General features: G+C 57.2%; 56 protein-coding genes (2 of these 56 cut by a window edge). 32 read left to right on the top strand and 24 right to left on the bottom strand.

The genetic code is table 11. From position 1 onward, the window contains the following. The 7 genes from ACMGGW_RS12585 to ruvB all read left to right on the top strand — a co-directional run. Positions 1-168, top strand: the 3' portion of a protein-coding gene (locus ACMGGW_RS12585; RefSeq protein WP_320204121.1) for an FmdB family zinc ribbon protein. It extends 63 nt beyond the left edge of the window; the window shows 168 of its 231 coding nt (coding positions 64-231); its start codon lies beyond the left edge, outside the window; the stop codon is at positions 166-168. A 74-nt stretch (positions 169-242) separates the two neighbouring features. After that, entirely contained in the window at positions 243-2027 is a 1785-nt protein-coding gene (aspS, locus tag ACMGGW_RS12580) for an aspartate--tRNA ligase (protein WP_025303127.1), read from the top strand. Further along, complete coding sequence (gene nudB / locus ACMGGW_RS12575) at positions 2027-2473, top strand: dihydroneopterin triphosphate diphosphatase (RefSeq protein ID WP_004932373.1); 447 nt, start codon at positions 2027-2029, stop codon at positions 2471-2473. Before aspS ends, nudB begins: the two co-directional genes overlap by 1 nt. Positions 2474-2492: 19 nt before the next feature. After that, positions 2493-3236 (top strand): YebC/PmpR family DNA-binding transcriptional regulator, encoded by a 744-nt coding sequence (locus ACMGGW_RS12570; protein ID WP_004932370.1) that lies wholly within the window; start codon positions 2493-2495, stop codon positions 3234-3236. Between the two features lie 57 nt (positions 3237-3293). Continuing rightward, on the top strand, positions 3294-3815 hold the full coding sequence (ruvC, locus tag ACMGGW_RS12565) for a crossover junction endodeoxyribonuclease RuvC (RefSeq protein WP_004932367.1): 522 nt from the start codon (positions 3294-3296) through the stop codon (positions 3813-3815). Between the two features lie 112 nt (positions 3816-3927). Beyond that, the gene (ruvA, locus tag ACMGGW_RS12560; RefSeq protein WP_025303126.1) at positions 3928-4542 is read left to right on the top strand and encodes a Holliday junction branch migration protein RuvA; all 615 of its coding nucleotides are present in this window, start codon (positions 3928-3930) and stop codon (positions 4540-4542) included. A 19-nt stretch (positions 4543-4561) separates the two neighbouring features. Further along, positions 4562-5566: a Holliday junction branch migration DNA helicase RuvB gene (gene ruvB / locus ACMGGW_RS12555; protein ID WP_049209179.1), complete on the top strand. Its 1005-nt coding sequence runs from the start codon at positions 4562-4564 to the stop codon at positions 5564-5566. A gap of 61 nt (positions 5567-5627) precedes the next feature. Here ruvB and znuB read toward each other — a convergent pair whose 3' ends face one another. Next, positions 5628-6413 (bottom strand): zinc ABC transporter permease subunit ZnuB, encoded by a 786-nt coding sequence (gene znuB / locus ACMGGW_RS12550; RefSeq protein WP_025303124.1) that lies wholly within the window; start codon positions 6411-6413, stop codon positions 5628-5630. Then, positions 6410-7168 carry a zinc ABC transporter ATP-binding protein ZnuC gene (znuC, locus tag ACMGGW_RS12545; RefSeq protein WP_004932357.1) on the bottom strand — a complete coding sequence of 253 codons (759 nt, stop codon included), beginning with the start codon at positions 7166-7168 and terminating at the stop codon, positions 6410-6412. The genes znuB and znuC overlap by 4 nt, the downstream gene beginning before the upstream one ends. Before the next feature lie 78 nt (positions 7169-7246). On the opposite strand from znuC, the gene znuA reads away from it, so the two are divergent. From znuA to lpxM, 3 genes are all read left to right on the top strand, one after another. Further along, positions 7247-8191 (top strand): zinc ABC transporter substrate-binding protein ZnuA, encoded by a 945-nt coding sequence (gene znuA, locus ACMGGW_RS12540; RefSeq protein ID WP_025303123.1) that lies wholly within the window; start codon positions 7247-7249, stop codon positions 8189-8191. Positions 8192-8212: 21 nt separating this feature from the next. Continuing rightward, positions 8213-9535: a murein DD-endopeptidase MepM gene (mepM, locus tag ACMGGW_RS12535; RefSeq protein ID WP_004932347.1), complete on the top strand. Its 1323-nt coding sequence runs from the start codon at positions 8213-8215 to the stop codon at positions 9533-9535. A gap of 150 nt (positions 9536-9685) precedes the next feature. After that, positions 9686-10654, top strand: coding sequence for a lauroyl-Kdo(2)-lipid IV(A) myristoyltransferase (gene lpxM, locus ACMGGW_RS12530; protein ID WP_015378127.1), 969 nt, complete (start codon positions 9686-9688; stop codon positions 10652-10654). 49 nt (positions 10655-10703) lie between these two features. On the opposite strand, the gene ACMGGW_RS12525 is transcribed toward lpxM, so the two are convergent. From ACMGGW_RS12525 to ACMGGW_RS12515, 3 genes are all read right to left on the bottom strand, one after another. Continuing rightward, complete coding sequence (locus tag ACMGGW_RS12525) at positions 10704-11585, bottom strand: leucine-rich repeat domain-containing protein (protein ID WP_049209180.1); 882 nt, start codon at positions 11583-11585, stop codon at positions 10704-10706. Between the two features lie 84 nt (positions 11586-11669). Next, complete coding sequence (gene pyk / locus ACMGGW_RS12520; protein ID WP_004932339.1) at positions 11670-13112, bottom strand: pyruvate kinase; 1443 nt, start codon at positions 13110-13112, stop codon at positions 11670-11672. A 190-nt stretch (positions 13113-13302) separates the two neighbouring features. Next, on the bottom strand, positions 13303-14175 hold the full coding sequence (locus ACMGGW_RS12515) for a MurR/RpiR family transcriptional regulator (RefSeq protein WP_025303120.1): 873 nt from the start codon (positions 14173-14175) through the stop codon (positions 13303-13305). 448 nt (positions 14176-14623) lie between these two features. Between ACMGGW_RS12515 and zwf the strand changes: the two genes are divergently transcribed. From zwf to mdtI, 4 genes are all read left to right on the top strand, one after another. Next, positions 14624-16099: a glucose-6-phosphate dehydrogenase gene (gene zwf / locus ACMGGW_RS12510; RefSeq protein WP_033643346.1), complete on the top strand. Its 1476-nt coding sequence runs from the start codon at positions 14624-14626 to the stop codon at positions 16097-16099. Positions 16100-16253: 154 nt separating this feature from the next. Beyond that, a complete protein-coding gene (locus ACMGGW_RS12505; protein ID WP_025303119.1) occupies positions 16254-16895 on the top strand; it encodes a bifunctional 4-hydroxy-2-oxoglutarate aldolase/2-dehydro-3-deoxy-phosphogluconate aldolase in 642 nt (213 codons plus the stop codon). Between the two features lie 552 nt (positions 16896-17447). Beyond that, positions 17448-17816, top strand: a complete 369-nt coding sequence (gene mdtJ, locus ACMGGW_RS12500; RefSeq protein WP_025303118.1) for a multidrug/spermidine efflux SMR transporter subunit MdtJ — start codon at positions 17448-17450, stop codon at positions 17814-17816. Next, complete coding sequence (gene mdtI, locus ACMGGW_RS12495) at positions 17803-18132, top strand: multidrug/spermidine efflux SMR transporter subunit MdtI (RefSeq protein ID WP_016927446.1); 330 nt, start codon at positions 17803-17805, stop codon at positions 18130-18132. Before mdtJ ends, mdtI begins: the two co-directional genes overlap by 14 nt. 62 nt (positions 18133-18194) lie before the next feature. Here the strand turns inward: mdtI and ACMGGW_RS12490 are convergent, their stop codons facing one another. Further along, positions 18195-18539: a RidA family protein gene (locus ACMGGW_RS12490; protein WP_025303117.1), complete on the bottom strand. Its 345-nt coding sequence runs from the start codon at positions 18537-18539 to the stop codon at positions 18195-18197. Between the two features lie 133 nt (positions 18540-18672). Between ACMGGW_RS12490 and ACMGGW_RS12485 the strand changes: the two genes are divergently transcribed. From ACMGGW_RS12485 to rnd, 5 genes are all read left to right on the top strand, one after another. Beyond that, on the top strand, positions 18673-20589 hold the full coding sequence (locus ACMGGW_RS12485) for an ATP-dependent DNA helicase (RefSeq protein ID WP_004932318.1): 1917 nt from the start codon (positions 18673-18675) through the stop codon (positions 20587-20589). A gap of 79 nt (positions 20590-20668) precedes the next feature. Further along, positions 20669-21370, top strand: coding sequence for a tRNA (adenosine(37)-N6)-threonylcarbamoyltransferase complex dimerization subunit type 1 TsaB (tsaB, locus tag ACMGGW_RS12480; protein WP_025303116.1), 702 nt, complete (start codon positions 20669-20671; stop codon positions 21368-21370). 100 nt (positions 21371-21470) lie between these two features. Then, positions 21471-22061 (top strand): Slp family lipoprotein, encoded by a 591-nt coding sequence (locus tag ACMGGW_RS12475; protein WP_021503867.1) that lies wholly within the window; start codon positions 21471-21473, stop codon positions 22059-22061. A gap of 209 nt (positions 22062-22270) precedes the next feature. Then, positions 22271-23959 carry a long-chain-fatty-acid--CoA ligase FadD gene (gene fadD / locus ACMGGW_RS12470; protein ID WP_025303115.1) on the top strand — a complete coding sequence of 563 codons (1689 nt, stop codon included), beginning with the start codon at positions 22271-22273 and terminating at the stop codon, positions 23957-23959. Between the two features lie 81 nt (positions 23960-24040). Further along, positions 24041-25162, top strand: coding sequence for a ribonuclease D (rnd, locus tag ACMGGW_RS12465; protein WP_025303114.1), 1122 nt, complete (start codon positions 24041-24043; stop codon positions 25160-25162). Between the two features lie 237 nt (positions 25163-25399). Here rnd and minE read toward each other — a convergent pair whose 3' ends face one another. The 3 genes from minE to minC are packed head-to-tail and all read right to left on the bottom strand — an operon-like array spanning position 25400 to position 27206. Next, entirely contained in the window at positions 25400-25669 is a 270-nt protein-coding gene (gene minE, locus ACMGGW_RS12460) for a cell division topological specificity factor MinE (RefSeq protein WP_004932303.1), read from the bottom strand. A gap of 3 nt (positions 25670-25672) precedes the next feature. Continuing rightward, on the bottom strand, positions 25673-26485 hold the full coding sequence (gene minD / locus ACMGGW_RS12455) for a septum site-determining protein MinD (protein ID WP_016927452.1): 813 nt from the start codon (positions 26483-26485) through the stop codon (positions 25673-25675). A gap of 25 nt (positions 26486-26510) precedes the next feature. Continuing rightward, positions 26511-27206, bottom strand: coding sequence for a septum site-determining protein MinC (gene minC / locus ACMGGW_RS12450; protein ID WP_025303113.1), 696 nt, complete (start codon positions 27204-27206; stop codon positions 26511-26513). Positions 27207-27342: 136 nt separating this feature from the next. Between minC and ACMGGW_RS12445 the strand changes: the two genes are divergently transcribed. From ACMGGW_RS12445 to ACMGGW_RS12430, 4 genes are all read left to right on the top strand, one after another. Next, the gene (locus ACMGGW_RS12445) at positions 27343-27615 is read left to right on the top strand and encodes a YcgL domain-containing protein (RefSeq protein WP_025303112.1); all 273 of its coding nucleotides are present in this window, start codon (positions 27343-27345) and stop codon (positions 27613-27615) included. A gap of 88 nt (positions 27616-27703) precedes the next feature. Then, positions 27704-28666, top strand: coding sequence for a lytic murein transglycosylase (locus tag ACMGGW_RS12440; RefSeq protein ID WP_225735592.1), 963 nt, complete (start codon positions 27704-27706; stop codon positions 28664-28666). A 58-nt stretch (positions 28667-28724) separates the two neighbouring features. Further along, complete coding sequence (locus tag ACMGGW_RS12435) at positions 28725-29381, top strand: fumarylacetoacetate hydrolase family protein (protein ID WP_004932286.1); 657 nt, start codon at positions 28725-28727, stop codon at positions 29379-29381. Positions 29382-29503: 122 nt separating this feature from the next. Beyond that, positions 29504-29950 (top strand): YcgN family cysteine cluster protein, encoded by a 447-nt coding sequence (locus ACMGGW_RS12430; protein ID WP_025303110.1) that lies wholly within the window; start codon positions 29504-29506, stop codon positions 29948-29950. A gap of 120 nt (positions 29951-30070) precedes the next feature. Here the strand turns inward: ACMGGW_RS12430 and ACMGGW_RS12425 are convergent, their stop codons facing one another. From ACMGGW_RS12425 to nhaB, 3 genes are all read right to left on the bottom strand, one after another. Further along, on the bottom strand, positions 30071-30832 hold the full coding sequence (locus tag ACMGGW_RS12425) for an aspartyl/asparaginyl beta-hydroxylase domain-containing protein (RefSeq protein WP_060447761.1): 762 nt from the start codon (positions 30830-30832) through the stop codon (positions 30071-30073). Between the two features lie 692 nt (positions 30833-31524). Beyond that, positions 31525-32055, bottom strand: a complete 531-nt coding sequence (gene dsbB / locus ACMGGW_RS12420) for a disulfide bond formation protein DsbB (RefSeq protein WP_004932277.1) — start codon at positions 32053-32055, stop codon at positions 31525-31527. 119 nt (positions 32056-32174) lie between these two features. Beyond that, entirely contained in the window at positions 32175-33740 is a 1566-nt protein-coding gene (gene nhaB, locus ACMGGW_RS12415) for a sodium/proton antiporter NhaB (RefSeq protein ID WP_025303108.1), read from the bottom strand. Positions 33741-33982: 242 nt separating this feature from the next. On the opposite strand from nhaB, the gene fadR reads away from it, so the two are divergent. After that, positions 33983-34702, top strand: a complete 720-nt coding sequence (gene fadR / locus ACMGGW_RS12410; RefSeq protein ID WP_025303107.1) for a fatty acid metabolism transcriptional regulator FadR — start codon at positions 33983-33985, stop codon at positions 34700-34702. Between the two features lie 60 nt (positions 34703-34762). On the opposite strand, the gene ACMGGW_RS12405 is transcribed toward fadR, so the two are convergent. Beyond that, on the bottom strand, positions 34763-36298 hold the full coding sequence (locus ACMGGW_RS12405; RefSeq protein ID WP_025303106.1) for a SpoVR family protein: 1536 nt from the start codon (positions 36296-36298) through the stop codon (positions 34763-34765). Between the two features lie 296 nt (positions 36299-36594). On the opposite strand from ACMGGW_RS12405, the gene zinT reads away from it, so the two are divergent. Beyond that, on the top strand, positions 36595-37245 hold the full coding sequence (gene zinT, locus ACMGGW_RS12400) for a metal-binding protein ZinT (protein WP_049209186.1): 651 nt from the start codon (positions 36595-36597) through the stop codon (positions 37243-37245). A 45-nt stretch (positions 37246-37290) separates the two neighbouring features. Here zinT and ACMGGW_RS12395 read toward each other — a convergent pair whose 3' ends face one another. Then, positions 37291-37608 (bottom strand): antibiotic biosynthesis monooxygenase family protein, encoded by a 318-nt coding sequence (locus tag ACMGGW_RS12395; RefSeq protein ID WP_025303104.1) that lies wholly within the window; start codon positions 37606-37608, stop codon positions 37291-37293. A 538-nt stretch (positions 37609-38146) separates the two neighbouring features. On the opposite strand from ACMGGW_RS12395, the gene ACMGGW_RS12390 reads away from it, so the two are divergent. Together ACMGGW_RS12390 and dadX are read left to right on the top strand one after the other, a co-directional pair. Beyond that, positions 38147-39451, top strand: coding sequence for a D-amino acid dehydrogenase (locus tag ACMGGW_RS12390; protein ID WP_167324364.1), 1305 nt, complete (start codon positions 38147-38149; stop codon positions 39449-39451). A gap of 76 nt (positions 39452-39527) precedes the next feature. Next, positions 39528-40601: a catabolic alanine racemase DadX gene (dadX, locus tag ACMGGW_RS12385; protein ID WP_043143003.1), complete on the top strand. Its 1074-nt coding sequence runs from the start codon at positions 39528-39530 to the stop codon at positions 40599-40601. 8 nt (positions 40602-40609) lie between these two features. Here dadX and ACMGGW_RS12380 read toward each other — a convergent pair whose 3' ends face one another. From ACMGGW_RS12380 to ACMGGW_RS12370, 3 genes are all read right to left on the bottom strand, one after another. Next, positions 40610-41803 (bottom strand): multidrug effflux MFS transporter, encoded by a 1194-nt coding sequence (locus ACMGGW_RS12380; RefSeq protein WP_025303101.1) that lies wholly within the window; start codon positions 41801-41803, stop codon positions 40610-40612. An 83-nt stretch (positions 41804-41886) separates the two neighbouring features. Then, positions 41887-42441 (bottom strand): 3'-5' exonuclease, encoded by a 555-nt coding sequence (locus ACMGGW_RS12375; RefSeq protein WP_038629407.1) that lies wholly within the window; start codon positions 42439-42441, stop codon positions 41887-41889. 307 nt (positions 42442-42748) lie between these two features. Then, positions 42749-43231: a hypothetical protein gene (locus ACMGGW_RS12370; protein WP_025303100.1), complete on the bottom strand. Its 483-nt coding sequence runs from the start codon at positions 43229-43231 to the stop codon at positions 42749-42751. A gap of 225 nt (positions 43232-43456) precedes the next feature. Here ACMGGW_RS12370 and ACMGGW_RS12365 point away from each other — a divergent pair, with 225 nt between their 5' ends. Further along, positions 43457-43750, top strand: coding sequence for a hypothetical protein (locus tag ACMGGW_RS12365; RefSeq protein WP_043142999.1), 294 nt, complete (start codon positions 43457-43459; stop codon positions 43748-43750). Between the two features lie 265 nt (positions 43751-44015). Here ACMGGW_RS12365 and ACMGGW_RS12360 read toward each other — a convergent pair whose 3' ends face one another. Continuing rightward, positions 44016-44192 (bottom strand): GhoT/OrtT family toxin, encoded by a 177-nt coding sequence (locus tag ACMGGW_RS12360; RefSeq protein WP_025303098.1) that lies wholly within the window; start codon positions 44190-44192, stop codon positions 44016-44018. A gap of 821 nt (positions 44193-45013) precedes the next feature. Here ACMGGW_RS12360 and ACMGGW_RS12355 point away from each other — a divergent pair. Further along, positions 45014-45703 carry an alpha/beta hydrolase gene (locus tag ACMGGW_RS12355; protein WP_043142997.1) on the top strand — a complete coding sequence of 230 codons (690 nt, stop codon included), beginning with the start codon at positions 45014-45016 and terminating at the stop codon, positions 45701-45703. A gap of 200 nt (positions 45704-45903) precedes the next feature. Here the strand turns inward: ACMGGW_RS12355 and ACMGGW_RS12350 are convergent, their stop codons facing one another. The 3 genes from ACMGGW_RS12350 to yeaG all read right to left on the bottom strand — a co-directional run bounded on the left by ACMGGW_RS12350 (position 45904) and on the right by yeaG (position 49805). Further along, entirely contained in the window at positions 45904-46134 is a 231-nt protein-coding gene (locus ACMGGW_RS12350) for a hypothetical protein (RefSeq protein WP_004932237.1), read from the bottom strand. Between the two features lie 335 nt (positions 46135-46469). After that, positions 46470-47738, bottom strand: coding sequence for a YeaH/YhbH family protein (locus ACMGGW_RS12345; RefSeq protein ID WP_004932234.1), 1269 nt, complete (start codon positions 47736-47738; stop codon positions 46470-46472). Between the two features lie 132 nt (positions 47739-47870). Further along, positions 47871-49805: a protein kinase YeaG gene (gene yeaG, locus ACMGGW_RS12340; RefSeq protein ID WP_025303096.1), complete on the bottom strand. Its 1935-nt coding sequence runs from the start codon at positions 49803-49805 to the stop codon at positions 47871-47873. Between the two features lie 426 nt (positions 49806-50231). Between yeaG and ACMGGW_RS12335 the strand changes: the two genes are divergently transcribed. Then, entirely contained in the window at positions 50232-50996 is a 765-nt protein-coding gene (locus ACMGGW_RS12335; protein ID WP_025303095.1) for a MipA/OmpV family protein, read from the top strand. 94 nt (positions 50997-51090) lie between these two features. Here ACMGGW_RS12335 and ACMGGW_RS12330 read toward each other — a convergent pair whose 3' ends face one another. Then, entirely contained in the window at positions 51091-51966 is an 876-nt protein-coding gene (locus tag ACMGGW_RS12330) for a D-hexose-6-phosphate mutarotase (RefSeq protein WP_025303094.1), read from the bottom strand. Between the two features lie 83 nt (positions 51967-52049). Beyond that, entirely contained in the window at positions 52050-53045 is a 996-nt protein-coding gene (gapA, locus tag ACMGGW_RS12325; protein ID WP_004932222.1) for a glyceraldehyde-3-phosphate dehydrogenase, read from the bottom strand. 348 nt (positions 53046-53393) lie between these two features. On the opposite strand from gapA, the gene msrB reads away from it, so the two are divergent. Together msrB and ACMGGW_RS12315 are read left to right on the top strand one after the other, a co-directional pair. Continuing rightward, positions 53394-53807, top strand: coding sequence for a peptide-methionine (R)-S-oxide reductase MsrB (gene msrB / locus ACMGGW_RS12320; protein WP_004932219.1), 414 nt, complete (start codon positions 53394-53396; stop codon positions 53805-53807). A 63-nt stretch (positions 53808-53870) separates the two neighbouring features. Next, entirely contained in the window at positions 53871-54143 is a 273-nt protein-coding gene (locus ACMGGW_RS12315; protein ID WP_025303093.1) for a YeaC family protein, read from the top strand. A gap of 42 nt (positions 54144-54185) precedes the next feature. Here ACMGGW_RS12315 and ACMGGW_RS12310 read toward each other — a convergent pair whose 3' ends face one another. Continuing rightward, positions 54186-55262 carry the 3' portion of a glycosyl hydrolase family 18 protein gene (locus tag ACMGGW_RS12310; RefSeq protein ID WP_197822986.1) on the bottom strand. Its footprint extends 201 nt past the window's final position, so the window shows 1077 of its 1278 coding nt (coding positions 202-1278); its start codon lies beyond the right edge, outside the window — the gene reads right to left on this strand; the stop codon is at positions 54186-54188.

Genomic DNA, 55262 nt, shown 5'->3' with positions numbered 1-55262 from the left:
GGTGCTTGCAACCATCGGTTAGAGAAATTGCAAAAATTTTCCGATGCGCCGCTGGCAGACTGCCCGGCGTGTGGGCAGCCCGCGTTGACCAAGTTGATTTCATCCTCCGGCTTCCAGCTTAAGGGCACCGGGTGGTATGCGACGGATTTTAAACCGGGTAACAAGTAGAATTTATCAGATAACAGCCGCGCGACAGGGGCGCAGTAGCCCGGCGCGGCATCGGCTGTGTAAAAGGATAGCGTATGCGTACTGAATATTGCGGACAGTTGAATCTGTCCCACGTGGGCCAGGAAGTCACTCTGTGTGGTTGGGTCAATCGTCGTCGCGATCTCGGCGGCCTGATCTTTATTGATATGCGCGACCGCGAAGGCATCGTGCAGGTGTTCTTCGATCCGGACGAGAAAGTGGCGTTCGACAAGGCCTACGACCTGCGCAATGAGTTCTGCATCCAGATCGTCGGCACCGTGCGTGCGCGTCCGGACAGCCAGATCAATAAAGATATGGCCACCGGCGAAGTGGAAGTGTTTGCCCACGCGCTGGAGATCATCAACCGCTCCGAGCCGCTGCCGCTGGACTCCAACCAGGTCAACAGTGAAGAAGCGCGCCTGAAATACCGCTACCTGGATCTGCGCCGCCCGGAAATGGCTGAGCGTCTGAAGACCCGCGCCAAAATCACCAGCTTCGTACGCCGCTTCATGGACAGCCATGGCTTCCTCGATATCGAAACGCCGATGCTGACCAAGGCGACGCCGGAAGGCGCCCGCGATTACCTGGTGCCAAGCCGCGTGCACAAGGGCAAATTCTACGCGCTGCCACAGTCTCCGCAGCTGTTCAAACAGCTGCTGATGATGTCCGGCTTCGATCGTTACTATCAGATCGTCAAATGCTTCCGTGACGAAGACCTGCGTGCGGACCGTCAGCCTGAATTCACCCAGATCGACGTCGAAACCTCCTTCATGACCGCCGATCAGGTGCGTGAAGTGATGGAGAAACTGGCGCGCGAGCTGTGGCTGGACGTGAAGGGCGTGGATCTGGGCGATTTCCCGGTCATGACCTTCGCCGAAGCGATGCGTCGCTTTGGCTCCGACAAGCCGGACCTGCGTAACCCGCTGGAGCTGGTGGACGTGGCCGACCTGGTCAAAGACGTCGAGTTTAAAGTGTTCTCCGGCCCGGCTAACGACGCCAAAGGCCGCGTGGCGGCAATCCGCGTACCGGGCGGCGCACAGCTGACACGCAAGCAGATCGACGAGTACGGCGCTTTCGTCAACATCTACGGCGCGAAAGGCCTGGCCTGGCTGAAGGTCAACGACCGCGCCGCCGGCATGGAAGGCGTGCAGAGCCCGATCGCCAAATTCCTCAGCGCGGAAGTGCTGGAAGCTGTCCTGGCGCGCACCAACGCGCAGACCGGCGACATCCTGTTCTTCGGCGCAGACAGTTTCAAGATTGTCACCGACGCGATGGGCGCGCTGCGCCTGAAGCTGGGTCGCGATCTGGGGCTGACCCAACTCGACAGCTGGGCGCCGCTGTGGGTGGTCGACTTCCCGATGTTCGAAGAAGACGAAGAGGGCGGCTTGGCGGCGATGCACCACCCGTTCACCTCGCCGCGCGACATGAGCCCGGAAGAGCTGGCGGCAGCGCCGGTCAACGCTATCGCCAACGCCTATGACATGGTGATCAACGGTTACGAAGTGGGCGGCGGTTCGGTACGTATTCACCGCAGCGAAATGCAGCAGACGGTATTCAGCATTCTGGGCATTAACGAACATGAACAGCGCGAGAAGTTCGGCTTCCTGCTGGACGCGCTGAAGTACGGTACGCCGCCGCACGCCGGCCTGGCCTTCGGCCTGGATCGTCTGGTGATGCTGCTGACCGGCACCGACAACATCCGCGACGTGATCGCCTTCCCGAAAACCACCGCGGCGGCCTGTCTGATGACCGACGCACCGAGCTTCGCCAACCCGGCGTCGCTGCAGGAGCTGGCGATCAGCGTGGTAAAGAAAGCCGGTGCGGAACAAGAGAGCGAGTGATGAGTTATAAGCGCCCTGAATCTATCCTGGTAGTGATTTACGCGAAATCCAGTGGTCGGGTGCTGATGTTACAGCGGCGCGACGATACCGAGTTCTGGCAGTCGGTCACCGGCAGCCTGGAACAGGATGAGTCACCGCCGCATGCCGCGCGGCGTGAAGTCATGGAAGAAGTCGGCATCGATATCGAAGCAGAGCACCTGCCGTTGTTCGATTGCCAACGCTGCGTGGAGTTTGAACTCTTTGTCCATTTGCGACATCGCTATGCGCCGGGAACCACGCGCAATAAAGAGCACTGGTTCTGTCTGGCGTTGCCCGAGGAGCGCGATCCGGTGATTACCGAGCACCACGCTTACCAATGGCTTGAGGCGGCCGAAGCCGTGAAGTTGACCAAGTCATGGAGCAATCAGCAGGCGATTGAAGAGTTCGTGATCAATTCAGTCCAGTAGTTTTTTTCGGAGATTTTTTATGGCAGGTCATAGTAAGTGGGCCAACACAAAGCACCGTAAAGCGGCGCAGGACGCCAAGCGCGGTAAAATTTTCACCAAGATTATTCGTGAGCTGGTCACTGCCGCGAAGCTGGGCGGCGGCGATCCGGATTCCAACCCGCGTCTGCGCGCGGCGATGGACAAGGCGCTGTCGAACAACATGACGCGCGACACCATGAACCGTGCGATCGCGCGCGGCGTGGGCGGCGATGATGATACCAATATGGAAACCATCATCTATGAAGGTTACGGCCCTGGCGGCACCGCCGTCATGATCGAATGCCTGAGTGACAACCGCAACCGCACCGTGGCGGAAGTGCGTCACGCTTTCACCAAGTGTGGCGGCAACCTCGGTACCGACGGTTCCGTAGCTTATCTGTTCACCAAGAAGGGCGTGATCACTTACGCACCGGGCCTGGATGAAGACAGCGTGATGGAAGCGGCGCTGGAAGCCGGTGCGGAAGACATCGTGACCTATGACGATGGTGCCATCGACGTGTTCACCGCCTGGGAAAGCCTGGGCGCGGTGAAAGACGCGCTGACCGCGGCGGGCTTCGAGGCCGAAGCGGCGGAAGTGTCGATGATCCCATCGACCAAGGCCGACATGGACGCGGAAACCGCGCCTAAGCTGTTGCGTCTGATCGATATGCTGGAAGACTGCGACGACGTGCAGGAAGTTTACCATAACGGTGAAATCTCCGACGAAGTGGCGGCGACGCTGTAATCCGGTAAAACGGGCGCCGCCGTTCGGCGGCGCCGTGCATGCAAGGTGGATGTAGATATGGCGATCATACTCGGTATCGATCCCGGTTCACGCGTCACCGGCTATGGCCTTATCCGCCAGCAGGGGCGTCAGTTGAGCTATATCGCCAGCGGCTGCATCCGCACGGTGGTGGACGACATGCCGACGCGGCTGAAGCTGATTTACGCCGGCGTCAGTGAGATCATCACCCAGTTTCAGCCCGACTTCTTCGCCATCGAACAGGTGTTTATGGCTAAGAATCCGGATTCGGCGCTCAAGCTTGGCCAGGCACGCGGCGTCGCGATCGTGGCGGCGGTGAATCAGAATCTGGAAGTGTTCGAGTATGCGGCGCGGCAGGTCAAACAGACCGTGGTCGGCACCGGTGCGGCCGAAAAGGCGCAGGTACAGCACATGGTGCGCTCGCTGCTCAAACTCTCGGCCAACCCGCAGGCGGACGCCGCCGATGCTCTGGCTATCGCCATCACCCACTGCCACCTCAGCCAGAACGTGCTGCGGATGAGCGAAGGGCGGTTGAACCTGGCGCGCGGGCGTTTGCGCTGACGCAAAGCGATGATTGCTCAGGCTGGATATTCATCCAGCCTTTTTTATGTTATAAGCTTTACCAGCAACGGCATGGCAGGGCGCCATGCCCGGTCATTCTGCAGGAGGGTAAATGATAGGTCGTCTCAGAGGAAATATTCTGGAAAAGCAGCCGCCGCTGGTGTTACTGGAGGCGAACGGCGTGGGCTACGAGGTACACATGCCGATGACCTGCTTTTACGAGCTGCCTGAACTGGGGCAAGAGGCCATCGTGTTTACCCACTTCGTGGTGCGTGAAGACGCGCAGCTGCTGTACGGTTTCAACGACAAGCAGGAGCGTGCGCTGTTCCGCGAGCTGATCAAGGTCAACGGCGTCGGGCCGAAGCTGGCGCTGGCGATCCTGTCAGGCATGTCCGCGCAGCAGTTCGTCAGCGCGGTGGAGCGTGAAGAGATCACCGCACTGGTCAAGCTGCCGGGCGTGGGCAAAAAAACCGCCGAGCGCCTGGTGGTAGAGATGAAAGACCGCTTCAAAGGGCTTAACGGCGACCTGTTCAACAGCAGCAGCGAGATCAGCCTGCCGTCCGCCGCCGACAACGCGCCGGAAGCGGACGCGGAAGCCGAAGCCGTTTCGGCGCTGGTGGCGCTGGGCTACAAGCCACAGGAAGCGAGTCGCATGGTCAGCAAAATTGCCAAACCGGGCGCCGACTGCGAGACCCTGATCCGCGACGCGTTGCGCGCTGCTTTGTAAGGCCGCTAAGAGGTAGATAATGATTGAAGCCGATCGCCTGATCTCCGCCGAACCGATCAACGAGGAAGAAGTCCTCGATCGCGCCATTCGTCCCAAGCTGTTGACTGAATACGTGGGTCAGCCGCACGTACGCGAGCAGATGGAGATCTTCATCCAGGCGGCCAAGCAGCGCGGCGACGCGCTCGACCACCTGCTGATCTTTGGCCCGCCGGGGCTGGGGAAAACCACCCTGGCCAACATCGTGGCCAACGAAATGGGCGTGAATCTGCGCACCACTTCCGGCCCGGTGCTGGAGAAGGCGGGCGATTTGGCGGCGATGCTGACCAACCTCGAACCGCACGACGTGTTATTCATCGACGAAATCCACCGTTTGTCACCGGTGGTGGAAGAAGTGCTGTATCCGGCGATGGAAGACTATCAGCTGGATATCATGATCGGCGAAGGGCCGGCGGCGCGTTCGATTAAGCTCGATCTGCCGCCGTTTACCTTGGTGGGTGCAACCACCCGCGCCGGTTCGCTGACCTCGCCGCTGCGCGATCGCTTCGGCATTGTCCAGCGGCTGGAGTTTTATCAGGTGGCGGATCTGCAGCATATCGTCTCACGCAGCGCCGGGTGCCTGGGGTTGGAGCTGTCCGACGAGGGCGCCCATGAGGTGGCCCGCCGCGCGCGCGGTACGCCGCGTATCGCCAACCGCCTGCTGCGCCGGGTGCGTGACTTCGCCGAAGTGCGCGCCAACGGCGTGATCAGCGGCGCAGTGGCGGCGCAGGCACTCGATATGCTCAACGTCGATGCCGAAGGCTTCGACTATATGGATCGCAAGCTGCTGCTGGCGATTATCGACAAGTTTACCGGCGGCCCGGTCGGGTTGGACAACCTGGCGGCGGCGATCGGCGAAGAGCGTGAAACCATCGAAGATGTGATCGAACCGTTCCTGATCCAGCAGGGCTTTATCCAGCGCACGCCGCGCGGCCGTTTGGCGACGCAGCATGCCTACCGGCATTTCGGCCTCGAACGCGAAGAGTAAATTTTTAATCCGCCAATAAGAAAGGGCCGCAGATGCGGCCCTTGTCATATCCCGGCTTTAATCAAGCCTGCTGTTTTTTGAACAGGCTCAGCGTGAACAGCACGGCGGCGCTCAGCACCACCGAAGGGCCGGCCGGCGTATCGTAAAATGCCGAGAAGGTCAGGCCGCCGGTGACGGCCACCATGCCGAGCAGCACTGCGACGCCCGCCATCTGCTCCGGCGTGCGTGCGAAGCGCCGAGCGGTGGCTGCCGGAATGATCAGCAGTGAGGTGATGATCAGCGCGCCGACGAATTTCATCGCCAGACCGATGGTCAAGGCGGTGACCAGCATCAACACGGTGCGTGCGCGCACCAGATTAACGCCGTCGACGTGCGCCAGCTCCGGGCTGATGGTCATCGACAGCAGATCGCGCCACTGCCACCACAGCACCAACAGCACCACGGCGACGCCGCCGGCAATCATCACGATATCGCTCAGCGTAACCGACAGTAGATCGCCGAACAGGTAGGCCATCAGATCGACCCGCACGTTAGACATCAACGCCACCACCACCAGTCCCAGCGACAGGGCGCTATGCGCCAGAATGCCGAGCAGGGTATCCACTGAAAGCTGCGGGCGACGTTCCAGCCAAACCAGGGCCAGAGCCAGCAGCAGCGTAATGGCGATCACCGCATAGAAGGGGTTGATGTCGAGCAGCAGACCAAAGGCGACGCCGAGCAGCGAGGCGTGCGCCAGGGTATCACCAAAGTAGGACATGCGGCGCCAGACCACGAAGGAACCCAGCGGCCCGGCGGCGCTAGCCAGCAACACGCCGGCCAGCCAGCCGGGAAGTAACAGTTCAATCATGCTTCGCGGCTCCCGGTTTTCTTCAAGACAATTCTTCCCTGCAGATCGTGGCGGTGGTTGTGATGGTGGCGATACACCGCCAGCTGCTCTGCGCCGCGGTTGCCGAACATGGCGATGAATTCGGGATGCATCGAGACCACCTCCGGCGCGCCGGAGCAGCAGATGTGCTGATTGAGGCACAACACCTCGTCGGTTTTCGCCATCACCAGATGCAGATCGTGCGAGACCATCAGCACGGCGCACCCCAGCTCCTTGCGCAGCTGATCGATCAGATCGTACAGCGCCAGCTGGCCGTTGACGTCTACCCCTTGCGTGGGTTCGTCCAGCACCAGCAGCTGCGGTTTATTCAGCAGCGCTCGCGCCAGCAGCACGCGCTGGTTTTCACCGCCGGAGAGCTTTTGCATCGGCTGGTCGAGCAGGTGGGCGGCGTGCACGCGTTTGAGCGCCGGCAGAATGTCGGCTTTCTTTACGCCAGGTTTAAGACGCATAAAGCGGCTGACGGTCAGTGGCAGGGTGGCGTCGAGGTGCAGCTTTTGCGGCACATAGCCGATGCGCAGATCGGGCTCACGCTCCAGCGTGCCGGCGGTCGGTTTGACCAATCCCAGCACCACGCGCACCAGCGTGGATTTGCCCGCGCCGTTCGGGCCAAGCAGCGTGAGAATACGGCCGGGTTGCAGGCTGAGGGAAATGTTCGACAGCACCTTGCGGCTGCCGAAGGCGACGGAGATATTTTTTAGCGTTATCAGTGTAGACATCTCGAGATTACAGGTTGCAGAACGAAGCGAATGTTATAATATCACGCCTTGTTGATGAAAACGATGGGATTACTGATGATGGCAAAGAAAAATAAATGGCTGCAGCGTACGCTGTTGGCCAGCGCATTGTTGATGGCCGGCCCGCTGAGCAGCGCTTCCGCGGCGGTGGTGACCACGATTCGTCCGCTGGGCTTTATCGCTTCGGCGATCGCCGACGGCGTGACACCGACCGAGGTGTTGCTGCCGGACGGCGCTTCACCGCACGATTTTGCGCTGCGTCCTTCCGATATCCAGCGTTTGCGCTCTGCGGACCTGGTGCTATGGGTTGGGCCGGACATGGAAGCGTTCCTGAACAAGGCGCTGGTGCCTATCTCGGCAACCCGAAAGCTGGCTGTCAGCGAACTGCCGGCGGTGAAGCCATTGCTGATGAAAGGCGAAGATGACGACGATCATGATCATGCAGGTGAAGCGCATAACCATGCCGATGACGATCATGGGCATCATCACGGCGAGTACAATATGCACGTTTGGCTGTCGCCGGAGATAGCAAAAGTGACCGCGATCGCGATTCACGACAGATTGTTGGAACTTATGCCGCAAAATAAGGACAAATTAGACGCAAACCTGCGCCAGTTCGAGAATCTGCTGACGCAAACTGACAAAAATGTTGGTAACATGCTTACGCCTGTGCAAGGTAAGGGTTATTTTGTTTTTCATGATGCTTACGGCTACTTTGAGAAACACTACGGTTTGAGTCCGCTGGGCCATTTCACCGTCAATCCCGAAATTCAGCCTGGAGCACAGCGCCTACACCAAATTCGAACACAGTTGGTTGAGCAGAAAGCGGTATGCGTTTTTGCTGAGCCACAATTCAGGCCGGCCGTAATCAATGCCGTCGCCAAGGGTACCAAAGTGCGTTCCGGAACGCTGGACCCGCTGGGCATCGGCATCGCGCTGGGGAAGGACAGCTACGGGAAATTCCTGACTCAGCTGTCAAACCAGTACGTGAGCTGCCTGAAGTAAAGCTTATGAGGATAATATCGAGTGCAGCAGATAGTCCGAACTATCGCTCTGGCGTATAACAACCTGCCACGGCCCCATCGCGTCATGCTGGGGTCGCTGACAGTCGTCACATTGGCCGTCGCTGTTTGGCGGCCTTTTGTTTACCACCCAGAACACAACCCCATCGCCAAGAGCGTCGAGTTAGAATCCAGCCAGATGCGGTCATTGCTCCCCGAAGCCAGTGAACCGATAGATGTCGACCAACCCACCCCCGATGACGAAATCCCGCAGGATGAGCTGGATCAAAAAGATGCCGGCGATGATGGCGTGCATGAATATGTGGTTTCCACCGGCGATACCCTCGGCAGCATTCTGACGCAGTACGGCATCGATATGTCGGATGTCACGCTGCTGGCTTCGCAAAACCGCGATCTGCGCAACCTTAAGATCGGCCAACAGCTGTCGTGGACCGTGAATGATGCGGGCGATTTGCAGCAGTTGACCTGGGAAGTTTCCCGCCGCGAAACCCGCACCTACGATCGCGTCGGCAACAGCTTCAAAGAGTCGAAAGAGGCGCAGCAGGGCGAATGGCGCAACAACGTGATCAGCGGCCGGGTTAACGGCAGCTTCGTCAGCAGCGCCGGCGACGCCGGGCTGAGCCGTAACGAAATCAACTCGGTGATCAAAGCCCTGCAGTGGCAGCTCGATTTCCGCAAGCTGCGCAAAGGCGACCAGTTCTCCGTGCTGATGTCGCGCGAGCATTTCGACGGTAAGAAATCGCAAAGCCAGCTGTTGGGCGTGCGTCTGCGCACCGGCGGCAAAGATTACTATGCGATCCGCGCCGAAGACGGCAAATTCTACGATCGCCAAGGCTCTGGCCTGGCGCGCGGCTTCATGCGTTTCCCGACCATGAAACAGTTCCGCATCTCCTCCAACTTCAACCCGCGCCGCGTGAACCCGGTGACTGGCCGCGTGGCGCCGCACAAGGGCGTCGATTTCGCCATGCCGGTCGGCACACCGGTGCTGGCGGTCGGCGACGGTGAGGTGGTGATCGCCAAACGCAGCGGCGCAGCGGGCAACTATGTGGCGATCCGCCACGGTCGTCAGTACACCACGCGCTATATGCACCTGAAAAAACTGCTGGTGAAACCAGGCCAGAAGGTGAAACGCGGCGATCGCATTGCGCTCTCCGGCAACACCGGCCGTTCCACCGGGCCACACCTGCACTTTGAACTGTGGACCGGCCAACAGGCGGTGAACCCGCTGACGGCCAAACTGCCGCGTTCCGAAGGGCTGGGCGGCAAAGACCGCAGCGATTATCTGGCACAGGTGAAGGAAGTGGTTCCTCAGCTGCAGTTGGATTAACGTCCCCCTTTTTCCGGCGCTCCGGCGCCGTTAATTTCATCGGCCTGATTGCGGGCCGATGCTGTTTTATCTGGGTGGTTCGCGGTTGTTAATTGCAAAATCGGTGATGGCAATTATGATTAGCCGAATCGCTAAGCGAAGAGCACGTGCATGCAAAACGAGAAGAAATCGAACGTAGAGTTCATCCCGCAGTTTCAAAAAGCCTTTTTATATCCGCGCTACTGGGGCGTGTGGTTGGGAACCGGTCTGATGGCCGGCATTTCGCTGGTGCCTGCGCGCCTGCGCGATCCGGTGCTGGGTGCGGTCGGCAAACTGGCCGGCAAGCTGGCGAAGGGCGCGCGCCGTCGTGCCCGCATCAACCTGCTGTATTGCTTGCCTGAGCTGCCTGAAAGCGAACGCGAGCACATTATCGACCAGATGTTCGCCTGCGCGCCGCAGTCGATGGTGCTGATGGCGGAACTGGCCTGCACCAAGCCGGAGAAAGTGCTAAAGCGCGTGCGTTGGCACGGTGAAGAGGTGCTGGACAAGATCCGGGCGGAAGGGCGTAACGTGATTTTCCTGGTGCCTCACGGCTGGGCGGTGGATGTGCCAGCGATGCTGATGGCTGCGCGCGGCCAACCGATGGCGGCGATGTTCCACAACCAGCGCAATCAGCTGATCGACTACCTGTGGAATGCCGTGCGTCGTAAATTCGGCGGCCGCATGCACGCGCGCAACGACGGCATCAAACCGTTTATCAGTTCGGTACGGCAGGGGTACTGGGGCTACTACCTGCCCGATCAGGATCACGGCGCCGAGCACAGTGAGTTCGTCGATTTCTTCGCGACCTATAAGGCGACGCTGCCGGCGGTAGGCCGGTTGATGAAAGTGTGTCGTGCGGCGATCGTGCCTTTGTTCCCGGTGTACGATGGCAAAACCAGCATGCTGGATATTTATATTCGCGAGCCCATGGACGATCTGGCCGAAGCCGATGACCCACGGATTGCGCGCCGCATGAATGAAGAAGTGGAAAACCTGGTGGGCCCGAACCCTGAGCAGTACACCTGGATCCTAAAACTGTTGAAGACGCGCAAGGAAGGGGAGATTGAGCCTTACTCGCGCGACGATCTGTATCGCTAATCCTTCCTAACGTTAACGCCGGTCGGGCTATAACCCGGCCGGTATCACTTCAGATGTGCACCATACAGCCGCGCGCTCGCAGGATGTCGATGACTTTAGGCGTGCGGGTGAAATCATTCCAGCGCAGATCCAGCTTGCGCAGCCGGCTCAGTTCGCCGAGGCTTTCCGGCAGCTCGCTCAGGCGGTTGGCGCGCAGATCCAGACTTCTCAGCGCCGTCAGCTCACCGATATTTTCCGGCAGGCGCGTCAGTTGATTGAAACGCAGGTTCAGCTCGCTCAATCGCGGCAGGTGGCAGAAGGCTGCCGGCAGTTCGGTGATAGCATTGTTGGCCGCGTCGAGTATCTCCAACTCACCGAGCAGAGCCATTTCCGCCGGCAGCGTGGTCAGGGCATTTTTCATGATATGCAGTTCGCGCAGCGCGCGCAGCTGCCCGATTTCGGCGGGCAGGCTGCGGATGCGATTGTTGTATAAACGCAGCTCCTGCAACGCCGCCAGCCTCGGTATTGCCTGCGGCAAGGCGGTCAGTTGGTTATCGGTCGCGTTGAGATAGATGAGCTGCTGCAGCTGTGCCAGCGAATGGGGCAGGTCGCTAAAACCGTTATCGCTCAGATAGAGGTATTTCAGCCGGTGCAGTTGCCCCAACGCTTCAGGCAGTTCGCTCGCGCGATTGTGGCCAAAGTCGAACATCTCGAGCTGTTGCAACTGACCAATCTCCGGCGGCAGACGGTCGAGCTGATTGCAGGAGATATTCAGCACCTGCAGATTCTGGTGCCGGAAGATTGGGGTGGGGAAGGCCGTCAGCTGATTGTCGTACAGGCTGACCTTGCGCAGCGCGCGGCCGGCAAGCTGCGATTCGTCGAGCTGCGTCAGGCTACGGCCGTCGAGATCGAGCTCATCAGCGCTCGCTGCGGGGTTGTGTTGGTGGAGCATGGCGTTCTCCGTCGTTTATGGCGATGTCAGCGCAAAAAAATGCCGGCCAACGTGAGCCGGCCGGCATTTCGTCTGCGGCGTGAATTACTCGACGCGCAGGATACGGCTGGTATTGGTGGTACCGACGGTTTCCATCACGTCGCCCTGGGTGACGATCACCAGATCGCCGGAGACCAGGAAGCCTTTGTCACGCAGGCGATTGACGGCTTCATTGGCGGCGATCACGCCGTCTTTGTGGCTGTCGAAATATACCGGCGTCACGCCGCGATACAGCGCAGTCAGGTTCAGCGTGTGCTCATGACGCGACATGGCGAAGATCGGCAGGCCGGAGCTGATGCGTGACATCATCAGCGCGGTGCGGCCGGACTCAGTCATGGCGATCAGCGCGGTGACGCCTTTCAGGTGGTTGGCCGCATACATCGAAGACATGGCGATCGCCTCTTCGATATTGTCGAACTGCACGTCCAAACGGTGTTTGGAAACGTTGATGCTCGGGATCTTCTCGGCGCCCAGACAAACGCGCGCCATCGCCGCCACGGTTTCCGCCGGGTATTGGCCAGCAGCGGTTTCCGCCGACAGCATGACGGCGTCGGTGCCGTCCAGCACGGCGTTGGCCACGTCCATGACTTCGGCGCGGGTCGGCATCGGGTTGGTGATCATTGACTCCATCATCTGGGTCGCGGTGATCACCGCGCGGTTCAGGGTGCGGGCGCGGCGGATCAGTTTCTTCTGAATGCCGACCAGTTCCGGATCGCCGATTTCGACGCCGAGGTCGCCACGGGCAACCATCACCACGTCGGAGGCCAGAATAATGTCGTCCATCGCTTCGTCGGTGCAAACCGCTTCGGCGCGCTCAACCTTGGACACGATCTTGGCGTTGCAGCCCGCATCGCGCGCCAGGCGGCGGGCATAGTTCAGGTCTTCACCGGTACGCGGGAAGGAGACCGCCAGATAGTCGACGCCAATCTTGGCGGCGGTCACGATGTCCGCCTTGTCTTTTTCGGTCAGCGCTTCGGCTGACAGGCCACCGCCTAGCTTGTTGATGCCCTTGTTGTTGGACAGCGGGCCGCCGACGGTCACTTCGGTAAACACTTTCATGCCCTGAACTTCGAGCACTTTTAACTGAACGCGGCCGTCGTCAAGCAGCAGGACATCGCCCGGCACGACGTCGGCAGGCAGGCCTTTATAGTCGATACCGACTTTTTCTTTATCGCCTTCGCCTTTTGACAGGTTGGCGTCCAGCAGGAATTTATCACCCACGTTGAGGAAGATTTTGCCTTCCTTGAAGGTGGATACGCGGATTTTCGGCCCTTGCAGATCGCCGAGGATAGCGACGTGACGTCCCAGTTTGGCCGCGATTTCGCGCACTTTGTCTGCGCGAGCCTGGTGATCTTCCGGGCTGCCGTGGGAGAAGTTAAGCCGAACTACGTTGGCACCGGCGGCAATGATCTTTTCCAGATTATTGTCGCGGTCTGTAGCCGGACCCAGGGTGGTAACGATTTTGGTTCTTCTGAGCCGTCTGGACATGTATTACTCCGTTGACTGGTGAAGCAAATATTGGTGTTGCGATAACGTCGGATAACGAAACCAGGCGTGAAATGTAATTTTACAACACTGATATTTCACCCGGGTTACCCGCATGAGCATGTTAACAGGGTACCGCCTCTGATGCCGTCATTCAAATGTCTGTTGAACGGCGATTTTTTTCTTCGTCGGGTCACGAATCAAAACTGTTGGGAATGACCACGCCTTTATCAAAGCGCGATTCTTTGAGCGCTTCTTTGACCCGCTTCAAGTTATCTCTGAATTTAGCCCCTCGGCGCAAGGTAAATCCGGTGGCAAGCACGTCAATGAGCGTTAATTGCGCGATCCGCGACACCATCGGCATGTAAACGTCGGTGTCTTCGGGCACATCGAGCAGCAACGCGAGGGTCGCCGCTTGGGCGAGCGGGGTGTCGCGCGAGGTGATAGCCAGTACCGTGGCGTCGTTCTCCCGCGCCAGGTGAGCCATCTCCACCAGATTTTTGGTGCGACCGGTGTGTGAGATCAGCACCACCACGTCGCCCTCGCCGGAGTTCATGCAGCTCATGCGTTGCATGACGATGTCATCGAAGTAGACCACCGGAATGTTGAAGCGGAAAAATTTGTTCATCGCGTCGTGCGCCACCGCCGCGGAGGCACCCAGGCCGAAGAAAGAGATCTTTTTTGCCTGGGTGAGCAGGTCAACCGCACGATTGATTGCGGCAATATCCAAATTTGCCTTTACTGTATCCAGGCTGGCCATGACCGATTCGAAGATCTTGCTGGTATAGGAATCGACGCTGTCGTCTTCCTCAACGTTACGGTTTACGTAGGGCGTGCCGTTGGCCAGGCTTTGGGCGAGATGCAGTTTGAAATCGGGAAAGCCTTTGGTATCAAGGCGGCGGCAAAAACGGTTGACGGTAGGTTCGCTGACGTCGGCCATGCGCGCCAGCGTGGCAATGCTGGAGTGAATGGCGGTCTGTGGGGAGGCCAGGATCACCTCGGCGACTTTCCTTTCAGATTTGCTCAGGCGTTCCAGATGGTTCTGGATTTTGTCCAGCGTATTCATATAACGAGAGTCACTCATGGTTTTATCCCTGTGGCTTTCAAGCAACAGCGCCGAATTTCGCCCGTGTTCGCCGTGCACGCAGACGCCAAACGAGCGGCTGTAACCTGGAATCGATAGGGTATGTCGATTTCAAACAAAGGAGAAATCAATGCCGGTTTAGTGAAAATATACTACGTGCTGGTAACCGTTGGCAGTCTCGACAGGGCGTATGCAGGCTTTTTTCACCAGAATATGACCTGTGTCTAACTTTCATAATGGTAACAGAGCGTCAAAAAAGACGAAAAATTACAGTTTTGCCCGCCTGTGCGGGCTCTGGCGCGCATTGGCGCTACCGCTGGAATCTTGAGGTCTTTTTTCCTGCTTCTGCACCGGGTTTGCTGGCCGTAGTCAAACAGAGTACATTAGTAATGTAAGAAAATTACAAATATCCTGCAACGAGGAGATGAACATGGCGGTAACCTCTACAGCCCAGGCGTGTGACCTGGTTATTTTCGGCGCGAAAGGTGATTTGGCGCGCCGTAAGCTGCTGCCTTCCCTGTACCAGTTAGAGAAAGCCGGACACATCCACCCGGATACGCGGATTATCGGCGTCGGCCGCGCGGAGTGGGATAAAAAAGCGTATACCGAAGTGGTCAAGGAAGCGCTTGGCACCTTCATGAAGGAAAAATTGGATGACGAACTCTGGGCCACGCTGAGCGCACGCCTGGACTTCTGCAACCTGGACGTCAACGACAGCAAGAACTTTACCAAACTGGGTAAAATGCTGGATCAGAAACACCGCACCACCATCAACTACTTCGCCATGCCGCCAAGCACCTTTGGCGCCATCTGCAAAGGGTTGGGCGAAGCCAAGCTGAACCATGAGCCGGCGCGCGTGGTGATGGAGAAACCGTTGGGCACCGATCTGGCGTCCTCCCGCGTGATCAACGATCAGGTGGCGGAGTTCTTCAACGAGTCCCAGGTCTACCGCATCGACCACTATCTCGGCAAAGAGACGGTGCTGAACCTGTTGGCGCTGCGTTTCGCCAACTCGCTGTTCGCATCCAACTGGGATAACCGCACCATCGATTCGGTGCAGATCACCGTGGCGGAAGAGGTGGGCATCGAAGGGCGCTGGGGTTACTTCGACCAGGCCGGCCAGATGCGCGACATGATCCAGAACCACCTGCTGCAGATCCTGACCATGATCGCCATGTCGCCGCCGGCGGACCTGACGACCGACCGTATCCGCGACGAGAAGGTGAAGGTACTGCGCTCGCTGCGCCGCATCGATCAGACCAATGTACGGGAAACCACCGTGCGCGGGCAGTACACCGCCGGTTTCGTCCAGGGCAAGAAAGTGCCGGGGTATCTGGAAGAGGAAGGCGCGAACAAGAGCAGCAGCACCGAAACCTTCGTCTCCATCCGCGTGGATATCGACAACTGGCAGTGGGCCGGGGTGCCGTTCTACCTGCGTACCGGTAAACGCCTGCCGACCAAATGTTCGGAAGTGGTGGTGTACTTCAAAAACCCGCCGCTTAACCTGTTCAGCGATTCGTACCAGCAGCTGCCGCAGAACAAGCTGACCATCCGTCTGCAACCGGACGAAGGCATCGAAATTCAGGTACTGAACAAGGTGCCGGGGCTGGATCACAAGCACCGTCTGCAGACCACCAAGCTGGACCTGAGCTTCTCGGAAACCTTCAACCAGGAGCACGTGGCGGACGCCTACGAGCGCCTGCTGCTGGAGACCATGCGAGGCATTCAGGCGCTGTTCGTGCGCCGCGATGAAGTGGAAGAGGCCTGGAAGTGGGTCGACTCCATCATGGATGCATGGAAAGCCGACAACGAGGCGCCTAAACCTTATCAGGCGGGCACCTGGGGGCCGGTGGCCTCGGTGGCAATGATCACCCGCGACGGCCGTTCCTGGAACGAGTTCGAATAATGCGCAATGCCGGCAGCCTGTCTGCCGGCTTTTTTTTGCCTGCGATCTGCGCGTGGGCCACATCACTTACGGTACGGCCGGACGTTCGCGCGCTTGCGCGGAGCCCTGTGGCAGGGGCGTGCCATTGTTAACCGCGAGTCATGGAGAAATAACGATGAAAAACTGGAAAACCAGCGCCGAGCAGATCCTGACGGCAGGGCCGGTGGTGCCTGTTATCGTGATCAACAAGTTGGAGCAGGCGGTGCCGCTGGCGAAAGCGTTGGTTGCCGGCGGCGTGCGGGTATTGGAGGTGACGCTGCGCACCGCCTGCGGGCTGGAGGCTATCCGCGCTATCGCCAAAGAGGTGCCGGAGGCGATCATCGGCGCCGGTACGGTGATCAATCCGCAGCAGCTGCGGGAGGTGACCGAGGCGGGGGCGCAGTTCGCCATCAGCCCGGGGCTGACCGACGCTTTGCTGCAGGCGGCGACGGCGGGGTCAATCCCGCTGATCCCGGGCATCAGCACCGTATCTGAACTGATGCTGGGCATGGATTACGGCCTGCGCGAATTCAAATTCTTCCCGGCGGAAGCCAACGGCGGCGTGAAGGCGCTGCAGGCGATCGGTGGCCCGTTCCCGCAGGTGCGCTTTTGCCCGACCGGCGGCATTACGCCGAACAATTACCGCGATTATCTGGCGCTAAAAAGCGTATTGTGCATCGGCGGCTCCTGGTTGGTGCCGGCCGATGCGCTCGAAAGCGGCGACTATGCGCGCATCACTGAACTGGCGCGCAGCGCGGTCAGTGGCGCCGCGTTGTAACCCGCGCCAGGCCTGGGGGTGGCGCTTATTTGCTCACCCGCGGATATCGCAAGGCTCAACGCTCCGTTGGGCCTTTTTTAATTTTTATCGCGATTAACTTTCTTATTTTTAACCCGTTTTTTTCTGCTTTTTTATGAAAACGGCAGTTTGCTTTCTAATTTTGGCTGTGGTAAAAATATCCCAGTTGAAAATTTTACTTTTATGAGGATATTGGGCAAATCGCACGGTGTGCGGCTGATAATAGAGAACTATTATGATGACTATTAACGGAACTACCCTCAGAACCTCTACGTGCCAACTCTTCCTGTCTGCGATCCTTGCCAGTGAGCATCACTGGTGCAGCGAGCTATAGCGTCTTTCTCCCTTAACCGGTGCTGGTAGCGGGCTTAGGCCTTCGCATTACCGTTCAGCCGGGCAAACATTCTTTTTGCGTTTGGGTCAGTTTATCCCCAGGGATCTCTGCGTCTTGCGCGCCGCATTGCGGCCGTCCGACGAGATAAATCGGGATAAATATGCCTTGGCGCGCGTTATTCGCCGTTTGGGAGAAAAATTATGATTTATTGGATCTTTTTAGGTTTGGCCATCATGACCGAAATCATCGGCACCTTGTCGATGAAATACGCTAGCGTCAATGGCGGCATGATCGGGCATATCGTGATGTACGTGATGATCACCGCGTCTTATGTATTGTTGTCGGTAGCGATAAAACGCGTGGCGCTCGGCGTGGCCTATGCGCTGTGGGAAGGCATCGGCATTCTGTTCATTACCCTGTTCAGCGTGCTGTGGTTCGACGAGCCGATCTCGGCGCTGAAGGTGCTGGGCTTGGCTACGCTGATCGCCGGCATCATGTTGGTGAAATCCGGTACCCGCAAAGAGCGAAAACAGGTCAGCCCGCGAGGTGACAACCATGCAACAGTTTGAGTTGTACCACATTGGGTTCCTGGGGCTGGCCATCGTGCTGGAAATTATCGCCAACATCTTCCTGAAGATGTCGGACGGCTTCCGTAAAATTTGGCTGGGATTGCTGTCGCTGCTGTCAGTGCTCGGTGCGTTCAGCGCCCTGGCGCAGGCGGTTAAGGGTATCGATCTGTCGATCGCTTACGCGTTGTGGGGCGGTTTCGGTATCGCCGCCACCATCGCCGCAGGCTGGATCATGTTCGGCCAGCGGTTGAACGCCAAAGGCTGGATTGGCCTGGCGCTGTTGCTGACGGGGATGGTGATCCTTAAACTGTCTTGATAGCGGGCAATAAAAAACCGCAGGCGTCGCCGTCTGCGGTTTTTTTTCGTCTGCGCTCAGGCTTACAGCGCGGCGATGATTTTGATTTCCACCTTGTACTTCGGATTCATCAGCTGCGCCTGCACCGTGCAGCGCACCGGCGCGCTGCCGGCGACCACCCAGGCGTCCCAGGCGGCGTTCATCGCGGCGAAGTCGGCGCTGTTGGCCAGGAAAATGGTGGCATCCAGAATACGGCTTTTGTCCGACCCTACGCGTTCCAGCAGCACGTCGATGGCGGCGAGGGCGTTGGCGGTCTGCGCGGTCGCGTCGTCGTCCAGGTTCTCCGGCACGCTGGTGTAGTAAACGGTCTCGTTGTGCACTACGGCTTCGGACCAGCGCTGATCGGGATCAATTCTTTCGATATTCATTTGCTTATCTCCATATCATAGTCGCGCTAAGGGTAGCACAGCCGGTGATAAAAAAGCGCGGCGATAAAGTGGGTGGTAGCCGGGCGGCAGGCTTGGCATAATCACCGCTGAATGACACCGGCAGAGAGACAGCGTGACAGACGATTTTGCAACAGACGGCGCATTGGCGCAGGCTATCAAGGGATTCAAACCGCGTGAGCCGCAGCGGCAGATGGCGCAAGCCGTTACCGAAGCGATCAATTTCAAGCAGGAACTGGTGGTGGAAGCCGGCACCGGCACCGGCAAAACCTTCGCTTATCTGGCGCCGGCGCTGCGTGCCGATCGCAAAGTGATCATCTCCACCGGTTCGAAAGCGCTGCAGGATCAGCTGTATGCGCGCGATCTGCCCACCGTCGCCAAGGCGTTGAAGTACAAAGGCAAGCTGGCTCTGCTGAAGGGGCGCTCCAACTACCTGTGTCTGGAGCGTCTTGAGCAACAGTCGATGGCCGGCGGGGAGCTGGCGGGGCAGACGCTGATCGATTTGGTGCAGCTGCGCAAGTGGTCGTCGCAGACCAAAGAGGGTGATATCAGCACCTGTAGCGAAGTGGCGGAGGACAGCTTCGTCTGGCCATTGGTGACCAGCACCAATGACAACTGTCTGGGCAGCGACTGCCCGTTGTATCAGGATTGCTTCGTGGTCAAGGCGCGCCGCCGCGCGATGGATGCAGATGTGGTGGTGGTAAACCATCACCTGTTCCTGGCGGATATGGTGGTGAAAGAGGGCGGTTTCGCCGAGCTGATCCCAGAAGCCGAGGTGATGATTTTCGACGAGGCGCACCAAATCCCCGACATCGCCAGCCAGTATTTCGGCCAGCAGCTCACCAGCCGCCAGCTGCTGGATCTGGCGAAGGACATCACCATCGCCTACCGCACCGAGGTGCGCGATGCCGCTCAGCTGCAAAAGAGCGCCGACCGTCTCAGCCTGAGCACGCAAGATTTCCGTCTGAATCTGGGAGAACCGGGGTTCCGCGGTAATCTGCGTGACGTGCTCGGCGAACCCAACGTGCAGCGCGCTCTGTTGCTGCTCGATGACGCGCTGGAGCTGTGTTATGACGTGATGAAGCTGTCGCTGGGGCGTTCGGCGCTGCTGGACGCCGCCTTTGAGCGCGCCACGCTGTACCGCGCGCGTCTCAAACGCCTCAAGGCGGTAACGGAACCGGGCTACAGCTATTGGTATGAGTGCAATTCGCGCCACTTCGTGCTGGCGCTGACGCCGCTGACGGTAGCCGATCGTTTCCGCGAAATGCTGGACGAGAAGCCGGGCAGCTGGATCTTTACCTCGGCCACGCTGTCGGTCAACGATCAGTTGGGCCACTTCACCGAACGGCTGGGGCTGACCAAGGCCAAAACGCTGCTGTTGCCGAGCCCGTTCGACTATGCCAAACAGGCGTTGCTGTGCGTGCCGCGCTTTTTGCCTTCGCCGAATCAGCCCGGCGGGGCGCGCCAGCTGGCGCGCATGCTGCGCCCATTAATCGAAGCCAACAACGGCCGCTGCTTCTTCTTGTGCACATCGCACCAGATGATGCGCGAGCTGGCGGAAGAGTTCCGCGCCACGATGACGCTGCCGGTCTTATTGCAAGGGGAAACCAGCAAAGGGCAGCTGTTGGCGCAGTTCGTCGCCGCCGGTAACGCGCTGTTGGTGGCGACCAGCAGCTTCTGGGAAGGGGTGGACGTGCGTGGCGATGCGCTGTCGTGTGTCATCATCGATAAGCTGCCGTTTACTTCACCGGACGATCCGCTGCTGAAGGCGCGCATTGAAGATTGCCGCCTGCGCGGCGGCGATCCGTTCAATGACGTACAGTTACCGGATGCGGTCATCACCCTGAAACAGGGGGTGGGCCGTTTGATCCGCGATACCGACGACCGTGGCGTGCTGGTGATTTGCGATAACCGTCTGGTGATGCGCCCTTATGGCGAGGTGTTCCTCAATAGCCTGCCGCCTACGCCGCGTACCCGCGATCTGAAACAGGCCATCGCCTTCCTGCAGGCCGCCGATACGTCGGCCACGTGAAAGATGAAGGGCTTACGGGGCTGTGCTACAATGCGCGCCCTGTATGAAAAAACCAGTTTTATTCCCGCCAGAGGTTGGCATGTCCACGCGAATTTTAGCGATCGATACCGCGACGGAAGCCTGTTCCGTCGCCGTCTGGAATCAAGGCGAAATCCACGCCCTGTTTGAGCTGTGCCCACGCGAGCATACGCAACGAATTTTACCTATGGTGCAGCAGGTGCTGGCGGAATCCGGTCTGGCGCTCAACCAGCTCGATGCGCTGGCCTTCGGCCGCGGCCCCGGCAGTTTTACCGGGGTGCGCATCGGCATCGGCATTGCTCAGGGCCTGGCGCTGGGCGCCGATTTGCCGATGATTGGCATTTCCACGCTGCAAACCATGGCGCAGGGCGCCTGGCGCGTCAGCGGCGCGGCGCGCGTGCTGGCAGCGATCGATGCGCGCATGGGGGAAGTCTACTGGGGGCAGTTCGAACGCCAAGTGGACGGCAGCTGGTTGGAAAGCGAAGGCGAGGCGGTGCTGTCGCCGGCGCAGGCGCTCGAGCGTGCACAGCGTCTGCAGGGCGAATGGGCCCACGTCGGCACCGGCTGGCAAACCTATCCCGACCTGGTCAACGGTTCTACGCTGAGCGTGCGTGACGGCCAAATGCTGCTGCCGCAGGCGCAAGACATGCTGCCGCTGGCGCTGCACGCCTGGCAACAGGGGTTGGCGGTGGCGGTGGAAAACGCCGAGCCGACCTATCTGCGCAATGAAGTCACCTGGAAAAAACTGCCGGGCCGCGAGTAATCGCGGCGTATTGTGCTGTTGTTGATGCCGGGCGATGAAGGCCTGCAACTTGAACGACGAAACGCGGTCAAAGTTACAGGCATTTCAGGAGATTGCGACCATGTTAATCCGCACTGCAAGTAAAAAGCTGTCGCTGCTGGCCGTCGCCTGCGGCGCGCTGGTTCTGACCGGGTGCGTCACCGTACCGGATGCGATCAAAGGCTCCAGCCCTTCGCCGGTGACTCAGCTTTCCTCGGTACAAAATGCACCGAACCTGTTTACTGGCGCGGAAGCCCGCTTCGGCGGCACTGTGGTGAACGTCGCCAACGAACAAGGGCGTACGCTGCTGGAGATCGCGGCGGTGCCGCTCGACAGCGGTGCGCGGCCGATACTGGGTGAACCGTCGAACGGCCGCTTGCTGGCCACGGTGAACGGCTTCCTCGAACCGGTCGATTTCAAAGGCCAACTGGTGACCGTCGTCGGCCCTATCACCGGCCTGAAAGAGGGGCGGATCGGCATGACGCCATATCGTTTCGTAACGATGAACGTGACCGGTTTCAAGCGCTGGCATCTGGTGCAGCAGGTGGTGATGCCGCCTGCGCCGATGGGCCCTTGGGGCTGGCGCGGTGGTCCGTGGGGGCCCGGCTGGGGCGCAGGCTATGGCTGGTACAACCCCGGTCCGGCACAGGTGCAAACCATCGTAACCGAGTAGCATACGCTTGATGTGAACATATTTGACAGGGCGGCTCAGGCCGCCCTTTTGCTTTTTGGGATAGGGAATATCCGACAATTAGTGACGTACATCGCAACCTGAATAATGTTTAAAACCCGAACTGGTCTGCTGAGTTAAAATATTGTTATGGTTAGGCTGCGAGTTTGAGGGCTGCGATGATAATTAGTAATGATTTCAGGAGTAATACCTTGGATAAGGTCTGGTTAAAACGGTATCCGGCAGATGTGCCCGCAGAGATTGATGCCGATCGCTATTCGTCGTTGATCGAAATGTTTGAGCATGCCGTGCAGCGTTATGCCGATCAGCCCGCCTTTATCAACATGGGCGAGGTGATGACCTTCCGCAAACTGGAAGAACGCAGCCGGGCTTTCGCGGCTTACCTGCAAAATGAACTGGGCCTGAAGAAGGGCGACCGTGTCGCGCTGATGATGCCTAACCTGTTGCAATACCCCATCGCTCTGTTCGGCATTCTGCGTGCCGGCATGGTGGTGGTCAACGTCAACCCGTTGTATACCCCGCGCGAGCTGGAGCACCAGTTGAACGACAGCGGCGCCAGCGCCATCGTTATCGTTTCCAACTTTGCCCATACGCTGGAAAAAGTGGTGTTCAACACCCAGGTCAAACACGTGATCCTGACGCGCATGGGCGACCAGCTTTCGGCCGCCAAAGGCACGCTGGTTAACTTCGTGGTCAAATACGTCAAGCGCCTGGTGCCCAAATACAACCTGCCGGACGCCATTTCATTCCGCAGCGCGCTGCAACGCGGCCGCCGTCTGCAATATGTAAAACCGGACATCATTAATAGCGATTTGGCTTTCCTGCAATACACCGGCGGTACCACCGGCGTGGCGAAGGGCGCGATGCTGACGCACCGTAACATGCAGGCCAACCTTGAGCAGGCCAAGGCCGCTTATTCCCCGCTGTTCCGTGAAGGGCAGGAACTGGTGGTGACGGCGTTGCCGCTATACCACATTTTCGCGCTGACGGTGAACTGCCTGCTGTTTATCGATCTGGGCGGGCGCAATTTGCTGATCACCAACCCGCGCGATATTCCGGGGCTAGTGAAGGAGCTGGGTAAATATCCGTTCACCGCCATGAGCGGGGTGAATACGCTGTTCAACGCGTTGCTGAACAACGAAGAGTTCCACAAACTCGATTTCTCTACGCTGCGTTTCTCGGTCGGCGGCGGTATGTCGGTGCAAAAAGCGGTGGCCGAGAAGTGGGAGAAAACCACCGGTAAACACCTGCTGGAAGGCTATGGTCTGACCGAGTGCGCGCCGCTGGTGGCCGGTAACCCTTACGATCTGAAACACTACAGCGGCAGCATCGGCCTGCCGGTGCCGTCGACGGACATTCGGTTGGTGGACGACAACGGCCATGACGTGCCGCCGGGCGAACCGGGCGAACTGTGGGTCAAAGGGCCGCAAGTTATGTTAGGCTATTGGCAGCGTCCGGAAGCCACCGATGAAGTGCTTAAAGATGGCTGGCTGGCGACCGGCGATGTGGTGACCGTGGACGATCAGGGATTTGTGCGCATCGTCGACCGCAAGAAAGACATGATCCTGGTCTCGGGTTTCAACGTGTATCCGAACGAGATTGAAGATGTGGTCAGCCAGCACCCGAAAGTGCTGGAATGTGCGGCAATCGGCGTGCCCAGCGAGGCCTCCGGTGAAACGGTGAAGATCTGCGTGGTGAAGAAAGACGCCTCGCTGACCAAGGAAGAGCTGTTGACCCATTGCCGTCGCCACCTGACCGGGTATAAAGTGCCTAAAATTGTTGAGTTCCGCGATGAACTGCCGAAGTCGAACGTCGGCAAGATTTTGCGGCGAGAACTGCGCGATGAGCTAAAAACGCCGAAGCCGGCCGATGCCGCCTAGGTGTCGCTTTCGCGTCTGACTATCAACAACGCCGGTGAATGCCGGCGTTGTTGTGTTTGAATCCTACAAGAGAATGATGTTTTGAATTATCAGTTGATCACTACCGATGCCGGATTGCAGCAGGTCTGCGAGCAGGCGAGAAAGCATGCCCAGATTGCGCTGGACACCGAGTTTGTCAGAACGCGCACCTACTATCCTCAGCTGGGCCTGATCCAGCTCTACGACGGTGAACAACTCTCCCTCATCGATCCTCTGCCGATCAAGCAATGGCAGCCGTTTGTCGACCTGCTGGCCGACACCGCCGTGGTGAAGTTCCTGCATGCCGGCAGTGAAGATCTTGAAGTGTTTCTCAACGCCTTTAAAACGCTGCCGACGCCGATGATCGACACCCAGATCCTGGCGGCCTTTACCGGTCGGCCGCTCTCCTGCGGTTTTGCGACGCTGGTGGCGGAGTACATGAAGGTTGAACTGGACAAGAGCGAGTCGCGTACCGACTGGCTGGCGCGCCCGCTGACCGAAAGACAGTGCGTGTATGCGGCCGCCGACGTGTTCTACCTGCTGCCGATGGCCAAACAGCTGGTGCAGGAGACCGAAGAGGCCGGCTGGACCGCTGCGGCCCATAACGAGTGCCTGCTGCTGTGCCAACGCCGTAGCGAGACGCTGGCGCCGGAAGTGGCCTATCGCGAAATCAGCAATGCCTGGCAGCTGCGCCCGCGTCAGCTCGGCTGTTTGCAGAAGTTGGCAGAATGGCGGTTGCGCCAGGCGCGTGAGCGCGATCTGGCGGTGAACTTCGTGGTGCGTGAGGAGAACCTATGGCAGGTGGCGCGCTATATGCCGTCTTCGCTGGGAGAACTGGATTCTCTGGGGCTGAGCGGGCCGGAGATCCGTTATCACGGCAAAACGCTGCTGGCGCTGGTGGCCGAAGCCGAAGCGCTGGAGGAGTCCGAGTTGCCCGCGCCGTTGGCTAACCTTATCGATCAGCCGGGCTACAAGAAGGTGTTTAAGGACATCAAGGCCGCTATCGCTACCGTCAGCGAGCAAAGCGGGTTGAGCAGCGAGCTGCTGGCATCCCGTCGCCAAATTAACCAATTGTTGAACTGGCATTGGAAACTGAAGGACGGCGAGAGTCGCCCTGAATTAATCAGCGGCTGGCGCGGCGATTTATTAATGGCGCCGTTGCAGGACATCCTGAAAGATTATTAATCGCTGGTTATCACCAGGGCAGGGTAGGGAAACTCTGCTCGGGTGAATATAGGCAGGAAATAATGCGTTGAAGGTAAATCTGGCCAGAATTTACTTTAAACGAGGTGGCGGCAAAGTTAATTGGGAATTGTCCCAAAGGGAAAAATCAATTTTTTGCTGCCGATAATGCTTAATAACTGGATACACATACAGTTACCCCCTGCATAAAATATACAGGGGGTAATTAATGCGTCGCAATCATTTAGCTGCTTCTTCCGATTCCGGTAATGTCACGTTAAGTTCAAGTACCGAAATATCGTCCCCTTTCTGCTCGAACTGCACATGCAGCATTTCAGGATCGATCTGAATGTATTTGCAAATAACCGCCAGAATATCGCGTTTCAGATCAGGCAGATACGGGGGCTCACTGTCCCCGCGACGACGCTCTGCGACGATAATCTGCAGCCGTTCCTTGGCTATATTGGCTGTCTGTTTTTTGCGGGACAGAAAGAAGTCTAATAAGGCCATGGTTTATCCCCCAAAAAGGCGTTTCAGGAAACCCTTCTTCTCTTCTTCAATGAAGCGGAATGGGCGTTCTTCCCCCAACAAGCGGCAAACGGTATCGTCGTACGCCTTACCGGCGTCTGACTCGGCATCCAGAATGACAGGCTCACCCTGGTTGGAAGCGCGCAGCACGGACTGGTCTTCCGGGATCACACCCACCAGCGGAATGCGCAGAATTTCAAGCACGTCTTCCATGCTCAGCATGTCGCCACGGCTGACGCGGCCCGGGTTGTAACGGGTCAGCAGCAGGTGTTCCTTGATTGGCGATTCGCCTTTCTCGGCGCGGCGTGACTTGGAAGAGAGGATACCCAGGATACGGTCAGAGTCGCGTACCGAAGACACTTCCGGGTTGGTGGTGATGATAGCTTCGTCGGCGAAATACAGCGCCATCAGCGCACCGGTTTCGATACCGGCCGGTGAATCGCACACCACGAAGTCAAAATCCATCTCGCCGAGATCGTTGAGGATTTTTTCAACGCCTTCGCGGGTCAACGCGTCTTTGTCGCGCGTCTGCGAAGCCGGCAGGATATAGAGGTTTTCAGTGCGTTTGTCTTTGATCAACGCCTGATTCAGCGTGGCATCGCCCTGAATCACGTTCACGAAATCATACACTACCCGACGTTCGCAGCCCATAATCAGGTCAAGATTACGCAGGCCGATATCGAAATCGATCACGACGGTTTTCTTGCCTTTCTGGGCCAGGCCGGTAGCGATGGCCGCGCTCGAAGTGGTCTTGCCAACGCCCCCTTTACCCGATGTAACAACAATAATGCGTGCCATGAAATGGATTCCTTGTCAAAAGGGCTTAATTTAAAGGTTGTATGGTTAAAGCGTTATCCAACAGGCTGAGTCGTACGGCCTGCCCGACGTAATCGGACGGGATTTGGTCGCTCAACCAGTACTGCCCTGCGATAGAGACTAGCTCAGCCGCCAGGTGGGTGCAAAAAATCTGACATTGCGTGTCGCCTGACGCGCCTGCCAGTGCGCGACCGCGCATCATGCCGTAGACATGAATATTGCCATCGGCAATCAATTCGGCGCCGGCGCTGACGCTGCTGGTCACGATAAGATCGCAGTTGCGGGCGTAAATCTGTTGGCCGGAACGGACAGGCGTACTGATGATGCGCGTTTTGGCGGGGGCGTTATCCGCCACCACGGGCGCAGGTGCAGGCTCCGGCGCAGCCATCTTCTGGCCTTTGCCTTCGCTCAGCAGCGGCAGCCCGGCACGGGCTATCGCGCGCTTTTGACGCTCATCTCTGCAACCGCTGATACCCACAACGCGCAGGCCTGCTGCCGCGACAGCCTGTTGAAGTTCTTTCCAGTTCGCATCGCCTTCCAGCGTTGCGACGTTGATAACAACAGGGGCGTTTTTCAGAAAAGCGGGCGCTTGCTCAACTTTTTCCTGTAACGCCTGACGTATTACCTCGGGCTGTGAATTATGCAAATGAACAACCGATAGGGTAAAACTGCTGCCTTTTAGCTCAATTGGCGATTGTGACATCTATCCTGACTCAGTCTCAGCAACTTTAAATCCCCGGAATACCACTCGGGGTGCGATATTCCGATGTACTATAAGCATGTTATAGTCAGAGTTATATCCAGGCAAGACGCTCCCTCAATTAAATAGAGTTAAAAAAATGCTTTGTGTGATCTATAGAAGCCCGAAACGCGATCAAACTTATCTTTATGTCGAAAAAAAAGACGATTTCTCTCGTGTGCCGGAAGCGCTGCTGAAAAGTTTCGGTGTACCGCAATTCGCCATGATGCTGTCGCTCGATGAGCGCAAGAAATTGGCCTCGGCGGATATCGAAAAGGTGAAGCAGGCGTTGAAAGACGAAGGCTATTACCTGCAGTTCCCGCCGCCGGTAGAAAACCTGCTCAACCAGCATCTGGCGGGCGACAAGGCCTGAGACAGTGGCCACGGCCAGGGGAGGCGCGATGACACCTTCGGCAAGAAGAATTGTATTGGCCGCCTGGCTGACGTTGGGCGGGGTGCTGATGCCGGGCGCAGCGCAGGCGGCGCAGGAGACGACGCTGGCGACGAGCGGCCGGGATCCGGCGCAGTTCCCGGCGTATGTCGAACAGCTCAAGCGCCGGGCGCGGGAGCAGGGCATCAGTCAGGCCACCCTCGACCGCGCCTTTGCGCAAATCCATTTCGTCGATCGGGTGATCAAGGCCGATCGCAATCAGCCGGAGCAGAAGGTAACCCTGGACGACTATCTGCGGCGGGTGATGACGCCCGTTAAAGTGCGCCAGGGGCGCGAACTGTACCGGCAGCGCCACGCGCAATGGACGCGCGCCGGCGAGCGCTACCGGGTGCCGGGGCGCTATATCATCGCGCTGTGGGGCATGGAGAGCGCCTACGGCAAGATTCAGGGGCGGGAAGATGTGGTGTCCGCGCTGGCGACGCTGGCGTTTGAAGGGCGCCGCGAAGCCTTTTTCAGCCAGGAGCTGATGGCGGCACTGCAGATAGTCGAGCAGGGGCACGTCGGCGATACACCGCTGAAAGGTTCCTGGGCCGGCGCGATGGGGCAATGCCAGTTTATGCCGAGCTCTTTCCTGCGCTATGCGGCGGACGGTGACGGTGACGGGCGCATCGATATCTGGAACAACATTGATGATGTCTTCGCGTCTACGGCCAGTTATTTGTCCAAAGAGGGCTGGCAGCCCGGCATCGGCTGGGGGCGTGAGGTCAAACTGCCCGCCGGTTTCAATCGGGCCGAGCTGGGGTTGAAAGACGCGCAAGCGCGCAGCGTCAACGCCTGGCAACAACGCGGGGTACGTCGTGCGGATGGCAGTGCGTTGCCGCATGCCGTTCAGCGCGGTTGGATCATTGCGCCGGATGATCTGCAGGGCCGGACGTTCCTGGTCTATGATAATTTCCGCACCCTCATGCACTGGAATCGCTCTTACTATTTCGCTATCGCCGTGGGTATGATGGCGGACGCGATCGGACATTGATCCGGCACACCAATAATCGGCTTGGCGCGCCAAGCCTCTACAGTTTGGGAGAAGCGGTATGTATCAACATAGAGACTGGCAGGGTTCGCTGCTCGATTTCCCGGTGAACAAGGTGGTTTGCGTCGGCAGTAACTATGCCGATCACATCAAGGAAATGGGCAGCGCGGTTTCCGTCGAGCCGGTGGTATTCATCAAACCGGAAACGGCGCTGTGCGATATTCGTCAGCCGGTGGCCATCCCCAAAGAGTTCGGTGCGGTGCATCATGAGGTGGAGCTGGCGGTACTGATCGGCACGCCGTTGAAACAGGCCAACGAAGACCGCGTTGCGCGGGCGATCGCCGGCTACGGTGTGGCGCTCGATCTGACGTTGCGCGATTTGCAGGCGGGCTTTAAAAAAGCCGGCCAACCGTGGGAAAAGGCCAAGGCCTTCGACGGTTCCTGCCCGATGTCGGGGTTTATTCCGGTGGCGGAATTCGGCGATCCGCAAAACGCCGAGCTGTCGTTGACCGTCAACGATCAACTGCGCCAGCAGGGCAATACGCGCGACATGATCACGCCGATCCTGCCGCTAATCAGCTATATGAGCCGTTTCTTCACGCTGCGCGCCGGCGACATCATCCTGACCGGCACGCCGCAGGGCGTGGGCCCGATGGCTTCCGGCGACATGCTGAAAATCAGCCTGAACGGCAAAACGCTCAGCACCCGGGTGATCTGATTTCTCCTTGCCGCCGGCGGTGTCGGCGGCAAAGCTTGCATCTTGTGGCTAAAATGTCTATATAGTCCCCCCTCGAACCTGTGCGCAGGTGACTTATCCATTTACCGAAACCGGACGCTAACATGTCACAACTCGCTTTTTGGCAACAGAAAACGCTGGCGGAAATGTCAGAACAAGAGTGGGAATCGCTGTGCGACGGGTGCGGGCAATGCTGTTTGAATAAGCTGATCGACGAAGATACCGACGAGATTTATTTTACCAACGTAGCCTGCAACCAGCTCAACATCAAATCCTGCCAATGCCGTAACTATGAGCGGCGCTTCGAGCTGGAAGAAGACTGCATCAAACTGACGCGCGAGAACCTCACCACCTTTGAGTGGTTGCCACCGACCTGCGCCTATCGCCTGATCGGTGAAGGCAAGCCGCTGTTCCCCTGGCATCCGCTGCTGAGCGGTTCCAAGGCGGCAATGCACGGCGAGCGCATTACGGTGCGGCATATCGCGGTGCGTGAAAGCGAGGTGGTGGACTGGCAGGACCATATCCTTAACAAGCCGGACTGGGCCAGATAAAGGCGGGCGCCTGCAGAGCAATACGCGTTTTCATGCAAGAGGGCGGCGTGTTCAGACATGCCGCCCTCTGCGTTATTGAGCTAACCAACGGGTGTGGGGCTCATGGCATAAGCCGCCATTTCACGCTTTTTTGTCGCGGCGATGCCAGTTAGCCAGATTTTTCAGCGGCTGCTTCACATACGGGCTGGCCTTGATCAGGCTGAACAGCAGTTTATTCACCGCCGTACCTACTTTGTCCATTGGCCGGTCGATATCGAGAAACAGCACAGCGCGCAGTTCGTCGGTATCATTGCGAACCTCGTGTTCGTAGGAATCATCAAACAAAATCACCTTGCCTTCATCCCAGTGCAGAATTTGGTCGTCAACGCGGATCCAGAGCTTTTCCCGATCCTTTGGCACGATTAATCCCAAATGCGCGCGCACCACGGCACGAGTCGGGCCTTTGTGGGGGACGATGTGATAGTGCGGCTTAAGGATCGAAAACATGGCGGTGCGCATGCCGGGGATCTCGCTGACCGCCTGTGCGGTCTGCGGGCAAATGGCGCAGTTCTCATCAACCCGCTGCCCGTAGACAAACAGCCCGAAGGTTTTCCAATTATCCCCTTTGGAGATGCGTTGCTGATCCGGTGATATTTGGTGGAACGCGGGGATATCCTCCGGGTGCTCCAGCAACCGATCCAACTCCTCGCGAATGGCAGGCCAACGGGCTTCCAGCGCCGTGACCCAATTAAATTCATGATTACCGATCCGCGGTGTGGTGGAGATCAGCGAATGGCGAGTCTGAAAATCGCCGTTCCAGCGCAGGAATGTTTTCCCTGCTTTGAGCAGCATGCGCCGCAGGAACGGGCGCTGAGACGAAGGGGGCAATGTGGTATCCGGCATAGTATCGTGTCCTTGATGTCATATGATGTGCAGTAGTCAGCCAAAGCCTGGCTCACAGGAAGAAAGGGTGAAAGTCAACACGTCATTCAGCATAGGGAAAGCATCGCGAACGATTTTAATCTTTAATGCGCGAATGGCGTTGATGCTTGGTGCCGGATAGAGGGAAATTCCAACAATTTATTTAAGGCGGGTAAGGGGTTGCGTGATGGGGGATAGGGGGAAAAAAGCCCCTGCAAAGATGAGGGGCAAGACACACAACAACACCAGGGAAATCGGTAGTACTCACGTTGCCGATACTATAAGGATTTTATGGGTAAACTTCACCAAAATATTGTGCTCTGAATGTGACAAAGGCGCAGTCGTTCATAAGTAACGGTAATTTATTGATGCTCGAAGGTTGAAAGGAAGGGCCGGTTTTAGCCGCAGGTATTGCAGAAGTTTAATGTTATGTAAATTACGTGCTGAACTGAGCCGGGATGCTTCTTTTTAAACGATAAGTTGGGTAATTTGGCCGCTCTCCCGCAAGTTCGAGAGCATAACAATGAAAATGGTCCGTCTGTTTGCCGTAGCTGGAGCGCTAATCGTGCTCGTTTACTTCCTTACACATACCTGAAATGGGGTTATCTCTGAATTTGACAGTAATACCCTAAAAAAACGGCGCCTGGTGGCGCCGTTTTTTGTTTGTCTGCCGTTCAGCGGCCGAACAGATCGCGGCGGCGTGGGCGGACAAACTGTGCGATCAGTACAATCAGCGCCACCAGCAGATAGGCGCCGAAGATACCAACCAGCCATTGTGGCATTTCCAGCGTCAGGAACTGCCATTGACGCACGGAACAGTCACCGGAAGCGTGGAACACCGCCGGCAGCCATTTGTCCAGCGGCAGCCAGGACGGGAAGCTGACAAAGAAATCGCAGGTATTGAATGGCGAAGGATGCAACTGGATCATGGTGTGCTTCCACGCCAGCTGTACGCCTTCCCAGGCGCTGTAGATCCACAGCAAGATCGCCGCGTAGCGCAGCGGGGTTTTCGGCGCGATAGCGCCTACCAACGAGGCGCCGAGGATGCCGAATAGCGCGCAACGCTCGTAAATGCACATCACGCACGGCTGCAGCAGCATAACGTGCTGGAAATAGAGCGCGACCAGTTCCAACACCAACGCTGTCAGGGCCATCAGCAGCCAGGCGCCGCGTCCTTGTGAACAGCGGTTAAAGAATTGCAACATATCTAGATTCTTCCATGCAGTAAGCAATTGAACCGGCAGTGTAAACCAATTCCCCCTCGCTGCCAGCCACTTGGGCCGGTTTCAGCGTAAAAATATCGGTTCACCCTGCCGGCGCCGTCTCAGTGGCTGACGGTGTCGATGGGCGGCAGCGTCAGCCAATGCCACTGCGTCAACAGCTCGGTCGCCGGCTCCAAAGTGAACTGGACGCACAGCAGGCCAACTACCGTCAACACCACCGTATAAGGCAGGGCCATCCAGACCATGCGGCCATACGACAGACGCACCAGCGGCGCCAATGCCGACGTCAGCAGGAACAGAAACGCCGCCTGCCCATTAGGGGTGGCGACCGAGGGCAGGTTGGTGCCGGTATTGATGGCGACCGCCAGCAGCTCGAACTGCTTCAGCCCGATCGCGCCGGTTTCCAGCGCGGTGCGCGCCTCGTTGATGTAAACGGTGCCGACGAACACGTTGTCGGAAACCGACGACAGCAGGCCGTTGAACAGGTAGAACAGCGAAAGCTGAGAGGAGGGCTCGGCGCGCAGCACAAACTGGATCACCGGGCTGAACAGGTGCTGTTCGATGATCACTGCGACCACGGTGAAGAACACCGTCAGCAGAGCGGTGAATGGCAGCGCTTCCTGGAACGCTTTGCCGATGGCGTGCTCGTCGTTCACGCCGCACAGGGAGGTGGCGAGAACGATGACCGACAGGCCGATCAGCCCAACTTCTGCCAGATGGAAGGCCAACGCCAGCACCAGCCAAACGCCGATCAGCGCCTGCATCACCAATTTAAGCCGTTCTTGTTTGCTACGGCCTGCGCTGGCCTTGCGGTCATACTCTTTCAGCACGTCGCGCACCGCTCCCGGCAATTGCGCGCCGTAGCCAAACAGGCGAAAACGTTCTACCAGCCAACACACCAGCAGGCCGCACACCAACACCGGCAGCGTGACCGGCGCCATACGCAGGAAGAAATCGATAAAACCCCAGCCCGCGTTTTTGGCGATAATCAGGTTTTGCGGCTCGCCCACCATGGTCATGACCCCGCCGAGCGCGGTGCCGACGCCGGCGTGCATCAGCAGGCTGCGCAGAAAGGCGCGGAATTGCTCCAGCGTCTGTTTGCGCTCTTCGCCGGTAAAATCACTGTCATCGCCAATGTCGCCGTCAGGGCGGTTTGACGTCACGTTGTGATAGATGGAATAGAAACCGGTGGCCACGCTGATCACTACCGCCACGACCGTCAGCGCGTCGAGGAAGGCAGAAAGGAAGGCGGCGGCCAGGCAAAACGCCAGCGACAGCAGCGTTTTCGAACGGATGTTGAGCAGCAGCTTGGTGAACACGAACAGCAGCAGCTGCTTCATAAAGTAGATGCCTGCCACCATAAAGATCAGCAGCAGCAACACTTCCAGATTATGTTCGATTTCCTGCGAAACCTGCGCCGGGCTGGTCATGCCGATGGCCACGGCCTCTAGCGCCAGCAGGCCGCCCGGCAGCAGCGGGTAGCATTTCAGCGCCATCGCCAGGGTAAAGATGAACTCGACCACCAGCAGCCAACCCGCAATAAACGGGCTGGCGAAAAAGAACACCAGGGGGTTGATCGCCAGAAAAATGAGAATGGTCAGTTTGTACCAGTCGGGAGATTGCCCCAGAAAATTTTTGAGCAGGGCGCTGCGCAGGGTTGTTTCCATTGTCCTCTATGCATCCTTAATCAGTCGTAGCACGTACCCTAACAATGCGGTGGGGGCGTGTGCAACCGGAGCTTGTTTTACGGCGGCAAATTTCCTTCGGCCGGTGTTTTTGCGCGTTTTTTGCCACTTTATGCACACTTTCGTTTATTGTTTTTCGCTCACGCTATGTCATGTCAGCACGATCTGGTATGATGAGCTGATTACTTTTACTGATTTTATCGTCGCAACGGAACGTCAAACACATGGTCATAAAGGCGCAGAGTCCTGCCGGTTTCGCGGAAGAGTACATTATTGAGAGTATTTGGAATAATCGCTTCCCCCCTGGCTCTATTTTGCCCGCGGAGCGTGAGCTTTCGGAGTTGATTGGCGTCACGCGCACTACGTTACGTGAAGTGTTGCAACGTCTGGCCCGCGATGGTTGGTTGACCATTCAGCATGGCAAACCGACCAAAGTGAACAATTTCTGGGAAACGTCCGGCCTCAATATCCTTGAGACCGTAGCCCGTCTCGATCACAAAAGCGTCCCGCAGCTGATCGATAACCTGCTGTCCGTGCGCACCAATATCGCGTCGATCTTTATTCGCGCCGCGGTGCGCAATCATCCGGAACAGGCCCAGGAAGTGCTGGCGAAAGCCGCCGAGGTAGAAGATCAGGCAGACGCGTTCAATCTGCTCGATTACGAGATCTTCCGTGGTTTGGCGTTCGCTTCTGGCAACCCGATCTACGGCTTGATTTTCAACGGCCTGAAAGGGCTGTACACCCGCGTGGGCCGTTACTACTTCTCCAACCCGGAAGCGCGCAAGCTGGCGCTGACCTTCTACAGCAAGCTGTCCACGCTGTGCCATGAGAAGCTGTACGACCAGGTGATGGACACCGTGCGCAACTACGGTAAAGACAGCGGGGCGATTTGGCAGAGCATGCAGGGCACCATGCCGAGCGATCTGACCGAAGCGCGTCGCTGATTGCGTATTAATGAAATTAAGAAAGGGCGCCATTTTGGCGCCCTTTGTCGTTATGGCGGATTACAGCGGCGTTGGTCGCGGCGGGCACCGATCGAGCAGCTCCACGCTGCCGTCTTCGTTTTGCTGTTCTAGGATCACGTCGAAGCCCCACAGGCGGTGCAGGTGCTTCAACACGTCGCGACGGCTTTTATCCAACGGCGCACGCTCCTGTGGGATATAACGCAATGTTAGCGAGCGGTCGCCGCGCAGGTCCACGTTCCAGATCTGAATGTTCGGCTCGTGATTGCTCAGGTTGTATTGTGCAGACAGCTCCTGACGGATCGCCCGGTAGCCGGCCTCATTGTGGATCGCGGCAATTTCCAGATAGTTGTTGCGATCGTCGTCCAGCACGGTGAACAAGCGGAAGTCGCGCATCACTTTGGGCGACAGGAACTGGCTGATAAAGCTCTCGTCCTTGAAGTCGCGCATGGCGAAGTGCAGTGTCTCCAACCAGTCTTTTCCGGCGATGTCCGGGAACCAGTAGCGGTCTTCCTCGGTCGGTGATTGGCAGATGCGCTTGATGTCCTGGAACATGGCGAAGCCCAGTGCATAAGGGTTGATGCCGTTATAGTACGGGCTGTTGTAAGGCGGCTGATACACCACGTTGGTGTGGCTGTGTAAAAACTCCAGCATAAACCGCTCGGTCACACGGCCCTCGTCGTACAAATGGTTGAGGATGGTGTAGTGCCAGAAGGTGGCCCAGCCCTCGTTCATCACCTGAGTCTGTTTTTGCGGGTAGAAATACTGGCTGACTTTGCGCACGATGCGTAACACCTCACGCTGCCAAGGTTCCAGTAGCGGTGCGTTCTTCTCGATAAAATAGAGGATATTTTCCTGCGGTTCGCTTGGATAGCGACGAGCCTGCTCCGGCGACTCTTCGCGCTCGACGCGTGGCAGGGTCTTCCACAGCGTGTTCACCTGGCTTTGCAGATATTCTTCGCGGCTTTTCTGGCGCGCTTTCTCTTCCACCAAGGAGATTTTCTGCGGGCGTTTGTACCTGTCGACGCCGTAGCTCATCAGTGCGTGGCAGGAGTCCAGCAACCGTTCCACTTCTTCTACGCCGTAGCGTTCTTCGCACTGGCTGATGTAGTGACGGGCGAACAACAGATAATCGACGATGGAACTGGCGTCGGTCCAGCTGCGGAACAGATAGTTATTCTTGAAGAACGAGTTGTGGCCATAGCAGGCGTGTGCCATCACCAGCGCCTGCATGGTGATGGTGTTCTCCTCCATCAGGTAGGCGATGCAGGGATTGGAGTTGATGACGATTTCATACGCCAGCCCTTGCTGGCCCTGTTTGTAGCGCTGTTCGGTTTCGATGAACTTCTTGCCGAAGGACCAATGGGTATAGTTGATCGGCATGCCGACGCTCGAATAGGCGTCCATCATCTGCTCGGAGGTGATCACCTCGATCTGATGGGGGTAGGTGTCGAGCCGGTAATGCTTGGCGACGCGGTCGATCTGCTCCAAATACACCTGCAGCAGTTCGAACGTCCAGTCCGGTCCATCGCTCAGACGTTTATCATCCTTAACCTTTTCATGTGTTGAAGTAGTCATCAGCGCACCCTCATTATTCACGGGTCTTGCTCAAACGGCAGACCCTGTAACAAGCATAGTTCAAGTCATAATTAATCATTGCAAATCAGTGAAATAAAAATGCCGGTACGCAAAGGCGCGAACGGCGCTCAATTCGACGCCCGTCCTGGCAGAAGGCGGCACAGCACCGCGCGTCTTCTCCGAGTATAGCCCTGCGGCAAGGGCGTGCAACACATGCCTGTTGTACGACAGGGATTGAAAATTGTTATGTTATATTGTAACTTTTAATTTTCTCAATAACGGACAAGGAGCGCATTTTGGCGAGGCATTTTGGCAAAGTGGCGGTGGCGCTGGCAGCGCTGTTTATCAGCGGGCAGGCGTTTGCCCACGGGCATCATTCACATGGCAAGCCGCTGACGGAAGTGGAAAAAAAGGCCGAGGCGGGCGTGTTCGACGATAAGGACGTCAAAGATCGCGACCTGGCGGATTGGGAGGGTGTGTGGCAATCCGTGTACCCTTACCTGCTCAATGGGGATCTCGATCCGGTGTTCAAGAAGAAAGCGGCGCAGGATAAGAGCAAGACCTTCGCAGAAGTGAAGGCGTATTACCGTAAAGGGTACGCCACCGATGTGGATATTATCGGCATTGAAAACGGCGTCATGGAGTTTCACCGCGGCGACCAAGCCAGCGCTTGTCAGTATAAGTACGCCGGGCATAAGATCCTGACCTATGTCTCTGGTAAAAAGGGCGTGCGTTATCTGTTCGAATGCCAGGAAGCCGGCAGCCTGGCGCCGAAATTCGTGCAGTTCAGCGATCACATTATCGGCCCGCGCAAATCGGCGCATTTCCATATCTTCATGGGCAACACCTCGCAGGAAGCGTTGCTGAAAGAAATGGATAATTGGCCGACTTACTACCCATTCCAACTGCAGACCAAAGAAGTCGTGGACGAGATGCTGCATCATTGATGCCCCCGCTCCCGCGACCCCAAGCCCGCTTAGGTGGGCTTGTCCTCAGTCAAACGGTCTGACTTGCAGATAATCGTCCGTCACTTCCATTTCAAACAGCGTTTTATCCGCCAGCAAGGTCGCACGCATTCGTTCCCGGGCTTGCCGGTAGCGTTCATCCAACTGAATATCACCGGCGCTTTCCCATGCGACTCGGCTTGGCCATTGCGCATAGCCGATAAACTGCCCGCTCACATCCTGATGCAGGCGCGAGCCCAGGCTGCCGCGCTGCAGATAGATACCTTGGGTCAATTCAAGCCAGGCCTGGCGAAAGGCGTGTTCGTGCCCGGTTTTGACTGAAAATTGGTAGATGGCGATGAACATAAGGCGTTCTCCACGATAGCGACAGTGTGAACTTTAGGCGTTGCTTCTGGCGTTAACGTTCATATCGTGCTGCAGCGTTAATGTAAACGGGCGGGCTAAGGGCTCGGGTGTTTTATTCCAGCACTGAAAGCAAGGTTAACGGTAGCTGTAATTTTACGCGATTTTTCTGCTGCGGAGGGAGGGGGCTCTCTTTGTTTGTTATGTTGGAATTTTTTATTTTATTGGTTTTTTATTCTGCTTATGTATTGGCTGGTATTTTTATATTCTGTTAAATCAATGTTGCTTATTACGCCTTTTTTGATTGCTATCATTGATAGCGTTGCTATCTATTCAGCGGCGGTTTGACGCCATAGGCCCCTCTAAACCGCATCTTATCGCTATTTTCAGGTGGCTATTGCAAATGCATGACCTATCGACGATAAATTAATTGTGAATATTGTCACGTTTGATGACGAAGTTGTTGGACGGATTTTTTCACTGAGTTAATTTCCTGTGAGCAGAAGATTATGCTTTGTGAAGCCTTAGGCTGGAGTCAGCGATGCGAGTGGTAATTTTAGGTAGTGGAGTGGTGGGCGTAGCCAGTGCCTGGTATTTGGCGAAGGCGGGGCATGAGGTGACGGTGATCGATCGTCAGCCAGGCCCCGCACTGGAAACCAGCGCTGCGAACGCTGGGCAGATCTCACCGGGCTATGCCGCACCCTGGGCGGCGCCGGGCGTGCCGCTTAAGGCCATCAAGTGGATGTTCCAGCGCCATGCGCCGCTGGCCATCCGTTTCGATGGCAGCAGCTTCCAGCTCAACTGGATGTGGCAGATGCTGAAAAACTGCAACACCGAACACTACATGACCAACAAAGGCCGCATGGTACGTCTGGCGGAATACAGCCGCGATTGTATCAAGGCGCTGCGTCAGGAAACCGGTATCCAGTACGAAGGTCGCCAGGGCGGCACGCTGCAGCTGTTCCGCACTCAACAACAGTTCGAAAACGCCGCGAAAGACATTGCGGTATTGGAAGATGCCGGCGTGCCTTACCGATTGCTGGAAGCCGGCCAACTCGGTAGCGTCGAGCCGGCGTTGGCGCAGGTGGCGCACAAGCTGACCGGCGGCCTGCAGTTGCCGAACGACGAGACCGGCGATTGCCAGCTGTTTACGCAACAGTTGGCGAAGATGGCAGAGCAGGCGGGCGTAACCTTCCTGTTCAACCGCGGCGTCGATCGTCTGCTGGTTGAAGGCGACAAGATCGCCGGCGTCCAGTGCGGCGAGGAAGTGTTTAAGGCCGACAGCTATGTGGTGGCGTTCGGCTCGTACTCCACGGCGCTGCTGCGCGGCCTGGTGTCCATTCCGGTTTACCCGCTGAAGGGCTATTCGTTGACCATTCCTATCACCGACGAAGCGGCGGCGCCGTTCTCTACGGTATTGGATGAGACGTATAAAATCGCCATCACGCGTTTTGACCAGCGCATTCGCGTCGGCGGCATGGCGGAGATCGTCGGTTTCAATACCCAGCTGGAGCAAAAACGGCGCGAAACGCTGGAGATGGTGGTGCGCGATCTCTACCCGAACGGCGGCAGAGTGGAAGAGGCGACGTTCTGGACCGGCCTGCGGCCGATGACGCCGGACGGCACGCCAATTGTCGGCCGCACTTCGCTGAAGAACCTGTATCTCAATACCGGGCATGGCACGTTGGGCTGGACGATGGCCTGCGGCTCCGGGCAGTTGTTGTCCGATCTGATGTCCGGCATTACGCCGGCGATCCCTTCCGATGACCTGGCGGTGGCGCGTTACAGCGCCGGGTTTCGCCAGCAACACGCGGTTCCGCTGAACGACGTGCATCCCGCACGTTAATCGTCGACGTTGTCATAGACTTTTCCGGCCACGCGCAGGCGCGCGTGGCCGCTGTACGCTGCCCCAAGGAGAACCGATGCCCCGTCCGATAACCGCCACGATGCATCTCGGCGCGATTGAAAATAACCTGCAGGTGGTGCGCCGTTTCGCTCCCGGCGCCAAAGTTTGGGCGGTGGTCAAGGCCAACGCCTATGGCCACGGCATCAAACACGTTTGGCGCAGCATGGCGCAAACCGACGGCTTCGCCATGCTGGATCTGGCCGAAGCGGTGCTGCTGCGCGAGTCGGGTTGGCAAGGGCCGATTCTTCTGCTGGAGGGATTCTTCCAGCCGCAGGATCTGGCGTTGCTCGACCGTTATCGCCTGACGACGGCGGTGCACAGCGACTGGCAGCTGTCGGCGATCGCCGACGCCACGCTGAACGCGCCGCTCAATGTCTATCTGAAAGTGAACAGCGGCATGAATCGGTTGGGGTTCGCACCCGATCGGCTGCATGAGGTGTGGCGCAGGGCGCAGGCGGTTGCCAATATCGGCGAGCTTACGCTGATGAGCCATTTCGCCACCGCCGACGGCCCGGAAGGCGTGGCCCAGCAGATGGCCACTATCGAGGCAGCGGCAGTCGATATACCGTTGCCGCGCTGCCTGGCCAACTCGGCCGCCACGCTGTGGCACCCTTCGACCCACGGCAGTTGGGTCCGCCCTGGGATTGTTCTCTATGGCGCTTCGCCGAGCGGTTGCTGGAATGATGTTGCGGGGACGGGGCTGCAGCCGGCGATGACGCTGAGCAGCGAGATCATCGGCATTCAGCAACTGAAGTCTGGCGATCGCGTGGGGTACGGCGGCCGTTACAGCGCCGCCGGCACGCAGCGTATCGGCGTGGTGGCCTGCGGTTACGCCGACGGCTATCCGCGTCATGCGCCGACCGGTACGCCGGTGTGGGTTGACGGCGTGCTGACGCGCACCCTGGGAACAGTGTCGATGGATATGCTGGCGGTGGATCTGACGCCCTGTCCACAAGTCGAATTGGGCGCCGACGTGGAGCTGTGGGGGAAACGCCTGCCGGTGGACGAGGTGGCCACGGCGGCAGGAACGTTGGGTTATGAGCTGCTGTCGGCGTTAGCGGCGCGGGTGCCGGTCGTCACCGAAGCCTGAGCCGCGGCTCAGGCGACTTTTTTTATCTGCCCTTTAATCTGCTTGCTGAGCCGCCGTGCGTGCAGCGCCAGCAGGCAGCCCGCCAGCATGACCAATGCTAGCGACAACTTCGGCTGCAACGGCAACGCCATCGCCACCAGCCCCAGTGCGGCACCGCCGGCCATCTGTACGAAACCGACCAGCGCGGACGCGACGCCTGCCTCATTGGAGTACGGCTCCAACGCGTAGCTGGTGGCCGGACCCATCACGAACGCCAACCCGGCGCAGGCGCTGGCGACCGGCAGCATATACGCCAGCCAGTGCGCTTGCGCCGCCGCGGGCAGCAGCATGACGCCCAGCAGCAACCCCAGACAGCCCAGCCCCATCAAAATGCCGCCGGTCGCCAGGCAAACCGGACGGCCTACCTTGTGGATGATGCGGTTGGCGAAGAAGCTGACCAGCATGATCCAGAAACCGTTGGCGCCGAACACCAGCGAAAATTGCAGCGGGGTCAGGCCGGCGGTGCCCATCAGCACGTTCGGTGCCAGGGAAACGTAGGTCAGCGCCATGCCCATCGCCCCGGAGTTCACTACCGCAAAGGAAAGGAAACGCCGTTCGCTGAGGATGCGCGCATATTGGCGTACCGGCAGCCCCTTGACCGGGACGGTGTCGGCAGGGCGGGTTTCCGGCAGGCGCAGCGCGATGAGCACCAACACCAGCAGCGCATAACCGACCAGGAACCAGAAAGGGGCTCGCCAGCCGAAGGCTTCGGCGAGCAGGCCGCCGAGCAGCGGCGCCAGCGCGGGGATGATGTTCAGCGTGCCATTGAGAAAGCCGAAGGCGCGGGCAGCGTCGTCACCATTCAGGCGGTCGCGCACGCCGCTGAAGGCGACGACGGCGGTGCAGCAAACCGCCACCCCTTGCAGCAGACGCGAAGCGATGAAAAGCGTCGGGCTGGTAGCCAGCGCCGCCATCGCGGCGCCGATCATGTAGAGGATAATGCCGGCCAGCGCCACCGGCTTGCGGCCATAGTTATCCACCAGCGGGCCGGCGATGACCTGGCCGAGGCCGAGCACCAGAATAAACAGTGAAATGGTGGATTGGATCAGCGCTTCGCTGCTGCCCAGGCCGACGGCAATGGCGGGAATGGTCGGCAGGTAAAGATCGATGCCTAATGGGCCGAGCAGCACCAGGCTGAGAAGCATAAACAGAAACTTTTGCATAACAGGAAAGGCACGTCCGAGTGACAAAGAGGGCTAGAGTAGAGACTCCGGCGACAAATGAAAAGGGGCAAAGCGGGTCAGCGCTACGCCCCCTGGCGGTAATAGAGCGCCGAGACGGCATCGGCCACGTAACGGGCCTGGTGGCGAGCATCATCCAACGCACGGTGCGGCATGCCTTCGAACGGGCGTGTCTTTTTGGGGTTAAAGCCGTGAAGTTCTGCCAACGTGATCACCGTGCGCACGTCCTGAGTATCCCAGAATTTCCACGGGCAGGGCATTTCCAGCTGCTGGAAGGCGTGTTCGAGGATCGCACAGTCGAACTCTTTGCCGTTGCCCCAGACTTTCACCGTATCGGTGCTGTTCATATGGATAAAGCGGCTGAGGCTGCTCAACACGCGTTTCAGGCTCTCGGTGCCGCCGAAGGCCTGTTTGCGCGCTTCGTCGGACTGTTTCGCCCACCAGGCAACCGTATCCAGGCTGATGGTACGGCCCGGTTGCTCTTTCTGGCAACTGACGGCGGCTTCGAATTCGGCGCCCAGTTCCCCGGTTCGGGGATCGAAAAACACCGCCGCAACCACCAGAATGACGGCGCTGGGTTTTGTGTCCAGGGTTTCAATGTCTAACATCAGATGGTGCATCGGCGTTTCCGGTGGTAGGCGTGGTGGCTTAATATTACTACAGAACGTGCGCCGATGCGGGCCGATGCGCACATGAAATCCTTTTAAAGCGCCGCGTTCAGGTTATGATGCTCGGGATACTCTTATCAGGTTGGTCGTTATCGGTGAGAACGCTTATCTTTATTCTGTGCATGGTCGGCTACTTGCTGTTGCTGGGCTACCTTAGCATGTTCGTCACGGACAAGATCTGTGAGAAGGCGGGCAACTTCACTAAAATATGCCGCGTCGTAGACATTTCCGAACCTCACATCCCTAAGTAGCAGTCTGTTTACCCCAGATAGTCGGTGGTAATCAACGGGGTCAGGATGGCCGCCAGCGCCATGAGCGCTCCCCATTGCCGCCAGCCCAGCCGCGCCAGCCAGTCATGTCGCTGCGGCGGCGTGGCCAACTGCCCGACGGCCACGCCGCCGGTCAGCAGCAGCGTCAGAATCAGCAGCACCAGGCCGCGGCTCACCAGCGTGAACTCGACATGCAGCACATTGGCGTAATAGAGGCGCATCAGAATAAAATAGCTCAGCAAGATCCAGGCGAAAACGACGTTCTTCCTGAGTACCTGCTGCAGCATCAACGCGATGAACAGGCTGTGAAAAAGCGACAGTAGCGGGGCCTCGATCGGATGCCGAACGCAGACGTTGTAGACCGCCATGTAAATGTTGAAAACCAGCAGGATATAGATCACGTAAATATACCAGCCGTAGATGACTTTGAGCTTTTTCGGGTTCGGCGGCAGGGAGAGTGCGTCCGGTTTCATTAATGCCTCCTGATGATGCCATGCAAACGCTGCGGTTGAAGACGACGCGGCGACATCGTAATTTTAAATCCACTGGGTATATATCACCCGTGCGCTAAATGACAATTAAACGCATGAACGGCTTTATTTCCGCGTTGACCTGGAACTCTTTGGCGCTTGCGGGGTCGATTAGCGTGCGAATGTCTGGCGGTTTTCCCACCACAATGGAAGACGTAATACATTGATATGAGAGATTATAAAAACACTTCTGGCACAAAAATCCTGCTGCTGTTCAGCCTGACATTTTACACACTGTTGCCACCGTTGTTGACGACGGCCGTGTTCAACCGTTTCAATCTTAATCCGTTCGCGATCGTCAAATTTTTTCACTTTAACCCGTTTTTGGCCGATCGGGGCATACCCAGCTATCAGACTTTCTTCTATTTGCTGATGCTATGGTTGGGGTTCAATGTTTTGCTCTGGCTGCTGGTGTGGGGGGGAGGGCGACTGTATCAGCGCTGGCGAGCGCCGCGCGGCTGATAGTTTTCCAAAGGGAAAAAGTTGCGTGGGGAAATGACTTTACATTCAATAATGAGACGTATTATCATTTGTTTCGCCGGTGAGGGGAAAAGGGTTGTCTCCTTCTGTGCCCCCCGCTCCGGCACGACATTGCTCACATTGCTTCCAGTTTTCATGCCAGCCTTGCGCTGGCGTTTTTTTATCCCTCGCCCAAAACCACGACGTCGGTGGTCAGCCTCATTTCATTAACACGATTGCTTAAAAGCCACCGCGCGGCATGGGGGCATTAGAACAGCGAAAACAGCAACACGACCGGCAGGCTCAACGGCCAGGTTAACCCGATGGTCACTGCGCTGATACAGCGAATTTTGACGGTGTCCCGGCTAACCAGGTAGGTGAAAACCATAGAAACTAAAAGACCAATAAAATAACAGTATTGCGTTGCAACCCACAGCGGCGACATGAAACCCGATCCCAATTGTATTTTTACGCGCGAATTCTAGGAGCTTGGCGGGGGATAATCAATGACCAAAGGCCGTTTATTCAAACCTTTATTCATAAGGACGCATAATTCATTTCTATAAAGAACGTGGGGTTATTAACGGCTTTACGTTTATTACCAAAAGAAATCAACAGCATAGTTACCGGTAACATTCTGCGTCAGGCAAGCCATCGTTTTGGAGGAACTCCGCTGAGCAGTAAAAGGGCCTGTGAGGGGGGGAAAAGCGATGAGTCTATAATTCATAAAAATTAATGATGTATTTGCGGCAAAAAGGCTGAGGTGAAGTGCCGTTGTCCGTTCGCGAGCCCTTTAAGCGTCGGTTTTAGCGCATCGTAACGATGCGCCGCTGATGAGTCGGGAAGAGGGATTGTTGTCGTTGTAGGTTTAATGAATGTTAAGACCGTAGACGAACAGCCACGAAAACAGCAGCGCCAGCAGGCATGCCATAAAAACGATGGAGATCATTTCCTTCACAACTTCATTCCTTTTCCCGTGAGTCAAATTTACTTCTCTTTGTTTTTGCGCGAAATTTTAGATCGTCATGGGTAAAAATCCTAGTTTTAATCCCGTTTTTTTCTCTGGCATTGCGGCGTAAGCCGCGTCGATAGGCCGTGGCGACGCCGGAAAAGCAGGGGACGTTAACTCGTCGTAGCTATTGCTGAACGCTGTGGGGCTGACTATATAAAATAGGGACTGTGTGACGTCGAAGGCAGCCAGGCGTGTCTCTTAAGGGGGGCCGTTCATCTGTCTACGGCGCTTTCCTATGAGATGAGGAGTCGGCAATGAGCACAAAACCCACTATCGTGCTGGTACATGGATTCTGGGGCGGCGCCGCGCACTGGAGTAAGGTTATCATCGAGTTGTCACGCAGGGGCTATTCGGCGATTCATGCGGTAGAAATGCCGTTGACCTCGTTGGCTGAGGATGCGGAACGTACGCGTAAGATGGTCGCGCAGCAAGCGGGACCGGTAGTGTTGGTAGGGCACTCTTACGGTGGTGCCGTGATCACGGAAATGGGCAACCAGCCTAACGTGGTTGGCCTGGTCTACATCGCCGCGTTTGCGCCGGATGCCGGTGAAAGTGCCGGCGGTATTACGCAAGCGCATCCTCCTGCGGCAGTCGAGAATTTGACCCCGGACAGCGACGGTTATCTGTGGATCAAAACCGACAAGTTTCACGAAAGCTTTTGCCAGGATCTGACCGCCGACGAGGCGCTGGTGATGGCGGTGGCGCAGAAGGCTCCGCTGGCTGATACCTTTGGTAACACCCTCGGTGAACCTGCCTGGAAACATAAACCGTCATGGTATCAACTCTCCAGCGACGATCGCATGATAGCCCCGGAGAATCAGCGACGTATGGCGCAGCGGCTGCAGCCTAAGAAAGTGATGGTACTCAATGCCAGCCACGCCTCGCTGGTCTCTCACGCCGAGGAGGTGGCGAGTTTGATTGACGAAGCGGCCGGTTCGCAATAAAGCAAGAGCCGAAAGGTTCTTCGGAATAAAAGGTGACAGACTATTCCTCCGCTGCCTATTACGCCGGGCTAAAGAGCCGGCGTAATAGGGGCCCATTAAGGATAAACGCTGATATCGCTATCGATATTAATGATTAACAGCATCATCAGCACGACGGCGGTGGCAATAATGGCGTAGATGTCTGCCTTACGCATATCGCCTTAACGCCCGTTAACCCCGATCATTTCTATTGCCGCACGATGCAGCCTCTGAAAATAATCATCGGGCTGTTTTTCTATCTCCTGGATAAGGCTGGCGAGCAGGTTCTGTTTGGTTATCGGCTTGTTGGCGGTCAGCACCAGAAGCACGTTTTTGCCGAGCAGGCAGCATATTTGCTTATGGTATTCATCAACGTCGTGTTTGTTGAGGCCATAGAGGGTGTAGTCGATCATGATGTTTAACCTGCTGACAGGTAGATGCCCGCCGCAGCGGGCTGAGAAGCCATAGAAAAATAAAATGAGGCAAATTTCGCTTAGGAAAGGTCTTAAGCGATGGGATAACGATAACTGAATGGGAATATTCCTATCAAGCCGTGTGGACGTGGAGGCGAATGTTTAGGAATAACCTCAGAAGAACAAATAATAGAGAGGGTCGTTCTGGGGAACGCGACTTATTATTGACATTGTTATTGTGTAAAAAACAAACACGGATGATGTAAATATAATGCGGAAAAGAAACAGCCGGAAAACGGCGTTTTCCGGCTGTGGTGACATTCACGCGATGTTATTCACACGGTCTGCTTGCGAAACAGTTCGCGGAATACCGGATAGATATCGTCCGGTTCGCGGATATGCTGCATGGCGAAGTTGTCGAACTTCGCCTGCAGATCCTCATATTCACGCCACAGCGTTTGGTGAGCGCGGCGAGTGATCTCTATGTAGCTATAATAACGCACCATCGGCAGGATCTTCTTCGCCAACAGTTCATGGCACAGCGGTGAATCGTCGGCCCAGTTGTCGCCGTCCGAGGCTTGCGCGGCGTAGATATTCCATTGCGCCGGGTCATAACGTTCTTCGACGACGTCGTTCATCAACTTCAGCGCACTGGAGACGATGGTGCCGCCGGTTTCCTGTGAATAGAAGAACTCCTGTTCATCCACCTCTTTTGCCTGGGTGTGATGGCGAATATAGACCACCTCAACGTTTTTGTAGGTTCGGCTCAGGAACAGATAAAGCAGAATGTAAAAACGCTTGGCCATGTCTTTGGTCGCCTGATCCATCGAACCGGACACGTCCATCAGGCAGAACATCACCGCCTGGCTCGAGGGCTCCGGCCGGCGCTCATAGTTTTTGTAGCGCAGGTCGAAGGTATCGATAAACGGCACGCTTTCGATTTTCTTGCGCAGTTCGGCAATTTCTTTGCGCAGCCGCTCCTCTTCCAGCAATTGCACGGGTTCGGTGTTTTCCAACTGGGTCAGCGCATCTTCCAACTCGTGCAACGCGCGTCTTTTACCGGCGGTCATGGCGGTACGCCGCGCCAGCGAGTTCTGCAGCGAACGCACGACGCTGATGTTGGCCGGCACGCCGTTGGCGGTATAGCCGGCGCGATGGGTTTTGAACTCGGTCAATTGCTTGTACTGATTCTTCTTCAAGTTGGGCAGGGCGAGATCCTCGAACAAAAGATCGAGATACTCATCTTTGGATATCTGGAAGACGAATTCATCCTGGCCCTCACCGTCCTGACTGGCGTTCCCTTGGCCGCCGCCACCGCCTGCGCCGCCCTGAGGCCGCTCAACGCGATCGTTCTGCACGAAGTGGTCATTGCCCGGGTGAACGCGATGGCGAGTGCCGCCGCGCCCCTGATGAAACATCGGTTCGTTGATATCGTCAGTGGGGATGGAGACCGACTCCCCGCTGTCTACGTCGGTGACCGAACGCTTGTTGATGGCTTCGGCAATCGACTGTTTGATTTGCGACTTGTAACGGCGCAAGAAGCGCTGGCGGTTCACCATGCTCTTGTTTTTGCCGTTCAGCCGTCGGTCAATGAAATAGGCCATACTTCCCCCAAACGACGTTGCCAACTCTTCATGTCCCGGCCGCGGCAGCGCAATGTGCCAGCCCCTCCGTGGGCTGCGCTGCAACGTCCATGACTGTGGACATGGCCCTGATAATGCCGCTTACCTGAGGCGTTATGAGGATTTTCTGACCCGCAGATACCATTCACACAGCAGGCGCACCTGCTTGCGGGTATAGCCTTTCTCCATCATGCGGTCAACGAAGTCGTCGTGTTTTTTCTGCTCGTCCGTCGACGTTTTGGCGTTGAACGAAATCACCGGCAACAGCTCTTCGGTATTGGAGAACATTTTTTTCTCGATCACGGTGCGCAGCTTCTCGTAGCTGGTCCAGTTCGGATTGCGGCCGTTGTTGTTGGCACGAGCGCGCAGCACGAAGTTCACGATTTCGTTACGGAAATCTTTCGGGTTGCTGATACCGGCCGGTTTTTCAATTTTTTCCAGTTCGGCGTTCAAAGACTCACGATCGAACAGCTGGCCGGTATCGGGATCGCGATACTCCTGATCCTGGATCCAGAAGTCCGCGTAGGTCACATAACGGTCAAAAATGTTCTGTCCGTATTCCGAGTAGGATTCCAGATAGGCGGTCTGGATCTCTTTGCCGATAAACTCGGCGTATTTCGGGATCAGATAGCCTTTCAGGTGTTCCAGGTATTTCTCGGCCAAATCCTGCGGGAACTGTTCGCGTTCGATCTGCTGCTCCAGCACATAGAACAGGTGTACCGGGTTGGCCGCCACCTCGGCGTGATCGAAGTTGAATACCCGCGAGAGGATTTTAAAGGCGAAACGGGTGGAGAGGCCGTTCATGCCTTCGTCAACCCCAGCGTAGTCGCGGTACTCCTGATAGGACTTGGCTTTCGGATCGGTATCCTTGAGACTTTCGCCGTCATACACGCGCATTTTCGAGTAAATGCTCGAGTTTTCCGGCTCTTTCAACCGCGACAGCACGCTGAACCGCGCCAATGTTTCGAGGGTGCCCGGTGCGCAAGGCGCGTGAGTCAGCTCGCTGTGATCCAGCAGCTTGTCGTAAATTTTGATCTCTTCAGACACGCGCAGGCAGTAAGGTACTTTGACGATGTACACGCGGTCGAGGAACGCTTCGTTGTTCTTGTTGTTGCGGAAGGTCACCCACTCGGATTCGTTGGAGTGCGCCAGAATAATGCCGCTGAACGGCAGGGCGGAGATGCCTTCAGTGCCGTTGTAGTTGCCTTCCTGGGTCGCGGTCAGCAGCGGATGCAGCACCTTGATCGGCGCTTTGAACATCTCGACGAACTCCATAATCCCCTGGTTGGCGCGGCACAGGGCGCCGGAGTAACCGTAGGCGTCCGGATCGTTCTGCGCGTGGTTCTCCAGTTTACGGATATCCACTTTACCGACCAGCGCCGAGATGTCCTGGTTGTTTTCATCGCCCGGTTCGGTTTTGGCGATGGCGATCTGTTCCAGAATGGAAGGGCGCACCTTCACGACTTTAAATTTGGTGATGTCGCCGCCGAACTCATGCAGGCGTTTCGCCGCCCACGGCGACATGATAGTGCCGAGGTAGCGACTCGGGATGTTGAACTCTTTCTCCAGGATCGAGGCATCTTCCTGCGGGTTGAACAGGCACAGCGGATGATCGTTGACCGGGCTGCGCTCGCCATTGGCGCTGAGGGTGTAGATGGGCACGCGCTGCATCAACGCCTTAAGACGTTCTGCCAGCGAGGACTTACCGCCGCCCACCGGGCCCAGCAGGTAAAGGATCTGTTTCTTCTCTTCCAGGCCCTGCGCGGCGTGTTTCAGGTAAGAGACGATCTGTTCGATGGCCTCTTCCATGCCATAGAATTCCTCGAAGGCCGGATAGCGTGCGATCACGCGATTGGAGAACAGGCGCGACAGGCGTGATTCTAGCGCAGTGTCGACCATCACAGGTTCACCGATAGCCATCAGCAGACGTTCGGCCGCGTTGGCATAGGCACTGCGATCTTGCCGGCAAATGGTAAGAAATTCCTGCAGTGTGAACTCTTCGTCCTTGGCAGCTTCGTAGCGCTGGCGATAGTGGTCAAATATGTTCATGATGCCCGTCCTTTCGTTATTAGCACAGGTTAAAGAGAGCGTGTGATAGTGTTCTGGCCCCCGGAAGATGAGAATACGCCTGAGTACAGCAACCCGTATGCCAACTTGGTGCGCTTATTATCGCGAGTTGCGCTGTATGCCACTGGGCCCAGGATAAATTCGCCTTCTGATTTAAGCTTAGTTTGCTTGCCGGAAAATTTCCTGCCGCAGAAAAAGCTTTTTTTAAGTCATATCAATGACTCAGTTATTACCGTGTTAGCCAAATGCCTTGTCTGGCGCGGCCTGCGGGATAAAACGTCATCGTTCCGCCATGATTAATTCATAATTCCGCTATAAGTTATTCGATCTTGGTCGTTTTCTATTGTAAAGATTAGGCGCGCAACTAAATTTTCACATAAACTATTGCGGCTATTAACCCTGTAATTTATGGAAAAAGAACCAGTGAAGATTTCAAAACTCAAAACGCTAGCAATTATCGCTTCCGCAATGGTTTGTGCGCAAAGTGCTCAGGCGGGGACCTGGTCACTTGGCGCTGCCGCGCTGGTTAGCCCGGACGCGTATCGCGGTTATCAGGACCGCGTTTATCCGGTGCCCGTCATCGACTATGAAGGTGATGACTTCTACTTCCGTACTCTGACCGCCGGTTACTACCTGTGGAAAGATCAAGAAAACCAGCTGAGCATCATGGGTTACTACACGCCATGGGGCTACCGTCCGGGCGACAGCGACGACGATCGCATGAAGCGCCTCGACAAGCGTCGCGGCACGCTGATGGCCGGCCTGGCCTATTCGCACAACGCGGAGTGGGGCACTATCCGTACTACTTTCACCGGCGACACGCTGAACAACAGCAACGGGCTGGTGGGCGATGTGGCTTACCTGTACAAGTTTGATCTGGACGCATTGACGCTGGTCCCGGGCGTGGGCGTAATGTGGAACAGCAAGAACCAGAACAAATATTACTACGGCGTCAGCGCCAATGAATCCCGCCGCAGCGGCCTGGATAGCTACACCCCAGGCGATAGCTGGGCACCGTATCTCGAGCTGAGCGCCAATTACCAGATCAACAAGAGCTGGAACGCTTTCTTCGTCGGCCGCTATGTGAAGCTGTCGGATGAAGTAAAAGACAGTCCGATGGTGGATAAATCCTACACCGGTTTGTTGATGACGGGTGTGAGCTACACCTTCTAATCACGCATTGCACGATTATCGTGCATGGCGTGCATTAAAAAGGGGCGCAAGCGCCCCTTTTGCACATCTGCAGTGCGCTGCCGCGCACGATCCCTCAGGCTTTTTTACGGCTGCGGAAGGTGACTCCCAAACGGGCGGGTTGCTCGCCGGCGGCGATCAGCGGTTTGCTGACGCGCCCGGTCTCGATACAAACCATGGTCTTGTAACCGTCGTTCGGCATATCCCCCATGCTGCAGGAGAGTTCTGCGCCGGGGTTCCAGGCGATGACGTCGCTCATATGATGGTGGTGAACCTCGATGGTGCGTGCGAGCGCCGGATCGCGGATCTGGCTGAAGGCCTCCGGGCGAGTATAGACACGGTCGGTTTGGCCGACGAAGGTCACTTCACCTGCCTGACGTGCCTCTGCACCGCCCGCCACCTTGTCGATATAAGGCTCGCCCAGACCCGCCACGCTGACCCGTTCGATGTCGCCGACCTGGAAGTAGCTATGTAGCGCCGCCGTGGCCTGATAATCGCCGTGCGATTCCAGTTCGATCTCGCACTCTGCACCCAGTTTGAAGCGGGCAATCAGCGTGAAGGCGTGCGGCCACAGTTTTCGGGTCTGCTCATTGTCTTTCAGCGTGAAGGTCAGAATGACGCCGTTGTCATCTTCATCGTGCGCCGTCAGGCTCCAGGGCTGGTTACGGGCAAAGCCGTGGGAGGGTTGCGCCACTGGACCGAACCACGGCCAGCAGATCGGTACCCCACCGCGGATGGCCTTGCCTTTGGCAAACGGGGTATTGTTGCTGAGCCAAATTACCGGCTGCTCACCGCTGGGCTGCCAGGCCAGCAAATGGGCGCCCTGCAGCGCGACGGCCGCGCGCACTTTCGGGTGCGAGACCACCACCACGCCCAGCTCATCGAGCTGACGTTGGCTGATGTAAGGTGAAATCTGTTCGGAAACGGGCAGGGTGAAAATTTTCTCGTTCATTTCATGACCTATTGTTTGCCGGAGAGACAAATAAAAAAGGGCGACAAAAATGTCGCCCTCATTATCAGCTTAACATCATGCCATTACTTGGAGATGTGAGCGATCAGATCCAAAACCTTGTTGGAATAACCGGTTTCGTTGTCGTACCAGGAAACCAGCTTCACGAAGTTGTCGTTCAGTGCGATACCGGCTTTGGCATCGAACACGGAAGTCAGCACTTCGCCGTTGAAATCGGTGGAAACCACGTCGTCTTCAACGTAGCCCAGAACGCCTTTCATAGAACCTTCAGCGGCGTCTTTGATGGCTTTCTTGATTTCTTCGTAGGTAGCCGCTTTTTCCAGACGTACGGTCAGGTCAACAACGGATACGTTAGGCGTCGGTACGCGGAACGCCATACCGGTCAGTTTGCCTTTCAGCTCTGGCAGAACCACGCCAACCGCTTTCGCTGCGCCGGTAGAAGAAGGGATGATGTTCTGGGATGCGCCGCGGCCGCCGCGCCAGTCTTTGTGGGACGGGCCATCAACGGTTTTCTGAGTAGCGGTGGTCGCGTGAACGGTGGTCATCAGACCTTCAACGATACCGAAGTTGTCGTTGATGACTTTAGCCAGTGGCGCCAGGCAGTTGGTGGTGCAAGAGGCGTTGGACACGATGTCCTGGCCGGCATATTTGTCAAAGTTAGCGCCGCGCACGAACATTGGGGTCGCATCTTTGGATGGACCAGTCAGAACCACTTTTTTAGCGCCGGCGGTGATGTGTTTACGCGCGGTTTCGTCGGTCAGGAAGATACCGGTCGCTTCAGCAACCACGTCAACGCCTACTTCGTTCCACTTCAGGTTAGCCGGGTCTTTCTCTGCGGTAACACGGATGGTTTTGCCGTTAACAACCAGGTGGCCGTCTTTAACTTCTACCGTACCGTTGAAACGGCCGTGAGTAGAGTCATACTTCAGCATGTAAGCCATGTACTCTGCGTCCAACAGGTCGTTGATTGCAACGATCTCGATGTCAGAACGCTCTTGAGCAGCACGGAAAACAATGCGACCGATACGGCCAAAACCGTTGATACCTACTTTGATAGTCATATATTCCACCAGCTATTTGTTAGTGAATAAAAGGTTGGTTGTAAAATTACAAAAACCTTACCCAGCGTCAAGCGGAATCGTGTCAATTCTTGCGGCAAGTCAAACCAGAAGGGTGGTTTTGCACGCTTATTGCACAGTCCATTTGCGCTTGGCCTCATCCGTTATATGGGGACAAGCCGCCAAGTATAAAGTCAGCATACGCAAGATGTGTGATCGCTATCACATATCATCGTGACGTAGCCTTTATGGGCTACAGTTTAGGCCAAAAACCCCTGCAGCGGTGTTAATTTTTTGTTATTATTAATCATTGTTTTCGTTGACATTATCCACATTCAGAGATAAGCACAAATGGCTAAAGAGACAACCCCCGGTCATCCGGTCACGGAACTGAATGAAATCCAACGTTATGTGACGCAACAGCGTGGTACCGAAGCGCCGTTCAGCGGCAAATTGCTGCACAACAAGCGCGAGGGCGTGTACCATTGCCTGTGCTGCAACCAGCCGCTGTTCTATTCCGAAACCAAATACGATTCCGGCTGCGGTTGGCCGAGTTTTTATGAGCCGGTTTCCGCCGATGCAATCCGCTATCTTGATGATAATTCGCATAATATGCATCGTGTTGAAATCCGCTGCGGCCACTGCGACGCGCACCTGGGGCACGTTTTCCCCGATGGCCCGCAGCCGACAGGCGACCGCTACTGCGTCAACTCCGCCTCGCTGAGTTTCACCGATGGCGAAAATGGCGACCAAACGGCCGGTTAAGTGGTAATTTAACTAACAAAATCGATTCAGCTAATTATTCATCCGTAAGCGAGAAGGGCTCTGATGGACGTGAAAGATCTGATTGCGGCGATGACGCCCGAGATATACCAGCGCCTGGTACTGGCGGTTGAGCTGGGTAAATGGCCGGACGGCGTGGCGCTGACGCCGGAGCAGAAAGAAAATAGCCTGCAGGCGGTGATGCTGTGGCAGTCGATGCACAACGTCGATCCGCAGCACATGAGCATCGGTACCGACGGGCAGATTGTGATGAAGAGCAAGCAAGAGCTGAAACAGCAGTTCGTTGCCGAGCCGCTGGCCAAACTCAAACCGCAGTAACGCGACCCTAAAGCGGGGCGATGTCGCCATCGCCCCGTCGACTCAACGTTTTTCGCCCTTAATCCCCAACGATTCCGCCAGCTGCTGTGCCAGCCGGTTGTTGTCGTCCGCGCCGTATTCCCAGAACATCGCACCGCCTAATCCCTGGCTTTTGATGTATTCGGCCTTGATGGCCACCGAACGCGGGTTCTCGTAGGAGATGGCAAACAGCGGCTTGCCTTCGGCGGATTGCAGCGTCAAGTATGGCACTTTGGCGTCGTCATCCCAGTGTTCGCGAAAACGATGCTGCGGATCGTTGAGCAATTTGCTGACGATATCGTGGTATTTAAAGTAAGTGTCTTTGCTGAGATCCAATCCCAGCGTGCGGAACAGGGCGGTTTCGCGCGCGCTGAAGTCAGGCTGCGTCACCGGATGCTTGGCGGCGTCCGGTTTGTCCCAGTCGATGCCCGCCTCGGTCGCCCGTTTCGGCACCCGGCCGTAGAAACCGATGCCCAGGTTCATCTGTGCCGGTTTCAGTCCGGCAGCCAGATAATGCTTTACCACGAAATCGGCGCTGTAGCGGTCGGCGGCCGCCACGGTTGGCCAACGCGTTGAATCGTACAGGTTGGCATTGAAGTACTGTGTGCCGTAAGCCATGTCGTAAGTCATCAGATTGATGTAGTCGAGGTAAGGGGCAATGCTTTTCACATCGACCCATTCCTGTGGGCTTTTGACGTTGGCCCCGACGGCGATGGTTAACAGCTTGCCTTGCCCCAGCGCTTGGTGAAGCTCTTTCAGCAGCAGGGTGAAGTTATCGCGATCCGCCGGTTGGCTTTCCACCAGCCCCCAGGCGCCGTTCACCGGGTATTCCCAGTCCAGATCGATCCCATCCAGCCGGTACTGTGCGATCACCTGCAGCGCGGAGCGAATGAATATCGCCCGGTTTTCCGCGGTAGCGGCGGCGGCGGAGAAACCGCGTGCGCCCCAGCCACCGACCGACAGCAGCACTTTCAGCTCGGGGTTCTGTTTGCGCAGCACCGGCAGCCGTTGCAGATCGGCCGTGACTTTCGGCGACAGGTAGATCTGGTGGCGGCGAGCGGGGTCTTTCAGCGCCGCATTGGTTTCGTCTTTCTCGCCGTT

It is taken from the genome of Serratia sp. BNK-4, assembly GCF_048685115.1.
In the GTDB taxonomy this organism is placed as follows: Bacteria; Pseudomonadota; Gammaproteobacteria; order Enterobacterales; family Enterobacteriaceae; genus Serratia; species Serratia bockelmannii.
The sequence above is the reverse complement of the archived record's forward strand: the minus strand, read 5'-3'. Positions and strand labels throughout refer to the sequence as shown.

What these genes read in the sequence shown, in the direction of transcription:
- fadR (WP_025303107.1), top strand. Translation starts at nt 33,983, where the DNA reads ATGGTCATAAAGGCGCAGAGTCCTGCCGGTTTCGCGGAAGAGTACATT.
- nudB (WP_004932373.1), top strand. Translation starts at nt 2,027, where the DNA reads ATGAGTTATAAGCGCCCTGAATCTATCCTGGTAGTGATTTACGCGAAA.
- znuA (WP_025303123.1), top strand. Translation starts at nt 7,247, where the DNA reads ATGGCAAAGAAAAATAAATGGCTGCAGCGTACGCTGTTGGCCAGCGCA.
- ACMGGW_RS12345 (WP_004932234.1), bottom strand. Translation starts at nt 47,738, where the DNA reads ATGGCCTATTTCATTGACCGACGGCTGAACGGCAAAAACAAGAGCATG.
- ACMGGW_RS12375 (WP_038629407.1), bottom strand. Translation starts at nt 42,441, where the DNA reads ATGCACCATCTGATGTTAGACATTGAAACCCTGGACACAAAACCCAGC.
- yeaG (WP_025303096.1), bottom strand. Translation starts at nt 49,805, where the DNA reads ATGAACATATTTGACCACTATCGCCAGCGCTACGAAGCTGCCAAGGAC.
- ACMGGW_RS12370 (WP_025303100.1), bottom strand. Translation starts at nt 43,231, where the DNA reads ATGAAACCGGACGCACTCTCCCTGCCGCCGAACCCGAAAAAGCTCAAA.
- ACMGGW_RS12350 (WP_004932237.1), bottom strand. Translation starts at nt 46,134, where the DNA reads ATGATCGACTACACCCTCTATGGCCTCAACAAACACGACGTTGATGAA.
- ACMGGW_RS12490 (WP_025303117.1), bottom strand. Translation starts at nt 18,539, where the DNA reads ATGAATATCGAAAGAATTGATCCCGATCAGCGCTGGTCCGAAGCCGTA.
- minC (WP_025303113.1), bottom strand. Translation starts at nt 27,206, where the DNA reads ATGTCACAATCGCCAATTGAGCTAAAAGGCAGCAGTTTTACCCTATCG.
- dadX (WP_043143003.1), top strand. Translation starts at nt 39,528, where the DNA reads ATGCCCCGTCCGATAACCGCCACGATGCATCTCGGCGCGATTGAAAAT.
- ruvA (WP_025303126.1), top strand. Translation starts at nt 3,928, where the DNA reads ATGATAGGTCGTCTCAGAGGAAATATTCTGGAAAAGCAGCCGCCGCTG.
- ACMGGW_RS12390 (WP_167324364.1), top strand. Translation starts at nt 38,147, where the DNA reads ATGCGAGTGGTAATTTTAGGTAGTGGAGTGGTGGGCGTAGCCAGTGCC.
- ACMGGW_RS12335 (WP_025303095.1), top strand. Translation starts at nt 50,232, where the DNA reads ATGGAAAAAGAACCAGTGAAGATTTCAAAACTCAAAACGCTAGCAATT.
- ACMGGW_RS12425 (WP_060447761.1), bottom strand. Translation starts at nt 30,832, where the DNA reads ATGCCGGATACCACATTGCCCCCTTCGTCTCAGCGCCCGTTCCTGCGG.
- ruvB (WP_049209179.1), top strand. Translation starts at nt 4,562, where the DNA reads ATGATTGAAGCCGATCGCCTGATCTCCGCCGAACCGATCAACGAGGAA.
- ACMGGW_RS12395 (WP_025303104.1), bottom strand. Translation starts at nt 37,608, where the DNA reads ATGTTCATCGCCATCTACCAATTTTCAGTCAAAACCGGGCACGAACAC.
- ACMGGW_RS12360 (WP_025303098.1), bottom strand. Translation starts at nt 44,192, where the DNA reads ATGTCGCCGCTGTGGGTTGCAACGCAATACTGTTATTTTATTGGTCTT.
- msrB (WP_004932219.1), top strand. Translation starts at nt 53,394, where the DNA reads ATGGCTAAAGAGACAACCCCCGGTCATCCGGTCACGGAACTGAATGAA.
- pyk (WP_004932339.1), bottom strand. Translation starts at nt 13,112, where the DNA reads ATGTCCAGACGGCTCAGAAGAACCAAAATCGTTACCACCCTGGGTCCG.
- ACMGGW_RS12570 (WP_004932370.1), top strand. Translation starts at nt 2,493, where the DNA reads ATGGCAGGTCATAGTAAGTGGGCCAACACAAAGCACCGTAAAGCGGCG.
- ACMGGW_RS12405 (WP_025303106.1), bottom strand. Translation starts at nt 36,298, where the DNA reads ATGACTACTTCAACACATGAAAAGGTTAAGGATGATAAACGTCTGAGC.
- aspS (WP_025303127.1), top strand. Translation starts at nt 243, where the DNA reads ATGCGTACTGAATATTGCGGACAGTTGAATCTGTCCCACGTGGGCCAG.
- zwf (WP_033643346.1), top strand. Translation starts at nt 14,624, where the DNA reads ATGGCGGTAACCTCTACAGCCCAGGCGTGTGACCTGGTTATTTTCGGC.
- znuB (WP_025303124.1), bottom strand. Translation starts at nt 6,413, where the DNA reads ATGATTGAACTGTTACTTCCCGGCTGGCTGGCCGGCGTGTTGCTGGCT.
- ACMGGW_RS12515 (WP_025303120.1), bottom strand. Translation starts at nt 14,175, where the DNA reads ATGAATACGCTGGACAAAATCCAGAACCATCTGGAACGCCTGAGCAAA.
- ACMGGW_RS12430 (WP_025303110.1), top strand. Translation starts at nt 29,504, where the DNA reads ATGTCACAACTCGCTTTTTGGCAACAGAAAACGCTGGCGGAAATGTCA.
- minD (WP_016927452.1), bottom strand. Translation starts at nt 26,485, where the DNA reads ATGGCACGCATTATTGTTGTTACATCGGGTAAAGGGGGCGTTGGCAAG.
- minE (WP_004932303.1), bottom strand. Translation starts at nt 25,669, where the DNA reads ATGGCCTTATTAGACTTCTTTCTGTCCCGCAAAAAACAGACAGCCAAT.
- ACMGGW_RS12505 (WP_025303119.1), top strand. Translation starts at nt 16,254, where the DNA reads ATGAAAAACTGGAAAACCAGCGCCGAGCAGATCCTGACGGCAGGGCCG.
- ACMGGW_RS12330 (WP_025303094.1), bottom strand. Translation starts at nt 51,966, where the DNA reads ATGAACGAGAAAATTTTCACCCTGCCCGTTTCCGAACAGATTTCACCT.
- lpxM (WP_015378127.1), top strand. Translation starts at nt 9,686, where the DNA reads ATGCAAAACGAGAAGAAATCGAACGTAGAGTTCATCCCGCAGTTTCAA.
- dsbB (WP_004932277.1), bottom strand. Translation starts at nt 32,055, where the DNA reads ATGTTGCAATTCTTTAACCGCTGTTCACAAGGACGCGGCGCCTGGCTG.
- znuC (WP_004932357.1), bottom strand. Translation starts at nt 7,168, where the DNA reads ATGTCTACACTGATAACGCTAAAAAATATCTCCGTCGCCTTCGGCAGC.
- gapA (WP_004932222.1), bottom strand. Translation starts at nt 53,045, where the DNA reads ATGACTATCAAAGTAGGTATCAACGGTTTTGGCCGTATCGGTCGCATT.
- ACMGGW_RS12355 (WP_043142997.1), top strand. Translation starts at nt 45,014, where the DNA reads ATGAGCACAAAACCCACTATCGTGCTGGTACATGGATTCTGGGGCGGC.
- ACMGGW_RS12315 (WP_025303093.1), top strand. Translation starts at nt 53,871, where the DNA reads ATGGACGTGAAAGATCTGATTGCGGCGATGACGCCCGAGATATACCAG.
- ACMGGW_RS12475 (WP_021503867.1), top strand. Translation starts at nt 21,471, where the DNA reads ATGTTAATCCGCACTGCAAGTAAAAAGCTGTCGCTGCTGGCCGTCGCC.
- ACMGGW_RS12435 (WP_004932286.1), top strand. Translation starts at nt 28,725, where the DNA reads ATGTATCAACATAGAGACTGGCAGGGTTCGCTGCTCGATTTCCCGGTG.
- ACMGGW_RS12445 (WP_025303112.1), top strand. Translation starts at nt 27,343, where the DNA reads ATGCTTTGTGTGATCTATAGAAGCCCGAAACGCGATCAAACTTATCTT.
- ruvC (WP_004932367.1), top strand. Translation starts at nt 3,294, where the DNA reads ATGGCGATCATACTCGGTATCGATCCCGGTTCACGCGTCACCGGCTAT.
- mdtJ (WP_025303118.1), top strand. Translation starts at nt 17,448, where the DNA reads ATGATTTATTGGATCTTTTTAGGTTTGGCCATCATGACCGAAATCATC.
- ACMGGW_RS12380 (WP_025303101.1), bottom strand. Translation starts at nt 41,803, where the DNA reads ATGCAAAAGTTTCTGTTTATGCTTCTCAGCCTGGTGCTGCTCGGCCCA.
- tsaB (WP_025303116.1), top strand. Translation starts at nt 20,669, where the DNA reads ATGTCCACGCGAATTTTAGCGATCGATACCGCGACGGAAGCCTGTTCC.
- ACMGGW_RS12365 (WP_043142999.1), top strand. Translation starts at nt 43,457, where the DNA reads ATGAGAGATTATAAAAACACTTCTGGCACAAAAATCCTGCTGCTGTTC.
- ACMGGW_RS12525 (WP_049209180.1), bottom strand. Translation starts at nt 11,585, where the DNA reads ATGCTCCACCAACACAACCCCGCAGCGAGCGCTGATGAGCTCGATCTC.
- nhaB (WP_025303108.1), bottom strand. Translation starts at nt 33,740, where the DNA reads ATGGAAACAACCCTGCGCAGCGCCCTGCTCAAAAATTTTCTGGGGCAA.
- mdtI (WP_016927446.1), top strand. Translation starts at nt 17,803, where the DNA reads ATGCAACAGTTTGAGTTGTACCACATTGGGTTCCTGGGGCTGGCCATC.
- ACMGGW_RS12440 (WP_225735592.1), top strand. Translation starts at nt 27,704, where the DNA reads ATGCCGGGCGCAGCGCAGGCGGCGCAGGAGACGACGCTGGCGACGAGC.